The sequence below is a fragment of the Micromonospora sonchi genome (assembly GCF_014646235.1).
GTDB classification, from domain to species: domain Bacteria; phylum Actinomycetota; class Actinomycetes; order Mycobacteriales; family Micromonosporaceae; genus Micromonospora; species Micromonospora sonchi.
The window spans coordinates 115344-173014 of sequence record NZ_BMNB01000013.1; the positions used below are offsets into that span (position 1 = coordinate 115344).

Here is a 57671-nt window from a genome sequence, read left to right on the forward strand (position 1 = left end):
TGGCCGTCGACCATTTCGGCACCACCGCCGACGAGCAACTCGACGGCGAGTCGCTGGACTACAAGCTGAGCCGGGAACAGCTCGAGCCGGCGGTCGACGATCCGCTCGCCGGCCCGGTCGACCCGGGCATCGCGGCCGAGGCGGACAGCCGCGAGCAGGCGGCGCAGGCCCAGCTCGACGCCGACGTGATCGACCCGGGCCCGACCTCCGACCCGAAATCCCCGGTCTCGATCTACGACCACGGCCAGCTGGGCGGCACCGCGGAGGCCACGGTCGGCCGGCTGGTCCAACCGGACGAGGGTACGCACACCGACCAGGAGACCGATTCCATCGCGTACGACGCCGGGGCGGCCGGCGGCGGCGCCAGCGCCGAGGAACTGGCCATCCACGAGACCCGACCGCCGCACTCGGTGTGACGCGGTTCAGTCGTCGAGGCCGCGTTCGATCGCGTACCGGGTGAGTTCGACCCGGTTGTGCAGTTGGAGCTTGTTGAGCGTGTGCTGCACGTGGTTCTGCACCGTCCGATGGGACAGGCCGAGCCGTTCGGCGATCTGCTTGTAGGACATCCCCTTGGCCACCAGCCGCAGCACCTCGGTCTCCCGCTCGGTGAGCCGGGGCGGCGGGCTCCCGCGCCCGGTCCGCCCGGGTTGCCCGACGGCGGCCAGCCGGCGGTACTCACCGAGGACCAGTCCGGCCAGCCCGGGCGTGAAGACCGGCTCCCCCGCGGTGGTACGCCGAACCGCCTCCAGGAACTCCGCCAGCGCGGCGGATTTCAACAGGTAGCCGGTGGCCCCGGCCTTCACCGCGTCCAGCACGTCCTGCTGTTCGCCGCTGGCCGAGAGCATGAGCACCCGGACCTCGGGCCGGGCCGCGCGCAGCCCCCGGATCACCTCGACCCCGGAGATGTCGGGCAGTTGCAGATCGAGCACCACCACGTCGGGGACGGTCGCGGCGACCACGCGGACCGCCTGGCGCCCCTCCCCGCAGCTGGCCACCACGTGGTACCCGGCCTCGGTGAGATCGCGGGCCACGCCTTCCCGCCACATCGGATGGTCGTCGACCACCATCACGCGTACGCCGCTCATGTCATCTCCTCGGCACGGTGAGTTCGACCTCGGTGCCGCTGCCCAAGGTGGAGCTGATCCGGGCGGTGCCGCCGAGGTCGGCCAGGCGGCCCCGGATCGCCTGGGCCACGCCGAGGCGGCCCTGGGCCGCGGCCTCGGCCAGCCGGTCCGGCGCGAATCCGGGCCCGGAGTCCCGGATCGAGACGGTGACCGCCGAACCCTCGTCCTCCAGCAGCACCCAGGCGCGCCCGCCGCCGTGCCGGGCCGCGTTGTCCAGCGCCGCGCCGGCCGCGGCGGCCAGTTCGCGGGCGACCGCCGGGGGCAGCGGCACCGGGGTCGCCGGGGTGGAGAGCGAGACGGTGGCCGAGGCGTACCGGCCGAGCAGTCCGCGCAGATCCACCGGAGCGTCGGCGGCGGGGGCCGACCCGGTATCGGAGATCAGCGCGCGCAGCGCCGCCTCCTGCTCGCCGGCCAGCCGGACGAGTTCGCCGGCCGTACCGTCCAGGTGCTCGCCCCGCCGCTGCACCAGGGCGAGCACCTGGAGTACCGAGTCGTGGATGTCACGGGCCAGCCGTTCCCGTTCCCGGGTGGCGGCCTCCAACTCGACGGCCCGCTGCAACCGTTCCCCGGCGGCCACTGTCAGCCGGGCGACATGCCCGACCACCACGCCGGCCAGGAGCATGAGGATCGCGCCGTTGAGCGCGCTCGGGGTGAGCAAGCCCCGGGTGGCGAGGTCGGCCGCGCCGAGCACGAGCGCGGCCGCCGCGCCGCGCCGCCGACCGCCGGAGACGGCCCAGGCCAGTACCGGCCCGCCCAGCCAGGCCACCGACAGGGTCGGCAGGTCGGCGGCGAGCGCGGCCCGGCCCATCACCACGGGGGTGACCAGCAGGATCGCCAGGACGACCGCCAGATCGGCCAGCAGCAGCGGCCAGCCGCGCCGGGACCCGACGGCGTAACCGAACGCGGTGACGGCGGTCCAGACCGCCATCACCAGCACCAGCGCACCGGCGGCGAACGGGTGGGTGTAGCGGTCCGCGTCGCGGGCCACCACCACGCAGACGTACGCCAGGGAGGCCACCCGGTACACCGCGACGGCCCGCCAGAGCGGGACCTCGAAAGCACCGGGCGCGGGCACGTGCGTCACGATGCCACAGGCCGTTTCGGCACCCCTCGGCCGAGCGGCTGAGCGAACCCTGACGTACGGTGGAAAATGCCGCGTAAGCCTTCGCGATCTTCCTGTCGGGACGGGGCCATGACGAACGCACAATCCCGCAGACCGCGTACGGTGGTGCCCATCGAACACGCCCTCCTGATCGCCGACGCCTTCGACCAGGCCCAGGTGACCGAGCTTCGACACTCGGTCGCCTCCCACGCACGCTCCGCCGGGCTGCGCGAGGATCGCCTCGACGACTTCGTGCTCGCGGTCAACGAGCTGATCACCAACGCCGTGCGGCACGGCGGCGGTCAGGGTTGGTTGCGATTGTGGCAGGAGCCCGGGCTGGTGCTCTGCGAGGTCTCCGACCACGGAACGGGCATCAGCGTCCAGCGCCTCGACGACCGCGACCGGCCGGCGCCCGACATCGCCGGCGGCTGGGGCCTGTGGCTGGCCCGCGAGCTGACCGACGCGATGGAGGTGGAGACCGGTTCCGCCGGCACCACGGTGCGCATCATCTCCGCCACCGTCCCCACCGAACAGCACATCGGCCGGCACCGGCGGGAGTGAACGGATCATTCCCAGCGGTTGCCGGTGAGCTTCTCGTAGACCTCCACGTAGCGGGCCCGGGTGGCCTCCACCACCTCGGCGGGCACCTCGGGCGCGGGGTCCCGCCGGTCCCAGCCGCTGGCGGTCGCCCAGTCCCGCACGTACTGCTTGTCGTAGGAGAACTGCGCGCGCCCCGGCTGGTACGACTCGGCCGGCCAGAACCGGGACGAGTCCGGGGTGAGCACCTCGTCGCCGAGGACCAGCGTCCCGTCGGCCGCCCAGCCCAGTTCGATCTTCGTGTCGGCGACCAGGATGCCCCGGTCGGCGGCGAGTTCGGCGCCCCGGCAGTAGATGTCGATGGTCACCCGCCGCAGCCGCTCGGCAGTCTCCCCGCCGACCTTCTCCACCACCTCGGCGAAGGTCATCGGCTGGTCGTGCTCACCCAGCGGCGCCTTGGTCGACGGGGTGAAGATCGGCTCCGGCAGGATGGCCGCCTCGACCAGGCCGCGCGGCAGTTCGACGCCGGAGACGGCGCCCGTGTTCTCGTACTCCTTCAGGCCACCGCCGGTGAGGTAGCCCCGGGCGACGCACTCGACGGGAACCATCTCCAGCCGGCGGCAGCGGATCGCCCGCCCGGCGAACTCGGCCGGCACGTCGGTGGCGGAGATGACGTGGTTGGGCACCAGGTCGGCGAGCTGCTCGAACCACCACAGCGACAGCGCGGTGAGCAGCTTGCCCTTGTCCGGGATCGGGGTCGGCAGCACCACGTCGTAGACGGAGACGCGGTCCGAGGCGACCAGGATCAGATCGTCCCCGTCAACGTAGAGATCCCTGACCTTGCCGGAGTGCAGAAGTTCCACGGCCACAAGTACACCACCACCTCCGCCCAGTGAAAGGAAGGGCCCCTTGTTAACGCCTGCGGTAGAGGAGGGGCCCCCTTTTAACACCGGAGGCCGGGTCAGCGCCGGTCCAGGCCGGGTCAGCGCCGGCGGCCGCGGGTCAGCCGGATCAGCAGCAGGACGACCACGGCCACCACCAGCAGGCAGCAGAGCAGGCTCAGCACACCGAAGAACCCGAAGCCGCGTCCGCGCCGCCGGGCGGCCTCGACCACCAGTTCCCCGGTACCGGTCGAGGCCCACGCGGCGACCGGCACGAACACCGACAACACGACCGCACCCAGGAGCGCGCCGAGCCGCCCCCACCACTTGCCAAAGAAAGACATGGGCTCATCCTCGCCGACCACGGCAACCCGGAACGCAAACGGACACGTGCCGCGCCGGTTGAACCCGGAAACGACCAACGGCCCCGGACTGGGTCCGGGGCCGTTGATGCGGTGGTAGCGGGGACAGGATTTGAACCTGCGACCTCTGGGTTATGAGCCCAGCGAGCTACCGAGCTGCTCCACCCCGCGTCGTTAAAACCACTCTACCGCACGCCCCCGACACCCCCATCACCCACCCCCACCCCAGCGAATCTTGGTGCACGCTGGCCTCGCGACGGACGAGTCCGCAGCACGATCTCGCTGGGAATGACCAACGGCCCCGGACTGGGTCCGGGGCCGTTGATGCGGTGGTAGCGGGGACAGGATTTGAACCTGCGACCTCTGGGTTATGAGCCCAGCGAGCTACCGAGCTGCTCCACCCCGCGTTGGTAGATCCACCGTAGCGCACCAACCCCGGCTACCGCAAAACGACCCACGGGACGGCCGTCTCGCGCGGGCTCCACCGACGGAACGGGCCCGCGGCGGGCGACCAAAGGTCGCCGGACCGCGGGCCCTGTTCGGTCGAGCGTCAGCCGCTCGACGACGGGCTGCCGGTCGGTGCCGGGGTCGCCGTACCCCCGGCCGCCTGCTGTGCGCGCTGGAACGCGGTGAGCGCCTCGTCCAACGCCTTCAGCGCGCGACCGTACCGCTCGAAGTCGCCGGACGCCTGCGCGGCCCGCACCTCCGTGATCGCGGCCTGTACCTGGTTCGCGGCCACCGCCAGCTCACCGGTGAGTGGCGGCGCGTCATCCGCCGGCGGCGAGGCCGACGGGCTGGCCGATGGTTTCGGACCGTCGGCCGGCGGTTCCTCCGCCGCCGGCGGCGGGTTACCGGCGGCGGCCCGCTTGCCCTGATCGACGAGTTGCTTGATGCCGTCGGCCACGTTGTCGGCCAGTACGACATAGGAGCCGCCGTCGCCGTACGACATCAGCACCTTCTGGAGCAGCGGGTACGCGTCCTGCTGGTTGCTCTTCACGTAGACCGGCTCCACGTAGAGCATGCCGTTGCCGAACGGCAGGGAGAGGAGGTTGCCGTACTGCACCTGGGCCTGGTTGGAGGAGAGCAGGTTCAGCTGCTGCCGGATGGTCGCGTTGGTGTTGGTCATCCGCTGGTGCACCTGCACCGGCCCGGAGATCGCGGTCTGGTCCGGCAGCTCCAGCACCTGCAACATGGGCCGCCCGTCCTGGTACGACCCGGAGATCAGCGCGGCGAGGTTCTGCCGGCCCCTCGGGGTGACCGCACTGGTCAGCTGGAAGCGCGGCGCCGCCTGCTCGGGGAACTCGGTGTAGAGGTAGTACGGCGGCTGCATCACTCCGCTGTCCGGCGCGTCCGGCACGTTCGGCACCTGCCAGAAGTCCTGACCCGAGTAGAAGTCACCGGGGTCGGTGACGTGGAATCGGGTCAGCAGGTTGCGCTGCACCTTGAACAGGTCGGCCGGGTAACGGAAGTGGTCGGCCAGCGCAGCCGGAATCTCCGCCCGCGGCTTGATCAGGTCGCCGCCGAAGGCCTTGTTCCATGCCTTGAGCACCGGGTCGTTCTCGTCGAACTCGTAGAGGGTGACCGTGCCGTCGTACGCGTCGACGGTCGCCTTGACCGAGTTGCGGATGTAGTTGACGTTCTCCCGGGCGAGCTGGATGGTGCCCCGGCCGGTCAGCTCGTCAGTGGTCTCCTGCTGGAGGTTGACCCGCTCAGCGTAGGGATAGGTGGCCGCGGTGGTGTAGCCGTCCACGATCCACTGCACGCGGCCGTCCACCACCGCCGGGTACGGGTCGCCGTCCAGGGTCAGGAACGGAGCGACCTTCTCCACCCGGTCGCGCGGGTTTCGCACGTAGAGCAGCTTGGAGTTCTCGTTGACCGCCTCGGAGAGCAGGAAGTTCGCCTCCTGCTCCTTGATCGCGTAGAGCAGTCGCCGGGTGAACGACCCGATCTCGACGCCGCCGGAACCGGTGTAGGTGTAGTACGACTCGCGCCCCTCGCCGCTCTCACCAGCCGGCCGGTCGAACTCCGCCGGGTTGGCGTCCTGGTTGGGCTTGCCGACGATGGCGTAGTCGCCGTCCTGCATCCGCTCGCCGTAGTAGATCCGGGGCTGGCTCGCCGGGATCTGGTCGGTGGGCGAGGAGCAGGACTCCTGCGCCCGCTCCCCGAGGAAGCCGGAAACGAAGAACGGCTGACCACCGCAGACCGCCTGGTTGGCGGGGGCCGCCACCACCCCGTACCCGTGGGTGTAGACGGTGTGCCGGTTGATCCAGTTGCTCTGCTGAGGGGTCAGCCTGCCGTAGTTGATCTCGCGTACGCCGACGACGTAGTCCTGGGTCTTGCCGTCGACCGTGTACCGGTCGACGTCGAGCTTCGGGCCGAAGTCGTAGAAGCCACGGACCTGCTGGAGCTGGGTGTAGGTCTCGCTGACCAGCTGCGGGTCGAGCAGCCGGACGTTCGGCACCACCGAGGTGTCGGTGGCCAGGTTCTCCGACGGGGTCAGACTGCCGGCCGTGTACGCCGATCTCTGCGCGGTCTCCAGGCCGAACGACGCGCGGGTGGCGTCGATGCTGCGCTGGATGTACGTCGCCTCCTTGTCCCGGGCGCTGGGCTTGACCTCGAAGGTCTGCACCGCCCAGGGGTAGATCCCGCCGATCGCCACCGCGGAGACGCCGAGCAGCGCCAGGGAGATGCCCGGCCAGACCAGGTTCCGCATCCAGGCGTTGGAGAAGACGATGATCGCGATCGCCACCACCACGGAGATGTAGGCGAGGATCTCCTTGGCCGGCAGCAGCGCGTTGATGTCGGCGTACCCGGCGCCGTAGACGTTCACCCCGTCGTTGAAGTCCAGCAGCATCGAGCGCCGGTCCAGCACGTACGCGACCGCCTTGAGCAGGACGAAGACCGCGACCAGCGAGCTCAGGTGAGCTCGGGCGGCGTTGCTCATCCGGTCACCCACGCCCTGCAGGCGCACCCCGCCGAAGAGGTAGTGCATGGCCAGCGAGCCGATCAGGGCCAGGACGACGGCGGTGAAGCCGAGGCCGAGCAGGAACCGCCAGAACGGCAACTGGAATACGTAGAAACCGACGTCGACGCCGAACTCCGGGTCGTCGACGCCGAAGTCGCCGCCGTTCAGGAAGAGCAGCCACTGGTTCCAGCGGCTCTGCGCCGACAGCCCGGCGAAGAGACCGACGATCGCGGCGGCCGCCGTGATCCACAGCCCGAGCCGGGGGCCGAGCAGCATCCGGTAACGCTCCAGGGTCGCCTGTTCGGGCGAGTGCGGCCGGTGGCGGGGGCGGAGCCGTTGCGCGAGCCAGAGGTTGCCGCCCACGATCGCCGTCATCGCCAGCGCGGCGGCCAGGAAGAGCAGCAACCGGGTGACGAGCACCCCGCGGAAGACCTCGGTGTAGTCGACCTCGGAGAACCAGAGCCAGTCCGTCCAGGCCTGAACACCCCAACCGAGTAGGGTGAACAGGACGAACACCCCGATCAGGACACCGATCGTGACGCGTCCGCGTCGGCTCATCCTGGGCAGGGGGCTGCTGCTACGCATGACCACTGTTGGCTCCGCACGCTCGATATGATCGGCTCCGACCAGGCACCCAGAGTACGGGGTGTTTCTGAAAGCGTCTGCGCAAGGTGTCGCGGCACCTCCGGGCCCGGGCCGTGCCCCGACCCTACGGCCCGCCGGCCAACCCCGGGTTTCAGCAGCTGTTCGGCTCGCCGCCGGAGCGCAGCGTCGCCAACGCGGCCAGCGCCTCGTCCAGCGATCCCACCTTCACCAACGGTAGGTCGGGCTGCCGGTTGCGGACCGCCTCGGCGCAGTTGGCGGCCGGCACCAGGAAGACCGTGGCGCCGGCCTGCTTCGCCCCGACCAGCTTCTGCGGGATGCCGCCGATCGGGCCGACCCGACCGAGGTCGTCGATGGTCCCGGTGCCCGCGATGACCCGGCCACCGGTGAGGTCCTCCGGGGTCAGCTTGTCGATGATGCCCAGGGCGAACATCAGACCCGCGCTGGGGCCACCGATGTCCTTGAGGTCGAAGGAGAGGGTGAACGGGTGCGGCTGCTGCTGCTCGATCTCGATGCCGATGCGGGGCCGGCCGTCCTGTTCGCGGCTGGTGATCGTGCCGGTGCGGATGGCGCCGTCGCGGGTGTATCCGATCCGCAGCGCCGTGCCCGCCGGTTTCGCCCGGATCAGTTCGGTCAGTCGGGACGCGAGCGGCGCCGGCTCCCCGTCCACCGAGGTCACCACGTCGCCCGGTTGGAGCACGCCGGACGCCGGACCGTCGGCGGCCACCGTCTTGACCACGACCTGCACCTCGTACCCCAACTCCCGCAGCGCGGCGGTCTCCGCGCTGGTCTGCGAGACCTGGAAGTCCTCGGCGTTGCGCTGCTCGACCTCCTCCCGGGTCTCCCCCGGCGGGTAGACCAGCTCGCGCGGCACCACGGCCTGCTCGTCGGAGAGCCAGCCCTGGATCGCCGAGCGCAGCTTGACGCTGGGCTGCACCCCGACCGTGGTCAGCCGCAGTTGGCCGGCGGAGGTGGAGGTCTCCCGGCCGGTGACCTGGATCACCTCCTTGCCGTCCTCCTGCCCGAGGGTGTCGACGGTCGGACCGGGACCGAGCACGACGTACGGGACGGGCGCGCCGAGCACCCCGATGCTCAGCAGAGTGGTGAGCAGAGCACCGAGCAGGACGGTCACACCGCGACGTCTCATGCGGCAGAGCGTACCGATTCGGGCAGGAAGGCCCCGGGCGGCACGACGACTACCCCCTTCAGCGCAACGACGGCGTACGCCATCTGGGGAGCGGTCGACCTTCGCTCCGGCCGCAGCGCCGTCTCGCGGCGCGAAGGCCGAACTGTGGCCGTCCGCGTACCGTAGACATCGTGCCTGATATTCCGTTCGGTTTCGCGCTACCGGGTGGGCAGCCGCCCGACCCCAACGACCCCGCGCAGATGCAGCAGTTCATGTCGCAGTTGCAGCACCTGCTCTCCGCGCCGGGAAGCGGGCCGGTCAACTGGGACCTCGCCCGCCAGGTCGCGGCCAGCCAGCTCGCCGCGGTGGGCGACCCGGCGGTCTCGCCGTACGAGCGCAACTCGGTGGAGGAGGCGCTGCGGATCGCCGACCTCTGGTTGGAGCCGGCCTCCGCCCTGCCCTCGGGCATCCGGACCGCGCTGGCCTGGAACCGCAACGAGTGGATCTTCAAGACCCTCGACGTCTGGCGCAAGCTCTGCGACCCGGTGGCCAGCCGGATGGTCGGCGCGATGGCCGACCTGGTGCCGCCGGAGGCGCGGGCGCAGCTCGGTCCGATGCAGTCGATGGTGGCCACCCTCGGCGGCGCGCTCTTCGGCGGCCAGCTCGGCCAGGCGCTCGGTTCGCTGGCCGCGGAGGTGCTCTCCGCCGGCGACATCGGCCTGCCGCTCGGCCCGGCCGGCACGGCCGCGCTGATCCCGGCCAACATCCGCGGCTACGGCGAGGGCCTGGAGCTGCCGGAGGACGAGGTACGCCTCTACGTGGCCCTGCGGGAGGCAGCGCATCAACGACTGTTCGAGCACGTGCCGTGGCTGCGCGGGCACGTGCTCAACGCCGTGGAGACGTACGCCGCCGGCATCCGGGTGAACCGGGAGGCGATCGAGGAGGCGATGGGCCGGGTCGACCCCACCGACCCGGAGTCGATGCAGGCCATCGCCCTGGAGGGCATCTTCACCCCGGAGGACAGCCCGACGCAGAAGGCGTCGCTGGCCCGGTTGGAGACCGCCCTCGCCCTGGTGGAGGGCTGGGTCTGCCACGTGGTCGACGGCGCGGCGGCCGGCCGGCTGCCGAACGTGGTGGCGTTGGGTGAGGCGTTCCGTCGCCGCCGGGCGGCCGGTGGCCCGGCCGAACAGACCTTCGCCGCGCTGGTCGGCCTGGAACTGCGCCCCCGCCGGCTGCGGGAAGCCGCCGCGCTCTGGGCAGCGCTCACCGAGCACCGGGGCATCGCCGGACGGGACGCGCTGTGGGGGCATCCGGACCTGCTGCCCTCCGACGACGACTTCGCCGACCCGGTGGCCTTCGCGATGGCCGACGTCGACCTGATGACCGAGCTGGAGAACTTCGATTTCTCCGCCCCCGGCGGGCCGGAGGAGAAGACTCCGGGCGAGCCGGAGCGGCGGGACGACAGCGACGGCGACGAGCACCGCCCCTGACCCGGGCCGGCGGATCACTCGCCCTGGCGGGCCCCGGAGAGCAGGGCCCGGGTGTTCTCCCACCCGCCGAGTGCCGGGTCGAGCCGGGCCAGGTCCGCTGGGCCGCGCAGCCGGTGCCAGGACGGCGTCACCGCCAGGTCACCCGGGCGGGGCGCCGCCGCGCGCACGGCGGCGGGCAGCGCACCGTCCATCTCCAGCGCCGGCAGCCACGGTGGTACGGGCAGCCGGGCCGCCACCCCCAGCAGCCCCGGCACGCCGCCCTCGACCGGGGCGAGCGCGACCGGTCGGCTGGTCAGCGGGCGCAGCAGCTTTCCCACGGTGAGACCGGGCAGGTCCGGCGCGTCCCCGGCGATGACGGCGGCCTGCTCGTACCGGCCCTCGCGCGCTGGCGGGCGATCCGCCCCGTCGGCGTCGCCGGCCAGCGCGGCGAACACGGCGTTCGGGGTGGGTTCGGGCACCTCGTGGACGGTCATGCCGGGCCAGATGACCGCGTCGGCCAGCCAGCGGTCGGCCGGGGTGACCGCCACCGCGGTGTCCACCTGGTTGAGCATGGTGAGCATGTCCACCACGTCCTCGGCGAGCGCCGTTCGCCACTGAAGCGGGTCGACGCCGGGCGGCGCCCAGCGGACCGGCGCGAGCAGCGCCACCACCACACGTACGACCATCCGTCGACCCTACGCCCGCCGGGTACCCGGGCCGCCGGTGTGCGGGCCGCCGGTGTGCGGGCCGCCCGGTGTGCGGGCCCCGCTCAGGGCGTGCCGGAGACCGCGGCCACGCCCTCCAGGTAGCCCCGGGCGCGTTCGGTCTTCGGGTACCTGCCCACCAGGGCCCAGAACTGGTCGTTGTGGCTGGGCACGATGAGATGGGCGAGTTCGTGCAACAGCACGTAGTCGATCACCCAGTCCGGCATGTCCTGGATCCGATGCGACAGCCGGATCGACCGGTCCGCAGGGGTGCAGGAACCCCACCGACCGTTCTGGTTGCTCACCCACCGGACGCTGGCCGGCACCACCTGGTCGCCGTAATCGGTCAGATAGAGCTTGATCAGCCGGGCGGCCCGGTCCAGCAGTCCCGCGTCGGAGCGGGCCAGGCGCCCCTCCCGGGCGGCGAGCCGGGCGAGCATCCGATCAACCCACTCGCTCTCCTCGGCCCGGGAGAACTGGTCCGGGATGAGGACGACGACTCGCTCACCGTCGCGGTAGGCGGACACCGTTCGGCGTCGGCGCTGGCTGCGCCGTACCTCGACGACCGGCTTCCGCGGACCAGCCATCAGTGGACCGCGCAGCCTCGGTTTGCTGTCACGTTGGCAAGCTAATGCAGATTGGCCAGCGATCCGCAAGGGTCAACCCCCGACCTGCGCCCGAAAAATGGAGATTGGTCGCTAGGAATCCCGAAAAAATTCTTGCCGGAGCGCCACGCGGCGTCACGATCACCCTTCGTGTTGACTGGTGAAGTGTCACACCGCCGCCAGGGCGTACGGTAATTGATCATCATCGCCCGCCCATCATCGGGGTTCCCTCCGGGTTCAAGCCCACTACCAGCGTATTTACCGGCCCTCGGTCGGCGTGTCCCCGCCAAACTGGCTGATCTGGGCCGATTCGGCGTGCACACTCTCGACGTCGCCTTGCTCACAGTGGCAAAGCACAGCTGACATGGAACCGCCCGCACCTGGGTAGGGTCCGCCAACCAGTGGTCACGTGGGTGACCACGGCAAACCCAGCGCCGGACGCGGTAGCGACCGCCGCCGGGAACACGCCGGACCGGTACCGACCGGCGGACAAGACGAGGAGGCACACCGTGGCCGACCAGGGCCAGACCTACAACGGTTACTGCGTCAAGTGCAAGGAGAAGCGGGACTTCGAAGGCCGTGTCGAGGTTTCGAAGACCGGCATGAACATGGCCAAGGGAAAATGTCCGGTGTGCGGCACAACAGTGAACCGCATCCTGGGCAAGGCGAAGGTCTGACGTTCGCGTCCGACGAGGCGGGGGTGGCCGGGGCGCCGCCCCCGCCTCGTTTCCGCCCACTGCCGGACGCGCCCTCAGCTTCCCCGCGCCGCCGGACGTGCCCTCAGCTTCCCCGCGCCGCCGGACGCGGACCCGGCTTCTCGGCACTGTCGGACAGCCGACACAGTTACCGGCTGGTTGTGGATATCTCGTCAAATCCTGTGGACAGCCCTGAATCTGGGCCCGCCCACCTGTGGACAACGATCGACGGACAGCATGGGATCGGTCACGGTTCGTGCCATGCAGTCATCCACACAACGCCCGGCGTCCCCCCGCCCCACGCTGCTGCCCGGCTTGAGCCGACTCTGGCGCGACCGGCACACCCTCCAACTCGGCCTCGGTCAGGAGCGGGCCGTCCTGGTCGAGGTCGCCGATCCACGCGCCGCCCGGCTGCTGGACCTGCTCGACGGCACCCGCAGTGAACGGGAGGTACTGACCGGGGCGACCCGGACGGGAGTTTCCGCGGGGCACGCCCGTGCCCTGCTCGACGCCCTGCGCAGCGCCGGGCTGGTGGTGCCCGCGTACACCCTTCTGCCCCGGGACCTCGCCGGCCCACGGCGCGCTCGACTCACCGCCGAGGCCGGCGCGCTGGCGCTCGTCGCCGCCCGGCTTCCAGGCACTCCGGCCCAGGTGCTCCGGCGCCGGCTGACGGCCCGGGTGGCGGTCACCGGCGCCGGACCGTTCGGCGCCGCCATCGCGGTGGCGCTGGCCCAGGCCGGCGTCGGCCATGTCCGTCCCGACCTGCCCGGGCCGGTCCGCCCGGTCGACCTGATCGGCACCGGCATCGCCGCCGACGAGATCGGGCGTCCGCTCGGTGAGGTGGCCCGGGCCGCGGTGGCTCGAACGGCGCCCGGCACCGGCACCGGTTCGCTGCGCCGGCACCGGCCTGAGCTGGTGATCCTGCTCGGCACCGACCGGCCCGCCGCGCTGCTGGCCGTGGGATACGCCCAGCGGCGTCAACCACACCTGCTGGTTGACGTCCGGGAGGGCGTCCCGGTGATCGGACCGTTGGTCCGCCCACCGGCCGGTCCCTGCCTGCACTGCCTCGACCTGCACCGGGCCGACCGGGATCCCGGCTGGCCGGCGCTCGCCGCCCAACTCGCCAGCGCACCGAGCACCCCGAACTGCGCGGTGAGCACGCTACTGGCGGCCACCGCGTGCGCGGTGACCGAGGCGCTCAGCCACCTGGACGGTGGCACTCCGGAGGCCCTCGGCGGCGCGGTCGAGGTCGTCGCCGCGGGCACCTTTCGGCGTCGCCACTGGCCGCCGCATCCCCGCTGCAACTGCGGTGGTTCGGCGGTGCCGTACACCCGGCCCCGCCGCACGGCAGCAGCAGGCACGCCGAGTCGGTAACAATGACCACGTGACCGACATCCCGCGCCGGGCCATGTCCCGCACCGTCAAGCTCGCCGCTCTGCCGCTCGGCTTCGCCGGCCGGACCGTCCTCGGCATGGGTAAGCGCGTCACCGGGCTCGCTTCCGACGTGATCTCCGCGGAGATCCAGCAGCGCACCGCCGAGCAACTGTTCAGCGTCCTCGGCCAGCTCAAGGGTGGGGCGATGAAGTTCGGTCAGGCGCTGTCGGTCTTCGAGGCCGCCCTGCCGGAGGAGGTCGCCGCGCCCTACCGGCAGGCCCTGACCAAGCTTCAGGAGGCCGCGCCGCCGCTGCCCGTCGCCAGCGTGCACAAGGTGCTGGCCAGCCAGTTGGGCCCTGCCTGGCGGGACCGGTTCGTGAGCTTCGACGACTCTCCCGCAGCGGCGGCCAGCATCGGCCAGGTGCACCGCGCGGTGTGGCGGATGCCGGACGGCACCGACCGGGACGTGGCTGTCAAGATCCAATATCCCGGCGCCGGCGACGCCCTGCTCGCCGACCTCAAGCAGCTCTCCCGGCTCGGCGGCATGTTCCGGGCCATCCAGCCAGGGCTCGATGTCAAACCGCTCCTGTCCGAACTGCGGGAACGCATCACCGAGGAACTGGACTACGAGCTGGAGGCAGAGTCGCAGCGCGCCTTCGCCGCCGCCTACGCCGACGATCCGGAGATCTACGTGCCAGCGGTGTTCTCCGCCTCGCCCCGGGTCCTGGTCACCGAGTGGGTCGAGGGCATCCCGCTGGCCGACATCATTCGCGACGGCAGCGAGCAACAACGCAACGAGGCAGGCCGGTTGATGGCCACCCTGCACCTGTCGGCGCCGGCTCGGGCAGGGCTGCTGCACGCCGATCCGCACCCGGGCAACTTCCGACTGCTTCCCGACGGCCGGCTCGGCGTGATCGACTTCGGCGCGGTGGCCCGGATGCCGGAAGGCACGCCGGAACCGATCGGCCGGATCGCCGGGCTGGCCCTGCGCGGTGACGCCGCCGAGGTGATGGCCGGCCTGCGAGCCGAGGGGTTCGTCAGCACCGACGAGCCGGTCGACGCTCAGGCGCTGCTGGATTTCCTGCGCCCGATGCTCGAACCGGTCGCCGCCGAGGAGTTCCGGTTCACCCGGGCCTGGCTGCGCGCCGAGGCCGCCCGGCTGGCGAGTCCCCGCTCACCGGCGTACCAGTTCAGCCGGCAGCTCAACCTCCCGCCGTCGTACCTGCTCATCCACCGGGTGACGCTCGGCTCGATCGGCGTGCTGTGTCAGCTGGAGGCCAAGGCACCGTACCGCGGCATCCTGGAACGCTGGCTGCCCGGCTTCGCCCCGGTCAGCTGACCGTCGCCGAGCGCCGCCTCCCCGCCCGCCCCCCCCGCACGCGCCGCCGGATCGGGTGTTAAGAAGGGGCCCCTTCAATGCACGAGGCGTTGATAAGGGGCCCTTCCTTGCACATGGGGGCGGGCGGGGACCGGATGGTCCCCGCCCGCGGTGCGGTGTTGCTTACAGAACGCCCAACTCGCGGGCAGACCGGGCGCGGCCGGCCATGGCGACGGTTCGGGCGGATCGGGTTGCCTCAGTGCTCGTGGTGGTGCGACCGGCCTGAGGCCGGAGCATTCGAGCCCTCGACAACGCTTCTTGGAGTAGGTACATCTCGGCGACTCCGTTCGGAAGGTGCAGCATGGTGATCAGCTCTCTCGTTGCCGGTGTGGCACCGGCGGGGTTGGTCCGGATCGGGAACATGTCAGGCAGCCAGCCGGACGGCGCTACGCGACGCGGCGAGGCCGTTGGCCGCCAGCCGCGCCTCGGCCTCGACCCGCAGCGCGGCGTCACGGGCGAGGTCCTCCTTGCGCGGGCGGCCACGGGGCCGCTTGCGCGGAACGACCGCGCCACGCTCGAAGATCTCGCCGCCCCAGACGCCCCAGGGCTCGGCCCGCTCGACCGCGCCGGCGAGGCACTCGACGCGCAGCGGGCAGTCCCCGCAGAGCGACTTGGCCAGTTCCAGCTCGGTGGGCGAGTCGGAGAACCACAGGTCGGGGTCGAACTTCCGGCAGGGCAGGCTCATCTCCACCTCGACCCTTGGGTCGAGCGGGGCCAGGGCCAGACTCATCTCCCGGTCACCTCTCTCTCACTTCGATCTCGTGGATCGCTGGTCCGACGTACTTCGGTGCAAAAAAAACTGAGGCCGCGGATCCCGGTTTGCGGGTTCCGCGGCCTCGAGGTGAGCCGGTGGTCTATGGGTCAGACCGGTCTACCTCGAGGTGGAACACCGCGGACGTCCATCCGCTTCTTGGCGCCATCGGCGCCCTTGCCCGTGAAGCCACTGGTCCCCTGGATCTCCGTCGGCGTGGATGCAAGGATCAGCTCGGCCTGAACCTCGACCCGGTGCGCCTGCGGAGCCCACGGTCGCGCGGCGGCGACGTTAACCCGACGGACCGACAGCGGAGCGACGGCGACAGTCAGGGCAGCCGACAGCGGAGCGACGGCAACGGGCAGCGCCGTCGGACGCTGGTAGACGTAGCTCTCCATCGGTGCCACCTCCTTGACGTTCACTCGCGATCGACTCGGACACATCCCTCGTGAGCAGCCCGAACAGGGCCCCCTCCCGAGGTGTGTCCTGAGGCTATGCCCGTCCGCAGCGCGAGGGCAAACGAATTAACGGTGAGATTCAGAAACTTTTCTCTGGGCAGATCTCATCGACCGCCGCGCCCCTCACCAGAGCCAGTACCGCTTCCCCATACAGGCCCAGCTTGCGCGGCCCGATACCGGCGATCGCGACAAGTTCCTCCGTCCGATCCGGTCGACGCTCGGCCAGCGCCACCAGCGTGGCGTCGGTGAAGACGACGTACGCGGGCACCCTCTGCGCCTCCGCCACCCGGGACCGCCACTCGCGCAGCCGCTCGTGCAACTCGTCGTCCATGTCGGAGGGACAGGTGGCGCAGCGGCCGAGCTTGCGGTCCGGCCCGGCCAGCAGGGTGGTGCCACAGATCCGGCAGGAGATGATCCGGTTGGCCCGCCGCTGCGGGCGGACCACCGCAGACCCGCCGCGGGCCCGCTCGCCCCCTCCGGAGGGTGCGAGCTGGGGCAGGAAACGGCACGGCCGGCGGGCCCGCCCACCCGGCGAGCGCGCCGAGGCGTACGACAGCCAGAGCCACTGACGGGCCCGGGTGATGCCGACGTAGAGCAGCCGGCGCTCCTCCTCGACCTGCTCCGCGGTGCGCGCGTACGTGGTGGGCAGGGTCCCCTCGGCGAGGCCGACCAGGAACACCGCGTCCCACTCCAGCCCCTTCGCGGAGTGCAGGGATGCCAAGGTCACCCCCTCCACGGTCGGCACGTGCTGCTGGGCCGCCCGCCGGGCGAGCTCGTCGGTGAAGTCGGTCAGCGTGACCGGACGCTGCACCGTCGCCGCCGCGCCGAGCGGCAGAAGCGGCGGGTTGGCCGCGTACTCCTCGGCGAGCTGGACCAGCGCGGCCAACGCCTCCCACCGCTCGCGGGCGGCCCCGCCGGGCGGGGGCGCGTCCGGCGCCCAGCCGACGGCGGCGAGCGCCTCGACCACGGCCGCCCGCAGCGGGATCCCCCCGGGCGACGACTCCAGCTCGGCGGGGCCGGCGCCACGCCCGCCGTCGACCGCCCGGGTGGCAGCGCGTAGCGCCACCATCGCCTGACGTACCTCGGTGCGTTCGAAGAACCGCTCAGCGCCCTGCACCACGTACGGCACGCCGGCCTCGCCGAGCGCCTTCTCGTACGCCTCGGACTGGGCGTTGGTGCGGAACAGGACCGCGATCTCGCGGGCCGGCGTGCCCGCGTCGATCAGTGCGCGGCAGCGGGCAGCGACCGCGTTCGCCTCGGCCGGCTCGTCGGTGAAGATCCGCCGTTCCGGTTCGGGGCCGGCCGGGCGCTGGCCGACCAGTTCCAGCCGCAGCCGCGCCTCGGTCCCCCGCGCCTGCGAGATGACGGCGTTGGCCAGCCCGACCACCTGCGGGGTGGACCGGTAGTCGCGGACCAACCGGACCACGGTGGCGTTGCGGTACCGGCGGGGGAAGTCCACCAGGTACGACGAGGTCGCCCCGGTGAACGAGTAGATCGTCTGGCTGGCGTCGCCGACCACGGTCACGTCGTCCCGGCCGCCCAACCAGGCGTCCAGCAGCCGCTGCTGCAACGGGTTGACGTCCTGGTACTCGTCGACGACGAAGTGCCGGTACTGGTTGCGGACCTGCTCGGCGACGTCCGGGTGCTCCTCGATGCCCCAGACCGCGGCGCGCAGCACGTCCTCGAAGTCGATCACTCCGCCGGACCGTTTGAGTTTCTCGTAGGCGGCGAAGACCTCGGCGACCTTCGCCGGCTCGTACGGGGTCTCCCGCAGTGCCTTGGCCGCGGCCACCGCGTACTCCCCCGGCTCGACCAGGGACGACTTGGCCCACTCGATCTCGCCGGCGAGGTCCCTGGCCGCGGTCCGGTCGGCCCGCAGGCCGGCCCGGGCCGCGGCCAGGGTGACCAGCCGGACCTTGCTGTCCAGCAGCTCGGGCAGGGCCCGCCCGTCGAGCAACCTGGGCGCGAAGTAGCGCATCTGGCGCAGCGCCGCGGCGTGGAAGGTACGCGCCTGCACGCCGGCCACGCCGAGCGACGCGAGTCGGTGGCGCAGCTCCGCTGCGGCCCGGGCGGTGAACGTGACCGCGAGCACGTGCCGGGCGGAGATCTCGCCGGTCAGCGACCGGTGCGCGATCCGGGACGTCACCGCCCGGGTCTTGCCGGTGCCGGCGCCGGCAAGCACGCAGACCGGTCCGGCGGGGGCGGTCACCGCCGAGCGTTGCTCCGGATCGAGCCCGGCGAGCACGCGAACGGATGCGGAGTTGTCCACCACAGCGGGGAATTGTCTCAGCTGCCGTGGACGTTGCAGCAGTTAGCCTGGGCTTGATCGGCAAGCAGCCGGGCGTGGACCTTGGAGGATCCCATCATGCTGACCATGTATTCCACTCCCTGGTGCGGCTACTGCCATCGGCTGAAGTCGCAGCTCGACCGGGAGGGGATCGCCTACCAGGTGGTCGACATCGAGCAGGATCCGGCGGCCGCCGATTTCGTCATGAAGATCAACGGCGGCAACCAGACCGTCCCCACGCTGCGCTTCGCCGATGGCAGCGCGCTGACCAACCCGTCCATCACCCAGGTCAAGCAGCACCTGGCCGCCCTCGCCAGCTAGCCCTCTCCCCGCCCCCGTCACTTCTCCCGGTCGCTCATGAGGTTACTGCCCGCCGCGGCGACAACTTCATGGTCGGCCGAGCGGCGGGGAGCGGGCAGACGGGGGGCCGAGGGCGGGTGTGGGGGGTTCGCTGGGAGCGGCAGACCCGCGGAGGGTGGGGGGCTCAGCCTTCGGCCGCGCCAGAGGTAGCCGCCGGCGACCAGGGTGGCCAGCCCGACCAGCGCGAAGATCAGCCGGTAGTCGAGCACGCCGACGACCAGGGCACCCATCCCGACCGAGATCGCCTGCGGACACCGGATCACGGCCTCGGAGGCCGCCGCGACCCGGCCGAGCAGTTCGGGCGGGGTCCGGCGCTGGACCAGCGTGTGCAGCCCGACCAGGGTCAGCGGCAGCGACACGCCCGCCAGCAGCACCGCGGCGAAGCCGAGCCACAGATTCGGGTACGCCAGCACCAGCGCGGCGGGCCCGAAGAACGCGACACCGGCACCCAGTGTGCCCAACTCGCCGACCCGACGCAGCACCGCGGCGGAGCAGAGACCACCGACCAGACCGCCGACGCCCTGCACGGTGACCAGCACGCCGACGAACGCCGCGTCCCGGCCGAGCCCCCGATCGACGTACGCGAAGATCAGCGACTCGGTGAAGCCCATCACCAACGAGCCGAGTCCGTAGCCGACCAACGCCCGCCGCAGCGCCGGCTCACGGGTGAGGTGGCGGAGCCCGGCGATCAGCTCCCTCGGCCAGCGTCGCCCCGGCGCGGCACCGCCGGCCAGGGTGACGCCGCCAGCCGGGGAGACGCGATCGGCCGGGGAGAGGCCGCCGGCCGGGATGACGGGCGATTCGGCCGGCCGCAGCGTACCGACCACCGCGGCGGCGGTCAGGAAGCCGACCATTCCCACGGCGGCCAGCATCCAGCCGCCAAGGACCGCGTAGAGCCCGGCACCGGCCAGCGGACCGACCAGCCGTAGCCCCTGGCGGACCGTCTGCAGCAGCCCGTTCGCCTCACCGAGCAGGTCGGACGGCACCAGTTCCCGGACCAGCCGACTGAGCACCGCGCTGACCGTGAGATTCGACAGGCCGTAGAGGGCGGCGACCCCGTAGATGATCCACATGTCGCCGGCGTCCCGTACCGCGAAGAGCGGAGTGAGCAGCAGCGCCATCGCCAGGTTGGTGGCCACGAAGAACGGGCGTCGGGGGTACCGGTCGACGAACCAGCCGACCAGCGGCGCGAGCGTCCTCGGCGCGAGGATCACGAAGATGGTGGCACCGGCGAGCCCGTCCGATCCGGTCAGGTCCTTCACCCAGATGGCGAGCGCCAGCAGCAGGATCGACTCGGCGGCCATGCTGGCCAGCAGTCCGCCCAGGAGCAGGCGGAAGTCCGGGCGACTCAGGACGGTGCGCATTGATCCCTCCGGGGGGTGGCGCGACGCGGGGCGGCCAGCGCCCGTCGCGGATCCGGCGACGCAGGTCACAGCGGCTCCCGTCCGGGCGTCGGGTCTGGGTTTTTCTGATGACACGCCCTCCGCCGGTACTTCCGACGCCGGTCGCGACGTCCATACTGACCGTGGGGGGCGAATTCATACAGTTACCGTCGCGTCGCCGGCGGTCGACGAAAAGAGGAGACGGTGCCTCCTGCCGTACCCAGCCCGATCCGGCGGCGCCGCCGGCTCGGCAACGAACTGCGCCAGTTGCGCGAGGCCGCCGGCCTCACCGGAGACCAGGTCATCGAACAGGTCGGCTGGGCCTCCGCGTCCAAGTTGTCCCGGTTGGAGAACGGCCGCAGCCGGCCCTATCCGCAGGACGTCCAGAGCCTGCTCGACCTGTACCGGGCCGACGAAGCGGTGCAGACGAAGTTGCTCGACTTCACCCACCAGGCCGCCGACATGCGCGGCTGGCTCAAGAAGTTTCCGGCGATGACCCAGCAGCAACGCGGCTTCGCCGAACTGGAGGCGGGCTGCGCCGAGATCTCCGAGTACAGCCCGGTGCTGGTGCCGGGGCTGTTGCAGACCCCCGGGTACGCCCGGCTCCGGCTCGCCTCGGCGCAACGGGTCGACCAGGAGGCCGGCGAGCCGGAGACCGGTGAGGACGTCGAGGCCGAGATCGCGGCCCGGCTGGCCCGGCAGGAACTGCTCACCCAGGACACTGACCCGCCTCATTACACGGCGGTGCTGGAGGAGGCGGCGCTCGGCCACCGGGCCGGCCCGCCCGAGGTGCTCCGGGAGCAGTTGGCACAGTTGCGCGAGTTGGCCACGCTGCCGAACGTCACGCTGCGCGTGCTCCTCCGGGAGGCCCCGGTCGACCGGTGGTACCTTCCGCCGACCGCGTTCTCGCTCTACCGGTTCGCCGACCCGCTCGATCCGGAGACGCTGGCCATCGAAGGTGGATTCACCGACGTCATGTCGACCGAGATAATCGCCCTAAATCGCTATAAAGTGGTGTTCGAGTGGCTACGCACGGCGGCACTCTCCGACACGGACACCTACCAATGGCTGACGCAGTCGCTGGGACGGCTGTCCGGAGCGGCGACCCCGTCCACCCTGGCCAATGGCTCGGCAACGGCGCCGGTCCAGCGTCGCGGATCCTCCGGGCGTCTGACGGAGCGGTGACCCGCGGAAAACCGCCGTCAGGACGTGCGCTGCCACTCGTTCCATCGGTTCACCACAGGAGCGCAACGATGAACGAGATCCGCAACACGCCGTCCGTCCTGGCACAACTCGCGGACGCGCCATGGCGTACCAGCACGCGCAGCCAGACCTCCAACTGCGTCGAGGTCGCGCCGCTGCGTACCGGCTCGGCCGCGGTGGCCCTGCGCGACAGCAAGGACCGGGGCGGCCCGGTGCTGCTGTTCAACCGGGCCGGCTGGCTGGGCTTCATCTCCGGCACCAAGGCCGGGCAGTTCGACCTCACATAGTGCCGTATGACAGCGCGGGGCCGCCGGTACCCACCGGCGGCCCCGTCGTCGTTTCCGACCCGGCGGCGCCGCTGAGCAGGATCGGATGATCGGACGGGGCCGTGGGGCCGATAGGCGCGTTTCACTTGCTGGGACGCGGGTCGGGCGTACGATGGCGGGGTAATGACGTGGAACTTCCACGGATTTCACCCGCCGCGCACATCCGGAGACCCCGATGCGGTTCCTGATCGTTCGCACCGCCATTCGCGCCGCCGCCGACACCGACATCACGGCCGCCTGGGCCCGCGGTCGCCGGTTGCGGGACGAGACCGCCCGGCCCGAGCCACGCCGCCAGGTCGTCCACGCCGAGGACCGCGACGCCGCGCTCCTGCTCGCCAGGGCGCTCGCCACGGTCGGCGCCGTACGCTCCGGCAAGCAGCGGGTCAAGGTGCTGCCGCTGGACGACCACGGGCTTTCCCGGGCCCACCCGGACGCGCCCGGCACCTGACCCACCCCCACGTCCGTCGTGGTCGACCGGCTCCCCCGCCGCGGTTCTCACCCAGCCGACCACGACGGCCCGTGTCCCCGACCCGTGGCCGTCGCGGCAACGACGGCCACGGGTCGGGGCCGCACCCGCGCGCCGCACGCCGCTTTGCCGCAGGTTCTGTTAAAAGGGGTCCCCTGCTATGCACCAGGCGTTAAAAGGTGGCCCTTCCTTACACCTCAGCAGTGGCCGTCGAACCAGCGGTGGATCAGGAACAACGCGATCGACGACGACGGGGGCAGCCGCAGCCGGGCCCCGTCCACGTCGACCGTCCGCCCGGCCAGCGCCGCACCGATCTCCTGCCGGGAGAACCAGCGGGCCTGGGCGATCTCGGCGGGATCGATCCGTAGCGGGTGCGCCGGATCGGCCGTGGCCAGGAAGCCGAGCATCAGCGTGCCGGGGAACGGCCACGCCTGGCTGCCCGCGTACGTGATGTCGGCGACCGGCAGGCCCACCTCCTCGCGTACCTCCCGCAGCACCGTCGCCTCGGCCGACTCGCCCGGCTCCACGTAGCCCGCCAGGCACGAGAAGCGGCGCTGCCCCGCGTCGCTGGGCCAGGTGGCGTTGTTGCCCAGCAGGCACCGTCCGTCCACGCCGTCGACCCCGTCGTGCACGAGCACGATCATTGCCGGGTCGGTACGCGGCCACACCCGCTCGCCCCGGGTGTCCATCCGGGACCACCCGGCCTCGTGCGTCCGGGTCGGCTCACCGGTGACCGGGTGGTAGAGGTGCCGCAGATGCCAGTTGGTCAGCGCCAGCGCCGTGGTGAACAGTCCCGCGTCCCGGTCGCCGAGCCGGTGCCCGACCTGCCGCAGGTGCGCCGCCCGGGTGCCCGGCACCACCGCCAGCGCCGCGTGCACGCAGAACACCGGCACGCCGTCCGGCTCGACGCCGAGGAACATCGCCTCGGTGGCGAGCGTCGGCGACAGATCCTTCGCGTCCACGAGGACCAGCGTCGGCACCGGAGTGTCCGTACGCACCAGAGCCTGCCCACCGGACTCGACGTCCAGCATCAGCACCCGGGCGCCGGCCCACGCCTGCGCCAGCCACTGCGGATCGGTACGCCGGTGCGCCGCCCGGTCCAGCGTGGAGCGGGCCAGCGGCGGGATGGCCTCGCCACGCGCGTCGGCGAGCTGCCCGGTGCCGCCCGGCCCGGCATGCGGCCTCATGATGGCACCGGCGCGGTCTCGATCGGGGCCAGGGTGGCCAGCGACGACGCGATCCGCTCCGCGTCACCGAGCACCACGGTGACCGCCCGTGCCGGGGCGAGATAACGGGCCGCCGCCTCGGCGATGTCGTCGGCGCTCGCCCTGGCCAGTCGGGCCGCGTGCTCGGGCAGGAAGTCCAGCCGCAGCCCGTTGCCGGCGTACGTGCTGATCAGCGCTGCCAGCCCCGCCTGGGTGGAGACGCCGAGCTGGAGCGTGCCGAGGGCGTACTGCCGAGCCTGTTCCAACTCCTCCGGGGTGGGCGGCACGGTGGCCAGCCGGCCCAGCTCATAGTTGGTCTCCAGCAGCGCCGGCGCGGTCACCTCGGTGGCCACCTCGGCGGCGGCCACCAGCAGCGAGCCGCCCACCGAGTGCTCGACCAGCGAGTGTGGCCCGTACGTGTAGCCCTTGTCCTCGCGGATGTTCTCCACCCAGCGGGAGGAGAAATATCCGCCGAAGATCAGGTTGGCCAGTTGCAACGCGGCGTGGTCGGGGTGGGTGCGCGGCACCGCCGGCAACGCCAACCGCAGCGAGGACTGCACCGACCCGGGCCGGTCGACCAGCAGCAGCGGACCGGACGTCAGCGGCGGGGCGGGCGGCACGTCACCGCGTTGCCCCTCGCCCTGCCAGCCGCCGAGGGCCTTCTCGGCCACGTCCAGCGCCCGCTCCGGCCGGACGTCACCGACCAGCACGAGCACCGCGCCCGCCGGGTGGACCCGCTGGGCGTGCAGCGTACGCAACCCGGCCGGCCGGACCGCCCGGACCTGCTCGGGGTCCGGCGTCTGCACCGCGTACGGGTGCCGGCCGTAGATCCGCTTGAGCAGGGCGATACGGGCCAGGTGAGCGGGCTGGCTCAGGGCGACCTGGATCCCGTCGACCAGACGGTCCCGCTCGACCCCCACCCACTCGGCCGGGTAGCTGGCGTCGGTGAGCACCTCGGCGAGGATCTCCAGCATCCGGTCCAGCCCGGTGGCCAGCCCGGTGCCGAAAAGCGTCAGCCGGTCCGGGTCCAGCCCGACGGAAAGTCCCCCGCCGATCTTCTGCAACTCGGCGGCGATCTGCACGCTGCTCATCGTCTCCGTGCCGGAAAGGATGGTCTGCGCGAGCAGATGCGCACGGGCCAGGTGAGCCCGACCGAAGGGGATCCACAGGCGCACTTCGACCAGCGGCACCGCCGGGCGGCGTACCGCGATCACGGTGAGCCCGTTGTCAAGTGTGCGCTCGGCCTGCCGGGGCACCTTGAGCCGGCGGGTCGGGCCGAGCGGCGGCAGCGATCTCGCGCTCACCGGGCCCATCTCAGTTCGCGACTGCGGGGCTCGCAAAACCGGCTCACTCCTCGCGCTCACCGGGCACCTCCTGGGATGACCTCGACGGACGCGCGGCGCTCGGGCCGCAGGGTGGCCGCGGCGGCCCGGATCTGTTCCTCGGTGACCTCACCGACCAGCCGGGGCAGCTCGCCCAGCAGTCCCGGTTCGCCGCGTTGCTGCTCCAGCACCGCCATCCGCAACGCGCGGCCGAGCACCGCGTCGGTCTCGCGCAGCAGGTGGGTGGCCATCCGGACCTGGGTACGGGCCAGTTCGCCATCGCCGAGCCCGTCGGTGGCGAGCCGGTCCAGTTCCTCGTCGACGGTGCGCAGCACCTTGTCCACGTCGCCGCCGGGCGGCAGGTGGGACTGGAGCAGCAGGGCCGTCGGGTCGCGTACGTCGAACGGATCCCCCATGAACCCGAGGTAGCCACTCACGCTGGTCACCGCGCGGTCCCGGTGCACCAGCCGCTCGACCAGCCGGGACGCGTCGCCGTCGGTGAGCACCTCGGCCAGCACCACGTACGGCAGGTAGGCGGCGAAGTCGCCGACCGGGTCGGGCACCCGCCACGCCGACGCCACCGCCGGCAGCGGAGCAAGCTGGTCGGTGTACGCGGTGCGCCGCTCGGCGGTCAACGGCGGCTCGGCGAAGTCCGGCCGGTCCGGCGCCGGCCGGGCCGGTACATCACCGAAGTGCCGCTCGATCAGCTCGGTCGCCTCGGCGGTGTCGATGTCGCCGCTGACCGAGAGCACGGCGTTGCCGCTGGCGTAGTAGCGCCGGAAGAAGTCGGCCGCGTCGGCGACGGTGGCCGACTCCAGGTCGTCGAAGGAGCCGTAGCCGTCGTGCGCGTTGGGGAAGGTGTCGAACATGACCGGCGGCAGGGTCAGCCAGGGGAACCCGCCGTACGGCCGGTTGAGCACGTTGACCCGGATCTCCTCCTTGACCACGTCGACCTGGTTACGCAGGTTCTCCTCGGTCAAGCGGGGGGCGCGCATCCGGTCGGCCTCCAGGAACAGCGCCCGCTCCAGCGCGTTGCTCGGCAGCGTCTCGAAGTAGTCCGTGTAGTCCAGGTGGGTGGAGCCGTTGAAGGTGCCGCCCGCGCCCTGGACGTGCCGGAAGTGGGCGAGCTTCTCCAGGTTCTCCGAGCCCTGAAACATGAGGTGCTCGAAGAGGTGGGCGAAGCCGGTGCGGCCCTCGGGCTCGGAGCGGATGCCGACGTCGTAGACCACCGCCACCCCGATGACCGGGGCGCTGCGGTCAGGGGCGAGGACCACCCGCAGTCCGTTGTCGAGGGTGAACCGCTCGACCGGATACCTCGTCGCTGGGATCTTCACTCTGGGCGTCGGCACGGATTCGACCCTAACCTGTCGACGCGTCCCCGATGCCATCCTGCCGCCACCGCACCCGCCCCTGTGCGTGAGTCATCGACCGGGCGGTTAAAAAGGGGCCCCTCCTATACGCCAGGCGTTAAGAAGGGGCCCCTCCTTTCAAGCGTCAGACCGGGCGGATGTTCTCCGCCTGCGGGCCCTTCTGGCCCTGGACGACCTCGAACTCCACCCGCTGGTTCTCGTCGAGGCTGCGGTAGCCGGAGCTCTGGATCGCCGAGAAGTGGGCGAAGACGTCGGCGCCGCCGCCGTCCGGGGTGATGAAGCCGAAGCCCTTGTCAGCGTTGAACCACTTGACGGTGCCAATAGCCATGCTTGTTTCGTCTCCTTGACGGAACGTCGAGCCCGCACCTGCTGCGGGCTCGGGGAGAGGAATGCCCCGGGCGGACCTGCCCGGAACACCTGTCGCTTCTGGTCGCCCCGCCCGGAGAACGCCGGACACAACAAAGTGCGCCTGGGTCAGGTATCCACCAGGCGCATACAGAGCTGGTAACCAAAACTGCAACGCGGGCACGATACCACGGATCCGGCGCTGTCGGTTCTACAACAGCTCCGGCACCGAGGTGATCAACGCGGCGAGCCCGTCGGCGTCGAGCAGGTCCGCCGGACGGACGGTCCCCCCGTCCCGCACGTAGTGGAAGGCCGCGCCGACCCGGTCGACCGGTACGCCGGCCAGCTCCGCCCAGGCCAGCCGGTAGACCGCCAACTGCACGGCGGCCACCTCGGCGGCCGACCCGGACGGGCGGGCGCCGGTCTTCCAGTCGACCACGTCGAAACGGTCGCCGGGCCGGCGGAACACCGCGTCCATCCGGCCGCGTACCACCACGCCGCCGATCACTGTGGCGAACGGCACCTCCACCTCGACCGGGGTGCGGTCGGCCCACTCACTGGCCAGGAAGCGCTGCTGAAGCTCGGCCAACGCCTCGTCCGGCGCGGCATCGGCGTCCGCCGCACCGGGCAGCTCGTCGGTGTCGAGCAGCCGGTCGGCGCCGAACCGCTGCTCCAGCCAGGCGTGGAAGGCGGTGCCCCGGCGGGCGTACGGGTTCGGCTCGATCGGCAGTGGTCGGCGCAGCGTACGGGCCAGCGCCGCCGGGTCCCGGCGCAACGCGACCAGCTGCGTCACCGACAGGTGCTCGGGCAGCGCCACGTCGATCGGGCCGGTGAGCCGGCTCAGCTCCGCCCGCTCGGCCAGCAGCAGGTCGGCCTCGCGCCGCCACCGGGCGATCTCCGGATCCGCCACCGCCTCGTCCGACCGGGCGGCCCCGTCGTCCTCGGTCAGGCTACGCCGCACCAGCGCCGCCGCCTCGGTCAACACCGGACGGCGTACGCCGAGCGGGTCCGCCGGCCACTCGGCACGCAGCACCACCTCGGTGGTCGGGTTCACCGCGTCCGGCGTCGGCTCCGGCGCCCACTCGTCGATCAGGTGGCCGGCCTCGCCGGCCAGGCACGCGTCGTGCACCTCACGCAGCAACGCCGACGGCCCGCGCGGTCGCTTGGTGCCCTCCCCCCACCAGTGGCCGGAGCAGAGCAGCAGGCGACGCGGGCGGGTGACCGCCACGTACGCCAGCCGACGCTCCTCCCGCTCGTCGTGGGCCCGCCAGGCGTCGGTGAAGTCCGCCACGGCCCGGGCCACCGCGCGCTGGTCGTCGGCCTCGGCGAGGGCCAGCTCGGGCAGGCCGTCGGCGTCACCGCGCAACGGAAAGGGCAGCACGCCCAGCCCGCCGAGCCAGTGATCCGAGTTGCGCACCGGCCCCGGCCACACCCCCCGGTTCAGCCCGGCCACCGAGACCACGTCCCACTCCAGCCCCTTGGCGGCGTGCGCGGTGAGGATCTGCACCGCGCCGTCGACCACCTCCACCTCGCCCGGAGCCAGGCCACGCTCCTCGTCCTCGGCGGCGGCGAGGTAGGCCAGGAAACCGGCGAGCGTGGCACCCGGGCTCTCCCCGCTGAACCGGGCCGCCACGTCGCCCAGCGCGTCCAGGTGCCCCCGGGCCAGGCCGGCGTCGCCGGCACCGTCGGCGCCGGCCCGCACCGCCACCTCCACGTCCAGGCCGGTGGTCCGCTCGATGTCCGCGATCAGCTCCGGCAACGGCTGATCCAGCCGGTAGCGGAGCAGGCCCAGTTCCCGGGCGTACGCGCGCAGCCGCGCGTACCCCTCGGCCGAGTACGCCTGCGCCGGGCCGAGGTCGGCCAGCGCCTCGACCAGGGCCGCCTCGTCGAGGCGGTCCGGGACGATCTCCGAGGTGTCGTCGTCGGCGAGTTGCCGGCGGGCGGTGGCGATGGCCCTGGCCCGGCGGTGCAGGGCGACCAGGTCGCGCGGCCCGATCCGCCACCGGGCACCGGTCAGCAGGCGCAGCAGCGCGGCCCCGTCGGTCGGGTCGGCCAGCACCCGCAGCGTGCACACCACGTCGCGTACCTCGGGGGTGTCCAGCAGGCCCCCCAGCCCGACCACCTCGACCGGCAGGCCACGCTCGCGCAGCGCGGCGGCGATCGCCGGGATCTGGCTGCGCAGCCGGACCAGCACCGCCGTGGACGGACGCAGCGCGACCGGGATCTGCTCGGGCAGCGCGCCGGGCATCCGGGCCGCACCACGCCAGGCGGCCAGCAGGCTGTCGGCGATCCAGTCGGCCTCGTCGGCGTACGTGGACAGCAGCGCGCAGTGCACGGTGCCCGCAGCGGCGCCGCGCGGGCTGCGGTGCACGATGGGCTCGTCGACGCTGAGCGCGGCGTGCAGTTCCGGCACCCGGGCACCGGCGGCGCGCAACGGGGTGGCCAGGGCGTTCGCCACCGCGAGGATCTCCGGGCGGTTGCGCCAACTGGTGGTCAGCCCGAGCACCCGGGCCGGACTGCCGTCGGGCCGGGCGAACTCGGTCGGGAAGCGGTCCAGGGTGCCGGCGCTGGCGCCCCGCCAGCCGTAGATGGACTGACAGGGGTCACCCACGGCGGTCACCGGGTGCCCGCCGCCGAACAGCGCGCCGAGCAGCACCACCTGGGCATGGCTGGTGTCCTGGTACTCGTCGAGCAGCACCACCCGGTAGCGGCTTCGCTCGATCTCGCCGACCCCCGGGTGGTCCCGGGCCACCCGGGCGGCCCGGGCGAGCTGGTCGGCGAAGTCCATCGCCTCGAAGTCGTCCTTGCGCCGGGCGTACGCGCGCACCAGCGGCAGCAGCTTCAGCCGGGTCTGTTGCAGTGCGAGGGCCTTGCGCACGTCGGCGTAGACGCGCCCGGGGCGGGACTGCACGTCGGCGAAGAAGCGGCCGGTCCACGCGGCGAGGGCGTCCGGGGCGACCAGGTGCTCGTCCAGCTCGCCGGCGAGCGCCAACACGGCGTCGGTGACGCTGCTCGGCATCCGGTCCACCCCGGACATGTCCCCGTCGTAGTTGCGCACGATCAGGTCGACCAGCTGCCAGCGGGAGGCCTCGGTGAGCAGGCGGGTGGTGGGTTCGTAGCCGGCGCGCAGGCCGTGCTCGGTGACGATCCGCCCGGCGTACGAGTGGTAGGTGGCCACCGTCGGTTCCCCGGCCAGCGGGTCGTCGAGCGGGTCGCGCCCGCGCCGACCCAGTCGACGGATCAGCTGGTCGAGCCGGGTACGCACCCGGTGCGCCAGCTCGCCGGCGGCCTTGCGGGTGAAGGTGAGGCCGAGCACCTGTTCCGGCCGGACGTACGAGTTGGCGACCAGCCAGACCACCCGGGCGGCCATCGTCTCGGTCTTGCCCGAGCCGGCGCCCGCGACCACCAGCAGCGGCTCCACCGGCGCGGCGATGATCGCCGCCTGTTCGCGGGTCGGCGCCGGCCGACCCAGCAGCTTCGCCAGCTCCACCGGGGTGTACCGGGGGCCGGCGTCGGCCGCCCGGGGCGCCGGGGTGGCGGGGTTGAACAGGGCGGGCTGGGAGGGCACCCTCACTCCTCGTGCTCCGGCCGCCGGACGGTCGGCGGCTCGACCACCTGCCGCCCCTGCCCGGACACCGGGCAGCTGGTGCGCACCGGGCACACCCGGCACTTCGAGTTGGCGACCGCGGCGAAGGTGGCGGCGGCCATCGTATCGGCGGTGCGGCGGACCAGCGCGGTGGCCCAGCCGGCCTCCGGCCCGTCGGTGGCCGGTGGCTGGGCCTGCTCCCGGGCGTCGCGGGCGCCGGTGCCGAGTTGCACCAGGGCCGCCCCGCCGGGCTCGTCGCCGAACTCGGCGAAGGCGCCCGCCTCCACCGCAGCCTGGTACCCGCCGAGCTGTGGATGCTCGGCCACCTCGGGTGCGGTGACGGCGGTGGACTTGCCGGTCTTGAGGTCCACCACCACCAGCCGGCCGTCCGCGTCCACCTCCAGCCGGTCCACCCGGCCGACCAGCTCGACCGGCCGGTTCGGGTCGTCGAGGCGTACCGCGAACTCGTGCTCGATGGCGAGCAGCCGGCGCGGGTTGGCGGCCAGCCAGCGCAGCAGCTTGTCGACCATCTCCTCGGCGCGGGCCCGCTCCGGGCCGACCATCCACCGCGCGGCCAGTTCGATCGCGTCGAACCGGGCGGCGACGTAGTCCAGCAGCTCGCTCCGGTCGGCGCTGGCGTCCTCGGCCAGCATCGCCGCCGCGTGCACCAGGTTGCCGACGCCCTGGGCGGTGCTGGCCGGAGCGCTCCCGCCGTGCCGTTCCAGCAGCCAGCGCAGGCTGCACCGCAGCACGCTCTCCATCGCCGACGGGGTGACCCGGACCAGCTCCCCCTCGTCCGCCAGCGGCCGGTCGTCCGAGAGCGGTCGCAGCCCCCACCAGTCGTCGGGATGCGCGCCGGGCACCCCGGCGGCGGCCAGCCGGGCCAGTTCGGCCGCCGCCGCCCGCCGCCGGGCGAACGGGACCGCCGGGTCGGTCACGGCGGTACGCAGCTCCGCCACCAGCGCGGGCAGGGTGAGCGCCCGGGGTGGACGGCTGACCGGCAGCGCCCGCGGAGCATCGGGATCGGACTCGCCCTGCGGTCCGGTGGGGCCCAGCTCGTATTCGGTGCGGCCCGGCTCGTATTCGGTGCGGCCCAGCTCGTAGAGGAAGCGGCTGGGCTGCTCCTCGTGGTCGTCGCCGCCCACCGCCGCGGAGGCGACCGCGCTGATCAGCAGCCGGCGCCGGGCCCGGGTCACCGCGACGTGGAACAGCCGCCGCTCCTCGTCGAGCAGGGCGGAGGTCTGCCCGACCATGGTGACCGCCCCACCGCTGCCGTCCGACCGGCCGGCCAGCACGTCCACCAGGCGTTCGGAGCCGAGCAGGCTGCCGCGCAGCCGCAGGTCGGGCCAGACTCCCTCCTGCACTCCGGCGACGGCGACCAGGTCCCACTCGAGGCCCTTGGCGGCGTGCCCGGTGAGCAGTCGGACGGCGTCGCCCCGGTCGGCGGTCGGAGCGAGGGTGTCGGCCGGCAACTCCTGGCCGAGCACGTGGTCGAGGAAGACTTCGGTACGCGCGCCCGGCAGCCGGTCGGTGAACCGGGCGGCCGCGTCGAAGAGGACCAGCACCGCGTCCAGGTCACGATCGGCCGCCTCGGCCCGGCGGCGCCGGGCGAGGTCACCCTCACCGGCCACCGCGGGGCCCCGGGTCAGCGCGGCGGACCACAGCTCGGCCAGCCCGCTGGCCCGCCACACGGCCCAGAGCACCTCCTCGGCGGTGGCGCCGGGTCGGCCGGCCGTCTCGCGGGCCACGGCCAACAGCCCGGCCACCGTCTGTGCCGGCTCGGCCCAGCGTCGTTGCACGCCGGCCAGCTCCGTCGGGTCGCGCAGCGCCTCGACGATCAGCTCCCCGGAGGGCCGGCGATCGCCGGTGGCCAGGGCGATGGCGCGCAGGCCCTGCCGCAGCCGCCGCTCGGCCAGCGGGTCGGCACCGCCGAGGGGCGAGTGCAGCAGGGCGACCGCGGCCTCCTCGTCGAGCCGTTCCGGCTCCAGCGCGCAGCGCAGCAGGAGCAGCAGCGGCGCCACCGCCGGTTGCAGGTGCAGCGGCAGATCCTCGCCGTGCACCACGGTCGGCACGCCGGCCGCGTGCAGGGCCCGGCGCAGCGTGGGAAGTTGCCGGCCGGCGGAGCGGACCAGCACCGCCATCCGCCCCCAGGGCATCCCGCCGAGCAGGTGCGCCTCGCGCAGGGCGTGCGCCAGCCAGGCGGCCTCGCTCGTGGCCGAACGGAAGGTGCGTACCTCCACCTCGCCGGGGGGCGCGTCCGGCAACGGGCGCAACCGGCGGTGCGCCGCCGGGCCGCGCAGCCGTCGAGCCAGTCGGGCGGCGGCGGCCAGCAGCCGCTCACCGGCGCGGTAGCTGGTGGTCAGCAGCAGCTGGGCGGCCGGCGCACCGGAGGCGGTGCGGAACCGGTGCGGGAAGCTCGTCACGCCCCCGGGATCCGCGCCACGGAACGCGTACGTGGACGAGTCGGGATCGGCGAACGCGATCAGCGGCAGGCCGCCGCCGGCGACCGTGTCGAGCAGGTCGAGCTGGGCGGGGTCGGTGTCGGCCAGTTCGTCGACGTAGACGTACGCCAACCGGTGCCGCTCGGCGGCCAGCAGCTCCGGGTCGTCGCGCAACATCCCGGTGGCCGCCCGGACCAGCTCCGCCGGGTCGTACGCGACCGAGCCCCGGTTGGCCACGTCGCGCAACGCCAACACGGCGACGTACTCCCGGAGGAACCGGGCGGCGGCGGGCCAGTCGGCGCGGCCGAGCTTCTCGCCGAGCCGCGCCAGCTCGACCGGACCGATCCCGCGCTCGGCCGCACGCATCAGCAGGTCGCGCAGTTGGGCGGCGAACGCCCGGGTACGCAACGCCGGACGTAGATCCTCCGGCCAGCCGACCGGATCGTCATCGGGCTCCTGGCCGACGACGTCCAGCAGCTCACGGATGATCAGATCCTGTTCCGGGCCGGTGAGCAGGCGCGGCGACGGTTCCCCCCGCTCGGCGGCGGCCCGCCGCAGCAGCCCGAAGGCGTACGCGGGAAAGGTGCGGACCAGGGGTTCGCGCAGCACCTGCTGCCCGTCGGCGGCGATTCGGGCCTCGATCCGGTGCCGCAGCTCGGCAGCTCCCCGGCGGCCGAAGGTGAGCACCAGGATCCGCTCCGGATCCACCCCCTCCGCGATCCGGGTGGCGACCGCCTCGACGAGCGTCCGGGTCTTCCCGGTGCCCGGTCCACCGAGGACCAACAACGGCCCGTCGGTGTGCGCGATCACCTCCGCCTGCCCCGGATCGACCCGTCCGGCGCCACCCTGCTCGCGGACCTCGACAGCCTGCCCGCGGACCTCGACAGCCTGCCCGCGGACCTCGTCCGGGGGGCCAACGGCCGATGGGCCGTTGCCCTCGGTCGGCCCGGCGGGCCGACGCACCAACCGGTACGCCTGCATCCCGCCATCCCATCACGGGCCTGCGACACTCCCCGACCCGCCACACCATCCGCCACCCCAGCTCACACCCGAACTCCACCAGGTGCGTCCCAGAGCAGTGGCGACCTCCCGCTGCCCCACCGATCCCCTTCGTCCGCGCTGACCCCTGAATGCAGCCATTCGCCCAGCCCCACGGCAGCCCCGGGTAGGGGCGCGGGAGGCGCAGGGCTGTCAGGTGAGGTGGAACTCGAGGGCGTCGAGGGCGGCGGGGACGGTGTCGGCGAGTCGGAGCAGGTCGAAGCCGGCGGGCTTGAGGAAGGTCTGGTCGGCCAGGACCCGCAGCCAGTCCAGCAGCGGGCGGTAGAAGCCGTCGGTGTCCACCAACACCATTGGCTTGTCGTGCAGGGCCAGCGTGGCGGTGGTCCAGACCTCGAAGAGCTCGTCGAGCGTGCCGAGCCCGCCGGGCAGGGTGAGGAAGGCATCCGACTTCTCGATCATGAGGATCTTCCGGCTGGCCATCGACTCGGTGACCAGCAGCTCGTCGGAGGCAAGGTCGGCCACCTCCAGGTCCACCAGCGCCTGCGGGATCACGCCGATGGTCCGCCCACCCGCCGAACGCGCGCCGTCGGCCATCGCGCCCATCATTCCGACGCTGCCGCCACCGCTGACCAGCGTGTGCCCGCGACGGGCGATCTCCGCACCGGTGGCCGCCGCGAGGTCGAGCCAGCGCTGATCCAGCGTGCGGGAGGAGGCGCAGAAGACGCAGATGGCGGCCATCGCGCTAGCGCTCCGACCCGTCGGCCGCGGCCCGCTGGTCGGCGGCGGCACGGGCGACGGCCTCCTCGCGTACCGCCTCCTGCTCGGTGCTGAGCGCGGCCTCGGCCTCGACGATGTGCCGCACGGCCGTGGCCACGTCGTCGGTGACGCAGATCAGCTCCAGGTCGACCGGCCCGATCTTGCCTTCCGCGGCCATGGTGTCACGCAGCCAGTCGAGCAGCCCCTGCCAGTACCCGGCGCCCATCAGCACCACGGGGAACCGGGTGACCTTGCCGGTCTGCACCAGGGTGAGCGCCTCGAACAGTTCGTCCAAGGTGCCGAAGCCGCCGGGGAGCACGACGAAGGCCTGGGCGTACTTGACGAACATCGTCTTGCGGGCGAAGAAGTAGCGGAAGTCGATCGCCAGATCGACCCACTCGTTGATGCCCTGTTCGAAGGGGAGCTCGATGCCGAGCCCGACGGAGAGCCCGCCGGCCTCGCTGGCCCCCCGGTTGGCCGCCTCCATCACACCGGGACCGCCACCGGTGATCACCGCGTAGCCGGCGCGGGCCAGGGCAGCGCCCACCGCCTCGGCGAGCTGGCACTCGGAGCTGCCCGGCTTGCTCCGGGCGGAACCGAAGACGCTGACCGCCGGTGGCAGGTCGGCGAGGGTGTCGAAACCCTCCACGAACTCGGAGAGGATGCGCAACGCCCGCCAGGAGTCCTTGGTCTTCCAGTCGGCCCGCGTCCGCGAGTCGAGCAGCCCTTGGTCGGCGGTCTTCGTCGTGGCCGCCTGACGACGCAGCGTCACCGGGCCACGCTGCCGCCCCCGTCCTGGTTCGCGATGGTTGCTCTGGCTCATACCAGCAACCGTAGTGGAGTCCCGCCGGGAACTCGGCAAACACTTCGTGATCTTGTGCAACCAAATCGCTTGCCCGGACGTCTACTATTCACATACCGGGTATGCCCCGGCACGCGGGCTTCGGGGGAGGAGACAGCGTGATCACCAACAACGAACGACTTCGGATCCGGCGCCAGATGCAGCGGCGCATCCGCGACGTGGTGGCCGAGCGCCGCCACACCCGCCTGCTCAACACCCCGCCCGAACCGCCCGCCGACCCCACCACCACCGACACCCGTCTCACCACCGTCTGACCCACCGCCCGCCGCACGCACCCGGGGGTGAGTCAGGCCGGGGAGAGCCAGCGGTGGAGGGTGGCGGCGCCGTCGCGGATCTTGCCGATCTCGACGTGCTCGTCGGGGTGGTGGGCCAGGTTGGGGTCGCCGGGACCGAAGTTCAGCGCGGGGATCCCCATCTCCGCGAACCGGGCCACGTCGGTCCAGCCCAGCTTCCCGATCGGGGCGGCACCCACCGCCGTCAGGAACTCCCGCGCGGGCGGCGCCTCGAGACCGGGCAGGGCGCCGGGTGCGCAGTCAGTCACCGTCAACTCGTAGCCCGCCAGGACCTCGCGCAGGTGCGCCTCGGCCTCGACCGGCGTACGGTCCGGCGCGAAGCGGTAGTTGACCTCGATCTCGCACCGGTCCGGCACCACGTTCCCGGCCACTCCGCCGTGGATCCGCACCGCGTTCATCCCCTCGCGGTACTCGCACCCGTCGATGATCACCCGCCGCGCCTGGTAGTCGGAGAGCCGCCGGAGCAGCTCACCCGCCCCGTGCACCGCGTTGACCCCGTGCCACGACCGGGCCGAGTGGGCCCGGACCCCGGTGGTGACCACCGTGGCCCGCATGGTGCCCTGGCAGCCCGCCTCCACGACCCCGTACGTCGGCTCGAGCAGCAGCGCGAAGTCGGCCGTCAGCCACTCGGGGTGCGCCTGGGCCACCAGGTGCAGCCCGTTGTACCTGGACTCGATCTCCTCCGCCTCGTAGAAGAAGTACGTGACGTCGTAACGGGGGTCGGGCAGGGTCGCCGCGAGGTGCAGCGCGAAGGCGACCCCGGACTTCATGTCCGAGGTGCCGCAGCCGTACATCAGGTCGCCACGCATGGTCGACGGAAAGTTGTTGTTCAGCGGCACCGTGTCCAGATGCCCCGCCAACACCACCCGGGTCGGCCGGCCGAGGTCGGTACGCGCCATCACCGTATTGCCGTGCCGGTGGGTGCTCAGGTGCGGCACCGCCCGCAGGACCTCCTCGACGCAGTCGGCGATGGCCTTCTCGTTGAGAGACACGGACTCGATGTCGACCAGCGCACGGGTCAACGCCACCGGATCGGCGAGGACCTCGGGGGTAAGCGGGTTCTCCATGGTCCGCACGGTACCGTCACAACCGGCGACCGTCAGACGCCAGCCCGCCAGAGCTTCGGCGAAGCGCGAGGAGTGAGCTTGCGAGCCCCGCAGTCGCGAGCAACAGTCAGCACAGCAGGAAGCGAGAGGTGAGTAAGTGACGTCCACACAATCCGCGTGGGGCATCGGCCTGGCCACCGTCACCGCCGACGACCAGGTGCTCGACACCTGGTACCCGACCGGCAAGCTGGGTCTGGGCGAGCTGCCGCTGGTCCCCGGCGAGGACGAGGGCGACGTGCTGGACCTGCCGCCGGGAGCGATCGGCGAGCGGGGCCTGCCAGGTCTGCGTACCGTCCAGGTGGTCACCGTGATCGGTTCGCTGGACGACCCGATCAAGGACGCCGCCGACGCGTATCTGCGGCTGCACCTGCTCTCCCACTGCCTGGTGCGGCCCAACGAGCTCAACCTCGACGGCGTCTTCGGCAAGCTGGCGAACGTGGCCTGGACCTCCGCCGGGCCGTGCCCGCCGGAGCGGGTGGACGAGCTGCGCGTGATCGAGCGGGCCGCCGGCCGCCACCTGGCCGTGTACGGGGTGGACAAGTTCCCCCGGATGACCGACTACGTGGTGCCCGCCGGGGTGCGGATCGCCGACGCCGACCGGGTCCGCCTCGGCGCGCACCTGGCCGCCGGCACCACCGTCATGCACGAGGGCTTCGTCAACTTCAACGGCGGCACGCTCGGCAGTTCGATGGTCGAGGGCCGGATCGCCCAGGGCGTGGTGGTCGGTGACGGCTCGGACATCGGCGGCGGCGCTTCGATCATGGGCACCCTCTCCGGCGGCGGCACCGAGAAGGTACGCATCGGCGAGCGCAGCCTGATCGGGGCGAACGCCGGCGTGGGCATCTCGCTCGGCGACGACTGCGTGGTCGAGGCGGGCTGCTACGTCACCGCCGCCTCGAAGATCACCCTGCCGGACGGCCGGGTGGTCAAGGCCCGCGAGCTGTCCGGCGTCGACGGGCTGCTGTTCTGGCGCAACTCGGTCAGCGGCGCGCTGGAGGCCCGGCCCCGCACCGGCCGCGGCATCGAACTCAACGCCGCCCTGCACGCCAACGACTGAGAGGTGAGGAGGGGCCCCTTCCTAACGCCTCGTGTATAGGAAGGGGCCCTTTTCAACAACCGGCTCAGCGCAGGCGGTACGCCTGGATGATCCGGTGGGTCACCGTGTTGCCGGCGGTGTCCGTGGCGCTCGCCCGCAGCGACACATGGCCGGCGGCCCGTGGGTGCTGCACCGTCGCCTGCCAGCCGCTACCGCTCTTCTTCAGCTTGGCGCGCTGCCAGGTCCTCCCGCCGTTGTAGGAGACCTCGACGGTCAGCGACGCGGTCTTCGCCGCCGGAGCGTCGGGCTGGCGCTCCACCGCCACCGGGATCACGAAGGACCGCCCGGCCGGCGCCGAATGTTCTGCGTCCAGCTTCGGCGTGAACCTGATCGCCGAGGCGGGCAGCGCGACGAAGTCGTCACCCCGCACGTGCCGGGAGCGGAACGTCCACGTGGCGGCGACCTCCGTGCCGAGATCGGTGAAGCTGCGCTTCGCCGACGTCTCCAGCCGATAGCTGGCCGTCCCGGCCGGCACCTCGAACGCCCCTCCGCCCTGGTACGGAGTCTCCTCGACCAGCTTGCCGTTGCGGTACAGGGCCGTACGCGCGGCGTCCGTGATCGACACGCCGGCGTGCCCCTCGACGTCACTGTGCAGCGGCAGGTCGAGCACGATCACGTCACCCTGTCGGGTGAGCCCCTGACCGGGCCACTGCCGGGCGGGGAAGGACGGCCCGTAGGGCGCGCCGTTCCAGGTGTCCCGGTAATGGCGGCCGGCCCGGTACGCCGTCGGATCCGACATCAGCAGGGCCACCGGGTCGAGCCACAGTTCCTCGGTCTGCGTACCGATCCACAGTTCGGTGGCGTAGCGCATCTCCCCGGTGTTGTAGTACTCGACCCGCTTTCCGGGCACCGAGACGGGCACCACCACTGCCCAGCCGCCCAGGTCGGGTTCGAAGATGGGGAAGGCCGTCCGCTCACCGAGCGTGCCCGGGGGACCGGCACGGAACGTCTGCGTGACGGTGGCCAGGTCGCGGCTGCGGTAGTGCTTCGTCAGCCCGTTGGGCATCCGGCCCCCGAAGCGCTCGGCCAGGGCGTAGAAGTACGGGCTGCTGGCCACGTCCAGATCGGCGAACTGGGCGGTCAGCGTGGTGACGAAGCGGTCCGCCGCCACCGGCCGGCCGACCTGCCCGACGAAGATGCTGTCGAAGTCGGAGCCGAGCATGCCGAAACCGGCGGAACCGGCGTCGTCGTCGATCATGAAAATTGCCTCGACGACGCCCATCGCCGGCTTCGCCGACCGGTCCGGCACCGTCATCCGCACCGGTCCCGCCTTGCGGGCGTCGATCGTGATCTCGGCGTCCTGCGTCACCACCAACTCCGGTTGGACGACCAGCGACCGGGCCTCCTCGTCGTCCGCCTCGGTCACGTAGCTGGCCAGCCCGTACCGCCCCTTGGGCACGCGCACCTCGGCGGTGCCGTCCGGGTCGTACGCGGTGAAGTCGCTGAAGTCGGCCAGCCCGATCAGGAAGCTGACGTAGTCGACCGGCACCGCGCCGGAACGGTCCAGGTGGCGGAGGGTCAGCGTGTAGCTCTCCACCTCCTTGTGCACGGCCAGCGGGGTGCTCGCCACGGCGTTGCCCGCGCGGGCCACGATCCGGCCGGTGTAGTGACCGTCCGGGGCGTCGACGTTGGTGTCGGCGGTGACCGTGGCGGATGCCGTGCCACCGGCCGGCACCACGACCCGCTCGGTGCTCAGCGCGAACATGTCCGCCGGCGCCGGCGCCCCGCCGGGGCCGGTGGCCTCGACCGTGAGGTCCACGGTGAGCGGTTCCGATCCCGTGTTGCGCCAGCTCAGCTCCCGGATGACCGGTTCGTCGTCGTCGTGCGGCCAGAACGTCCGGCCGAAGGAGATGCTCGCCGGCTCGCTGATCAGCGACTGGGTGATCGCCCGGGCCACGTCGACCCGACCGGCCCCCTGCTGGTGGGCGGTCAGTTCGGGGTGCGGCCGGGCCGAGGCCATCAGGGTGGCCTTCAGTTGGGCCGCCGTCGCGTCGCCGCGTTGCTGGGCGAGCAACGCCGCCGCTCCCGCGACGTGCGGCGCGGACATCGAGGTGCCGGAGAGCGAGACGTACTGCTCCCCGACCGGGTCACCGAGCAGCGTGCCCTGCCCCCGGGCGGCGACGATGTCCATGCCGGGGGCGGTGATGTCGGGCTTCAGCGCGTCGTCGCCGACCCGGGGGCCCTGACTGGAGAAGTAGGCGAGTTCGTCGTCCCGGTCGACCGCGCCGACGGCCAGCGCCGCGTCCGCGCTGGCCGGCGAGCCGATCGAGCCGGCCGTGCCCCGGTTGCCGGCCGAGATCACGAAGAGCGCCCCGGTCTGCTCGGTCAGCGTGTTGACCGCTTCCTCCAGCGGGTCGACCTGCGGCGTGTCGGTCCCCCCGAGACTGATGTTGATCACGTCGGCCTGCTGGTCGACGGCGGCCCACTGCATCCCGGCCAGGATGGCGGACTCGGTGCAGCCGTACTCCTCGCAGACCTTCCCGTCGAGCAGGGTCGCCTCCGGCGCCACGCCGCGGTAGCGGCCGCCGGAGGCGGCGCCGCTGCCGGCGATGATCGACGCGACGTGGGTGCCGTGCCCGACGAGGTCGCCCGGGTCGGCCTCCTCGGTGAAGTTCCGCGCCGCGCCGACGCGCCCGGCCAGGTCCGGATGCGCGGCGTCGACGCCGGAGTCCAGCACCGCCACCCGTACGCCCCGGCCGGTGAAGCCGGCCTGGTGGGCGGCGGGGGCACCGATCTGTGGAACGCTGTGCTCCAGGGTCAGCTGTCGCCGGCCGTCGAGCCAGATTCGCTCGACCTCCCCCGCCGCGGCGACTCGGGCACCGGTTGCGGCGACGGCGGACCAGACCTGGCCCACCTGCTGCTTGTCAGCGGTGGCGGCGACACCGGCGATGGCCGGCAGGTCGCGGGTGACCCGCACCCCGGCGGGCGCGGCGGCACGCCGTGCCGTGCTGGGCCGGTGCATCAGGATCAGGGGCAGGTCGTCGCGGCGGGCGTCGTCGTAGCCGGCGGCGATCAGCCCGGTCACGTCGAACAGTCGACGGTCGACCCGTCCGTCCCGGATCAGCGGGAGGGCGTCCTGCGGCACCACCCAGAGGTGGTCGCGTTCCCGCTGGGTGAGGAACTGGACGTCGGAGCGTCCTTCGGCCGGGCGTACGCTCGCCGCGCCGGAGGCGCTGACGGTGACCCGGTCACCGGTGAGCAGGGTGACGGTGGCCGGCTGGTGGCTGCCCGCCGGCCGAGCCTCGGTCCGAGCGTCGCTCGGTTGGGCGAACGCGGGTGCGGCCGGTCGGTGCGGCGCGGCTGTGGCGGCGCCCGGTGTCCCGAGCAGCAGTCCCAGCGCGAGCCCGCCGGCGATCAGTTTCCTGTTCCGTGGCAACTGATCCTCCTTCCTGGAGCGTCTCGGTCGATGAGGAAGTCATCGACATCCATCAGATGTGCATACCGAGTATGCAAGCGAGAGTCAAGAAACGAGGCCACGCCACCCCGGCCGGCGGCATGATCGGACGGATGACGTCCATGAAGGAACGCATGCTCGCCGGAGAGCCGTATCTCGCCGACGATCCGGAACTCGTCGCCGACCATCTCCGCGCGCAGCGGCTGATGGCCCGCTTCAACACCAGTTCCGTCGACGACCAGGACGAGCGCCGGGCCGCGCTGCGCGAACTGCTCGGCGAAATCGGCGAGGAGACCGCGATCCGCCCGCCCTTCTACTGCGACTACGGCTACAACGTCCGGATCGGACCGCGCAGCTTCGTCAATTACCAGGCGGTCTTCCTCGACGTCGCCCCGATCACGCTCGGCGCCGACGTCCAGGTCGCACCCAACGTGCAGTTGCTCACCCCGACGCACCCGGTGGAGCCGGAACCGCGTCGGGCGAAGTGGGAGGCGGCCAAGCCGATCACCATCGGCGACAACGTCTGGCTGGGCGGCGGCGCGATCGTCCTCGCCGGGGTCACCGTCGGTGAGAACACCGTCGTCGGCGCGGGCGCCGTGGTGACCCGGGACCTGCCGGCCAACGTGGTGGCTGTGGGCAACCCCGCACGACCGGTACGCGAGATCAGCTGAGCCCTCACCTGCACAAATACCGCTTCAGGGGGTGGCGCTCCACGCCAAAGGCGAGCACTCTGGGTAATGGAGTCGTTACCGGGAGGCATCATCATGGGCGGCCGGATCCTCGAACTGCGCGTACACGGAGTGTCAAACACGCCGCCCGCCGAGGCCCTCGGACTGACGCCCGGACCAGGCGGCGAGGCGCCCCAGCCACGGCTGGTCGCCGGCAGCCCGGTCACCGGTTTCTACCGCTCCCCCACGGCCTCGCCGCTCGACCCGATCGTCCTGGAGGCGTACAGCTGGGGGCAGTTGACCTCCGGAGCGCGGACCGCGCGGGACGTGGAGCGCGCCCTGTGGACGCTGCTGTTGCCGTTCACCCTGGCCAACGTGGCGTTGCACGCCCGCCCCGGAATACCGGCCGACCCGGCCGGCGAGCGACTGACCAGCCGGACCGGGATCACGGCCTGGCTGATCCGGCTGTTCTGCCTGAGCCTCACCGGCACGCTGGTGCTGGCGCTGACCGGGGTCGGAGTCGACCTGATCGGCTGGCAGTGCGTGGACGAGACCTGCCTGAGTCGCATCCCGGGGCCGTGGGAGTTCCTCGCCGGCGCCTGGTGGCAGCAGGGTGGGCGCCCGCTCGCCGTCGGCCTGGCCGTGCCGCTCGCCCTGATCGCGGTGCTCGGCCTGGTCGCCTGGCGGACCTACCAGTACGAGGCGGTGATGCCCGCCGACCCGGCGAACGCCCCGGAACGCCACCCGCCGGCGCCGGTCGACGCCGACCGGCCCGCCGACGCCCCGGCCCGGGAGCAGCCACCGGCACCGAAGCCGCCCGCCGGACCCCTCGCCAATCCCCTCGAAGACCCCACGTTCTGGTGGGGTGAGGGGCAACTGCGACGCGCCGCCGTGCTGCACCTGTGTACCGGCACGGCGGTGGCGGCGGCGGTGCCGCTGGGCACCGTACTGGTGCTGGATCCGCCGCACGAGGCGCGGGCGACGATCGCCTGGACCACTGCCGCGACGCTCGTCGCGGTCCTGGTGATCACGCTGGTCGCGCTCGGCCGCCCCTTCCTCACCCGGCGCCACGGGGCCACCCCGCTCGGGCCGTGGAGCATCTCGGTCATCGTGCTCACCGGGGTCGGGCTGGCCGGCACCCTGCTGCTGCTGATGCTGCCCGACGGTCCCGCCGGCACCCCGCTGGCGGCGCTGCGGCCACCCCCGGGATGCGGCGGGCAGCCGTCCCTGCCCGGCTGCCTGGAGGATCGCTCGCTGCCGGGCTTCGACCAGATCCTCGCCTGGCTGGTCACCGGTCAGTTGCTGCTGCTCATCGCCATCGGCGCGACCGCCCGCTCCGGGCGCCGGGGCAGCGCGGCACCCGCGATCGCCACGGTGCTGATCGTCCTCGGTGCCGCCTGGTGCCACGGCTGGCTGCCCGCCACACCGCCGGCACCGCTTGAGGTGTGGCAGCTCGCCGTACCGTTGCTGGCCCTCGCCGCGACCGGCCTGCTGCTGCCACGGACCCGGGCCACCGCCGGGAGGCAACCGCTCGAGCCCCACACCGACCTGGCCTGGCGCGGGCAGGCCCCGGCCGTGATCGCCGGATCCGGCTGGCTGCTCTGTCTCGCCTACTGCGCGGGGGCGCTCTACTGGATCACGGATCGGCTGAACGGCGACGGTTCCGTCGTGGTCGTACCGCCCACGCCGGTGTCCTGGGCGGCGCTCTGCTTCGGCGGCGCGCTGCTGCTGCTCACCCTGGTCGCGCTCCGCGGTTTCGTGCTCTTCCACCAGTTGCGGCACGAGGAGTACGCCGAACTGAAGGCCGGCGGACCGCTCACCGCGCACGACCTGCGCCGGGGACGGGACGTCAGCAACCACCGGGCCCTGCACCGGTTGGTGGGCGAACACGCGATCCGCCTGATCGGCTGGTACGCCGCCGCGGTGGCCGTGCTGGCCGCCCTCGCCTGTGTCGCCGTCCTCTCCCCCGCCCGCCCCTACCCGACGTCGGAGACCGGCGCCGCCACCCTGATCAGGCTGGTGACCGACGTGGGTGACGCGCTGCTCGGCTGGCTGCCGGTGGCGATCGCCGCCCTCGGCCTGCTCGTCTTCCGCAACAACACGGTGCGGCGGTCGGTCGGAGTGGTCTGGGACGTGGGAACCTTCTGGCCGCGCGCCGCGCACCCGCTCGCCCCGCCGAGCTACGCCGAGCGGGCCGTGCCCGAACTGCTCACCCGCACCGCCGGCCTGCTCGCGCTGACCGAGCACGATCCACGCCGGATGGACGGCATCATCCTGTCCGGGCACAGCCAGGGCACGGTGATCTGCGCCGCGGTCATCCTGCAACTGCCGAACCGCTGGCGACGGCGAATCTGGTTCTTCTCCTACGGCTGCCAGCTGACCCGGCTCTACGGCCGGATCTTCCCCGCGTACTTCGGGCCGGACCGGCTGCCGGCGCTGACCCGCGCGTTGAGCCGACCCTCGGGCGAAACCGGGTGGACGAACTTCTGGCGCGACACCGACCCGCTCGGCTGGCCGGTCACCGCCGGCGAACGCGATGTGGCCGTGACCGACCCGGAGGCGCTGCACCCCAGCGACGGCGAGGTCGCCGATCCGCCGATCCGCAGCCACAGCGGCTATCCGGAGGCCACCGAGTTCCAGCGGGAACGGTCCCGGGTCGCCGTTCTGCTCGGGCGTACGGTGCCGTCACCCCGGCGGGGGCTCGGCTAGGCGTACCACCAGGTCGGCCCGGTCGGCGGTGTCGGACACCAGTGCCGCGTTGACCTCGTCGCTGCCCAGCACCCAGGCCCGCGCCTCGGCCGGCGGCCGCCCATGAGCCACGTGCCGGGCGACCAGCCGGCGACGCCGCAGGTCCGCGTCGATGTCCAGGAACCACGCCTCGTGCAGCAGCGAGCGCACCTCGTCCCAGGGCCGGTCCCGGATCAGCAGGTAGTTGCCCTCGGTCACCACCAGCCGGACGTCCGGCGGCACCTCGATCGCCCCGGCGATCGGCTCCTCCAGGTCCCGGCGGAACTCCGGCGCCCAGACCGAGGTCGGCTCCGTGCGCCGCAGGCGCCGCAGCAGCGCGACGTAGCCGTTGGCGTCGAAGGTGTCGCTGGCGCCCTTACGCGCGGACCTGCCCAGCCGGCGCAGCTCGGCCTGGGCGAGGTGGAAGCCGTCCATCGGCACCAGCCGGGCGGCCGGGCCGACCGCCGCCACCACCTGCTCGGCCAGGGTGGACTTGCCCGCGCCGGGAGCGCCGGCGATGCCGAGCAGCTGCCGGGGGCCGGCGTCGGCGAGCGCCCGGGCCCGCTGCACCAGTTCCTCGACCGGCAGCACCCGGGCGGCGGACATCAGGACAGGACCGGACGGCTGATCGCGAACCGGGCGCGTACGGCCGCGTGCACGCCCTGGGGCTGCGGGTCGAGTTCCAGCTGGAGTGCTCCACCGGCCGCGGCGCCCCCGGCGTCGAACGCCATCCGGGCCATCATCGGCTGCGCCGTACCGCCCTCGTCGGCCAACTCGATCAGGTCGGTGACCTGCGCGTCGAGCGCCGCAGCGTACTCCCGGGCCCGTCGCAACGCGTCGGCGAGCGCGGCCTGCCGGGCCTGGCGGTAGGTCGGGCTGTCCGGCCGCAGCGACCACCACGGCCCGGCCACCTCGACCTGGTCCTGATCGGCCAGGCGCAGCATCAGCTCGCCGAGCGCGGTGAAGTCGCTGACCGTCACCGTGGTGACCACCGAGCCGTGCCAGGCCACCACCCGCTCGCCGGAGCGCCGCGTCTCGGGTCGCACCCGCAGATCGCCGGTCTCCCGGCGGTCGATCGCCGGCTCGGCGGCATCGAGCAGCACCCGGACCGCCGCGGCCCGCTCGGCCAGCCGGGTCAGCACGGCCTCCCGGTCCCGGTCGCGGGCCAGCGCGGTCACCGTGAATCGGGCGATCTCCGGATCGATCTCGCGGTACGCCTCACCGCGCACCGACACCACCGGTCCGTCCACCATGCCCTCACCCTAACGGTGCCGCCGGGTCAGTGGGGTGGGGGAGGTGGACGGTGTAGGAGACGGTGCTGGGGGTGGTTCGGCAGGCGGTCAGGTGGCCGCCGGTCAAGCCGAGCCCGCAGAGCCAGGTCATCTCGTCGTCCGGCGCGACGTCCGTGCGGAACGACCGGGTCTGCTCGTCGTACCGGCGGGCGGCGAGCGCCCGGCGAGTGGTGCCGGCCTCGGCGTACCGGGCGTGCAGGGTGGCCGCGTCACCGGCCCGCAGCGCGGCGGCCAGTTCGTCGAGGTACTCGGTGACCCCGGCCAGCGCGGCCAGCACCTGCTCGCGGTTGCCGGTCAGCATGTTCGCCGTCCGCTGCGGCGGAGTGCCGGCGACCCGGGTTCCGTCGCGGAAGCTGCCGGCGGCCAGGGCGCGAACCGCGTCGCGCAGCGGCGACCGCTCGGCCGCACCGGCCAGCGCCCCGGCGAGCAGGTGCGGCACGTGCGAGGCGAGGGCGACCACGGCGTCGTGCCGATCCGCCGCCATCGGCACCACTCCGGCGGCGAAGACCTCGGTGATCAGTGCGGCGAGCCGGCGGAACGCGGCCAACCCCTCCGGCGCGGGGCAGAGCACCCACGCGGCACCGTCGAACAGCTCGGGCAGCGCCGCGCCCAGGCCGGCCCGGTCGGTGCCGGCCATCGGGTGACCGGGGACGAACCGGTGCGTGAGGCCCTGCGCCGCCGCGTACGCCGTCAGCTCCGCCTTGGTGCTGCCGACGTCGGTGAGCAGGCACTCCGCACCGGTCGCCGCGGCCACCTCGACCAGCGTCGCCGGCAGGGTGGGCAGCGGCCCGCCGAGGAAGACCACGTCCCGCCCGGCCACCGCGTCGCTCAGCTGCTCCGCCATCGGTACGCCGGCCGACCGGGCCTGCCGGCGGGTCGCCTCGTCCGGGTCCCAGCCGATCACGTCCGCCCCGACGGCGCGCAACCGAAGCAGGATCGACCCGCCGATCAGGCCGGTGCCGACCACCGCCGCCCGCAACGGCGCATCGGGTCCGTCCACCATCCGCACCCCTCGACGTCGCCGCTCGTTGCCGGGCCGGACGGCCCGACCGGGCGAGGATATCGCCCGGCCACCCCGCCCCCGGTCGTGCCGGGCCGGAACGCCTCGGGTCGCCGGTCAGCTCACCGCGGCCCGCGCGTCCTCGCGCCAGGCGGTGAACTGCTGCACCGGGTCGTCGCTGTTGATGTACTGCCAGGTGAGCAGGTCCCGGATGGTGTGCCAGTCGCGCCGCTGCGCGGCCTCGCGCAACGCCCGCGCGGTCGGGTCACCCTCGGCCGGGTCCACCCGCAGGGTGGGTGGCTCCAGATGCTTCGCTCGGCGCTTGAACGGCCACATGCCCGGCTCCTCTCCCCGTGGCGATCACCGGCAGCGATCGGCAAGATCGTAGAGTCGGCCGACCCGGACCGGAAGGGGGTTGTCCGAGAAATATCCACGTCGTACGGTCCCGTGCGCTGCCCGCCATTCAGGACGGGCCTTCGACGGGGAAGGACACAATCATGGCCGCGACATACCGGGCACTCGCCTCGGTGGTCATGTTGATCGGTTTCTACGTGGTCGCGCTGCTCCAACTCGTGATCGTCGCCGCGCTCTTCTGGTGGATCGCCAGCAAGACCAACGGCCTGGCGGCGAGCAAACTGATGCTGCCGTTGGTGGCCGCGCTCGGCGCGGTGGCCGTCGGGCTCTGGAAGGCGATCCGTACCAGGAACGAGCCGGCGCCGGGCCTGGTGCTCGACGAGCGGGACGCGCCACAGCTGTGGGCCACCGTCCGCGAGCTGGCCGCCGCGGTGGGCACCCGGGCTCCGGACGAGATCCGGCTGGTGCCCGAGGTGAACGCGGCGGTCGGCGAGCAGAGCCGACTGCTCGGCCTGGTCGGCGGACGACGCACCCTGTACGTCGGTCTGCCGCTGCTGCTGGGCCTGCGGGTCGACCAGTTCCGCTCGGTGCTGGCGCACGAACTGGGCCACTACTCGGGCCAGCACACCCGGCTCGGCGCGGTCGCCTACCGGGGGCGCCTGGCGATCGGGACCACCATCGAGCGGATCAAGCCGCGCAACCCGGTCGGGCTGGTCTTCCGGGGCTACGCCAAGCTGTACCTGCTGGTCGACAACGCCGCCTCGCGGCGGCAGGAGCTGGAGGCCGACCGCGCCTCGGTGCAGCTCGCCGGCCACGAGGCGGCCACCTCCGCGCTACTCGGCCTGCCCGCGCTCGACGCCGCCTGGAACTTCTACATGGGCGCGTACGTGCAGTCCGGCTGGCAGGCCGGGCTCGCCCCGGACGACCTCTTCGGCGGCTTCGGGCAGCTGCTCCAGGGCCGCCGGGAGCAGATCGACCAACTCCGGCAGGAGGCACCCGACCGGGAACCGTCGCGCTGGGACACCCACCCGCCGATCGGCATCCGGATCGACGCGATGGCACAGCTGCCCGCCGTCTCCGGCACGGCGGACGACCGCCCGGCCGCGATCATGCTCACCGACGTCCTCGATGCCGGCCGACGGCTGCAGAGCGCCGTGGTCGAGCAGGGCGACCGTCAGGTCCTGCCCTGGCCGGAGTTCACCCACGCGTCGATCGCCGCCGGGATGCAGCGGCAGGTCGACGGGATCTACCGGGCGGCCGCCCGATTCACCGGTACGGAACAGCCGGGCCTGACCACCATCCTCGACCTGGTACGCGAGGGCCGACTCGGCGAGTTCGCCGAGCAGTTCTTCGACAACGCCACCCGCAAGGAGGCGGCGGTCCGTTTCGCCGGCCCGATGGAGATGCTGCTGGACAACGCTGCCGTCCGCGCCGGCCGCGCCCGCTGGCAGCTGTCCTGGACCGGCCCCGCCGCGTTCGTCGGCACCGACGGCGAGCCGTTGGAGCTCGCCGAGATCGCCAAGCTCGCGGTCGACCCGCAGACCCTGGACGAGGCGCTGGCCCGGCTGACCGAACTCGGCGTCGACCCGGCCGTGGCGACCGTGGTGCAGAGCCGCGCCACCGCCGACAACGCCGGCGTGATCGGCGCCATCGGCAACGTGAAGATCGACGACGTGGAGCACGACCTGCTGATCCTCGACCGCGGTCTGATCCTGGTCGGCAGCCCCGGCAAGGCCGGCGACGGCGAGAAGCGCCTCACCGCCCTGCTCGAGTCGACACCGGTGGCGGAGCTGGCCGCCGGCCACCGCTTCCTGCCCTACGAGGAGACGGTGTCGGTGAACGTGACGAGGGAGATCCCGCTGCGGGCCGAGCTGACGCTGCACGACGGCCAGGTGATCGCCATGAAGGAGCTGTACGGCAGCGCGCTGCTGGAGAAGCACAGCCGGGACAACCTGCTGAAGGTCTTCGAACGCATCAACGAGAACTGAGGCGGGCGGCGACGGCCGAGATCCGCTCGTCGGACTCGGTCAGCGCCGCCCGGACGTACTGCCGGGCACCGGGACCGTAGAACACGCCCGCAGCGACCAGGATGCCGCGCCGGGCCAGCCAGTCGACCGTGTCCCAGCAGTCCTCACCCCGGGTCAGCCAGAGGTAGAGCCCCGCCTCGGAGTGCTCCACGGTGAAGCCGGCACCGGTGAACGCCGCGCGCAGCGTCTCCCGCCGCGCCCGGTAGCGCTCCCGCTGCTCCTCGGCGTGCCGCTCGTCGGTCAGCGCGGCCACCATGGCCGCCTGCACCGGCGCGGGCACGATCATCCCCGCGTGCTTGCGGATCTTGAGCAGTTCGGCGACCAACGCCGGGTCGCCGGCGACGAAGCCGGCCCGGTAGCCCGCGAGGTTGGAGCGCTTGGAGAGCGAGTGCACCGCCAGCACCGAGTCGTACGAGCCGCCGCAGACCTCCGACGAGAGCACGGACACCGGCTCGGCGTCCCAGCCCAGCGGCAGGTAGCACTCGTCGCTGGCGACCACCGCGCCGCGCTCCCGGGCCCAGTCCACCACCTTGCGCAGGTGGGTCGCGGGCAGCACCCGGCCGGTCGGGTTGCCCGGCGAGTTGACCCAGACGAGGCGCACCCGGGTAGTCGGGCCGACGGCGGTCAGCGAGTCGGCGCGTACGGTGGTGGCACCGGCCAGCCGGGCCCCGTCCTCGTACGTCGGATAGGCGATCGACGGCACCACCACGATGTCGCCCGGCCCGATCCCGAGCAGCGTGGGCAGCCAGGCCACCAGTTCCTTGGAGCCGATCGTCGGCAGCACCCCGAGCCCGTCGACACCGGCGCCGCAGGCCCGGGCCACCCAGGCGGCGATCGCGGCACGCAACGCCGGGGTGCCGGCGGTCAGCGGGTAACCCGGTGCGTCGGACGCGTCGGCCAGGGCCCGCCGGATCACCTCCGGGACCGGGTCGACCGGCGTACCCATGGAGAGGTTGATCAGTCCGTCCGGATGCGCCGCGGCCAGCGCGGCCGCGGCGCCCAGGGCGTCCCAGGTGAACTCGGGCAGGCGCGACGAGACCGGCGCGGGCCGGTTCAGTGGCCCTCGCCGCGCGGCGGCTGCGCGGCGACGAAGGACGTGTCCTTCCCCACCTTGCCGATCTTGGCGGCACCACCGGGCGAGCCCAGGTCCTCGAAGAACTCGTAGTTCGCGGCGGTGTAGTCCTTCCACTGCTCGGGAACGTCGTCCTCGTAGAAAATCGCCTCTACTGGGCAGACGGGCTCACAGGCACCACAGTCGACGCACTCGTCGGGGTGGATGTAGAGCATCCGGTTGCCCTCGTAGATGCAGTCGACCGGGCACTCCTCGATGCATGCCTTGTCGAGCACATCCACGCACGGCTCGGCGATGATGTAGGTCACCGGTCTTCTCCTCCGCAAGACTCGCCGCGATCACACGCGACGCTAAGAGCCTAGTATCTCGCCGGGGGGAGGTCGATCGTGCTCCGAGAGCGGGACGTGGGACACCGGGTCGTGGTCCGCCGCGTGGTGGGTCTACGCGCCGGTCGCCCGGTGTACTCCGACGCCCTCGGCGAGTTGGTCGAGCTGACCGAGACTTATCTCACGCTGACCACCCGGCAGGGACGGCTGCGCGTACCGCTGGCCGAGGTGCACCGGGCGAAGCGGGTGCCCGCCGACCGGCGGCCGAGCGTCACCGCCGTCACCGAGCTGGAACTCGCCGCCGACGAGGCGTGGCCGGCGCCCACCCGGGCCCGGCTCGGCGACTGGCTGCTGCGCGCCGCCGACGGCTGGACGGGTCGCGCCAACTCGGCCCTGCCCGTCGGCGACCCGGACCGGCCGCTGCCGTCCGCGCTCGACGCGGTCGAGCGCTGGTACGCCGACCGAGGCCAGCCGGCCCTGGTCAACACGCCGCTGCCGCTGGCCGCGCCGGTCGGCGCCGAACTCGACCGGAGAGGCTGGGACAGCCGCCCCCCGGTGCTGGTGCAGACCATGCCGCTGGCCGCCCTCATCGCCGCGACAGGCGGGCCGGCCGACCTCGCGGCGGCGCCGGGTGGGTGGGTGGTCGAGCTGGCCGCCGCGCCGTCGGACGACTGGCTCGCGGTGGCGGCCGGGCGCAAGGGCGACCTGCCGGAGGCCGCCCGGCACGTGCTCACCGCCGTGGACCAGGTCCGTTTCGCCCACGTGTACGACGGGAGCACGCTCGCCGCCATCGGCCGCGGCACGGTGACCGGCTCCGGGCGTTGGCTCGGGTTGTGCCTGATCGAGGTGCTGCCCGCCGCACGCCGGCAGGGACTCGCCACCCGGGTGATCCGGGCGCTCGCCGACTGGGCCGCCGAGGTCGGGGCGACCGACGCGTTCCTCCAGGTGGAACAGCGCAACACGCCCGCCTGCGCCCTCTACCGCAAATTAGGCTTCACCACCCACCACACCTACCTCACCCGCATCTCCCCACTCACCCCCGCCCCCTCACCCTGTTGATCATGAGGTTAGCGGCAGTTGAGGAGATCAACTTCGCCGCCAACATCATGATCAACGCGGGTCGGACGCGAGTGGTGGGACGCGTGGGGGGTGCGGGGTGCGGGGTGGGGGGTGGGGGGTGGGGTGGGGGGTGGGGGGTGGGGGGTTAGCGGCGGATGATTCGGCGGGGTTTGGTGCCGGCGCCTTCGGCGTAGCGCTTGAGGGCCTGCGAGCGGTGGTCGCGACCGAGCATGGTGAGCAGGAGGTAGCCCAGGATGGTGCCGGCGCTGGCCGCCAGCAGGTAGAGCACGACCTGCCAGAAGAAGGTCGCGCTGCCGGCGGCGAACGGGCTCTGGCCGACCAGCAACGGCCCGACCAGCATGGTCAGCAGGAGCGCCCCGCCGATCGCGCCGGCCACCTCGGCGCCCCACTGGCTCACCGGACGCCGCTGACCCCAGCTGAAGGCGACCCCGCCCAGGATCAGCCCGATCACCACGAACATCCCGAGCGTCACCCGATCGGCAGCCATCTCGTCACCGTCGAAGGCGAACCGGATGATCAGCCGGGCGACCACGTTGACCGCGAACAGCGCGATCGCCAGCGCCACGAGCACGCGCCACCGCTGCCCCATCGCACACCTCCCGCCACATTCCCGCCCGGATGGCGGGTCTCCTGGCAGGAATATCTACCATCTGGGACGCGACTGCGTCAGTACCGGCCGGGACCCGGTGGCGGAGCCACGATGGACCGGAACGCCACCACCGCGAAGGTCATCGCGCCGGCCACCACCAGCGTGAGCCCGACCCAGTTGCCGACCAGCAGGACGTCACCCTCGGCGGTCCGGTCGGCGGCGGCCACCATGATCACCACCCACGGCAACGCCGGCAGCGCCACCGCCCAGCGGCGACCGACCGTCTCGATGGCGAACCAGCTCAGCGCGATGTTCGCGACCACGGCCACCAGCACCGCCACCCCGATCGGGTAGCCGCCGATCCGCAGCGGGGCGAGCAGGAGCTCCAGGACCGCGGTGACCGCCCCGCCGACGACGGCGACCAGCCCGCCGGCCGACCGCAGCCCGCGGTCGACCAACCGCCGCAGCCGGACCGGCCGGGGCGGCTGCGGGGCCGGCTCCTGCGGGGCGACCGACATCGCGGCGGAGAGGGTCACCGCTGGCCGGCCGAGCTGACCGGGCTGCGATCCGGCGCGCCGGCGGAATCCAGCCCGGCGAAAAGGTCCGACTCCCAGCCGTACGGTCCGCTGCCCGGCCCCTTCGTCCCCTTCGCGAGGGTGAAGTACTCCACCCCCATGAACTCGGCGCCGAAGTTGCCGGCGATCGTGTACAGCCAGGAGTTGGCGGGGATCTGGGTGGCGTGCGCGCGCATCGCCGCCTCCTTCGCGGCGTGCTGCTCGGTGGCATCGACGCGCGCCGCGATCTGCTCGTCCGGGGTGCAGAAGGGCAGCTCGGTCGCGTCGGAGATGCCGGCGAAGGGGTTGTCCGAGGACTCCTCGAAGTGCGACATGCCCGCCTCCAGGACGCTGCGCGGCATCGCCGTCCAGTAGACCTTCGTCGGGGCGATCCCCTCGGCGTCGGCCAGCTCGACGGCCCGCATCGCCACCCGGTGCGCCTGGATGTGGTCGGGGTGGCCGTAGAAGCCGTTCTCGTCGTAGGTGATCACCACCTGCGGGCGTACCTCCCGAATGACCTCCAGCAGGTGGCCGGCGGCCTCGTCGAGGTCGGCCCGCCAGAACGCGCGGGGGTGCTCGTTGGTGGGCAGCCCCATCATGCCGGAGTCGCGGTAACGGCCGGCGCCGCCGAGGAAACGGTGGTCGGTGACGCCCAGCTCCGCGCAGGCCGCGGCCAGTTCGGCGACCCGGTACCCGCCGAGCTGGTCGGCCTCGGTGGCGGCGAGCCCGGCCAACTCCGGCACGTGGATCTCGCCCTCCTCACCCAGCGTGCAGGTGACCAGGGTGACGTGGGCGCCGGCGGCGGCATAGTGGGCCATGGTCGAGCCGGTGCCGATGGACTCGTCGTCGGGATGCGCGTGGACCAGCAGCAGGCGGCGGTCAGGCAGCGTCGTCACGCAGGTCACTCTAACCGGCGGTTTGCGCCTGTCGGCTCCAACGCGTCCGCGCAGGTCGCTCACATTGCGCTCGACGCCCGCCTACGATCTGGCCTGTGGACTTTCCCGAGCTGGCCGCCCGCACCCGCCGGTTCAGCCACGGGGCGCCGCGCGCCGTCTCCGTGGCCGGCGACGGCGCTCGGGTGGTCTTTCTGCGTTCCGCCGGACCGGAGGATCCGGCCGACGCCCTCTGGCTGTTGGACGTCGCCACCGGCGAGGAGCAGTTGCTCGCCTGCCCGGCCACCCTGCTCGGCGCGGACGCCGACCCCGGCGCGCTGAGCCCCGGGGAACGGGCCCGCCGCGAGCGGCTGCGGCTGAACGCCGCCGGCATCGGCTCGTACGCCCTCGACGGTGCCGGTCGGGTGGCCGTGTTCGCGCTGGCCGGCCGGCTGTTCCGGGTCGACCTGGTGCACGGCGACGTGATCGAGGTGCCCGCCGCCGGGCCGGTGCTCGACCCCCGGCCCGACCCCACCGGTCAGCGACTGGCGTACGTCACGGACGCCGCCGAGGGGGTGCGCCGGGGCGAGCTGCGGGTGGTGGACGCCGACGGTACCGACACGGTCCTGGCCGGCGAGGACTCCGGGGTCCTCTGGGGGCTGGCCGAGCACATCGCGGCGGAGGAGTTCGGGCGGCACCGCGGATACTGGTGGGCGCCGGACGGGCGGTCGGTGCTGGCCGCCCGGGTCGACGAGTCCCGGCTGCCCCGCTGGCACCTGCACGACCCGGCACAGCCGGCCAGCCCGCCGGTCAGCGTCGCGTACCCGGTGGCGGGTGGTCCGAACGCGCAGGTCAGTCTGCACCTGCTCGACCTCGACGGCGGCTGGGTCGACGTGCACTGGGACCGGGAGACCTACCCCTACCTGACCGCCGTGCAGTGGGCCGAGGGTGCCCCGCTGATCACCGTGCTGCGCCGCTCGCAGCAGCACGGCCTGGTGCTGGCGGTCGATCCCCGCACCGGCGAGACCCAGGTGCACGCCGAACTGGCCGACCCGCGCTGGGTCGATCCGATCCCGGGTACGCCCGCCCACCTGCCCGACGGGCGGGTACTGGTCGGCGGCGAACTGGCCCACGACGGGTACGACGCGCGGTGCCTCTTCGCCGACGGCACCCTGCTCACCCCGCCCTCACTGTACGTGCGCCGGGTGGTCGGCCGGCTGTCCGCCGGCACCGGCCCGGCAGACCTGCTGGTCGAGGCCAGCGACGGCGAGCCGAGCGAGCAGCACCTGTACCGGGTACGGACCAGCATCGGCGGTGGCGTGGACGCCCGGCGGCTCAGCACCGACGCCGGCTGGCACGTCGCGGCGGTCGGTGGGGACACCCTGGTGGTCGGCAGCGCCTCGCTCGACCACGCGGGCACCCGGTGGACGGTGTCCCAGGGCGACCGGGAAGTGGGCACCCTGCGGTCGCTGGCCGCCACTCCCGCGTACTCTCCGCTGCCGCTGCTGGAACGGGTGACCGACCGGCGGCTGCCCTCGGCGGTGCTCTACCCGGACAACCACGTGACCGGCCGGCGGCTGCCGGTGCTGCTGGACGTCTATGGCGGGCCGGGCCACCAGGAGGTGGTCGCCGCGCGGGCGGCCTGGCTGGAACGGCAGTGGTGGGCCGACGCCGGCTTCGCCGTGGTGGTGATCGACAACCGGGGCACGCCGGGCATCGCGCCCTCCTACGAGAAGGCCATCCATCGGCGGGTCGCCGACGTGATCCTGCTCGACCAGGTCGACGCGCTGCACGCGCTCGCCGACAAGCACCCGGACCTGGACCTCGGCCGGGTCGCCGTACGCGGCTGGTCGTTCGGCGGCTGGCTGGCCGGGCTCGCGGTGCTGCGCCACCCGGAGCTGTTCCGCTGCGGGATCGCCGGGGCGCCGGTCACCGACTGGGCGCTGTACGACACCGCGTACACCGAGCGTTACCTGGGCCTGCCGGCCGACGGCGAGGACATCTACGCGCACCACTCGCTGCTGGAACTGGCCGCCGAGCCGGTCACCGACCCGGCGCAGGCCCGGCCGCTGCTGCTGGTGCACGGCATGGTCGACGACAACGTGGTGGCGGCGCACACGCTGCGCCTGTCGGCGGCGCTGCTGGCCACCGGCCGGCCACACTCGGTGCTGCCGCTGACCGGTGCCACCCACATGGCCGCCGGCGGCCTCACCGAACGTCTCCTCCGCCTGGAACTCGCCTTCCTCCGCACCCACCTGGGGTGAAAGGAAGGGCCCCCTATTAACGCCTCGTGCATAGGAGGGGCCCCTTATTAACAGATGCCTGTTAATAAGGGGCCCCTCCTTACCTCCCAACGCCGTCGCACCATGGGTGCGAGCATGGGTACGGCGACGTAGGCAGAATCCCGGCGGTACGAGCGGAGGTGACCATGACCGTGGCGGTGTTCGACCACGAAGGCCCGTGGACCGAGGAGGAGTACCTCGCCCTCGGCGAGACCTCCCAGCGAGTTGAACTCTTCGACGGGAGCCTGCACGTGACACCCGCCCCCACCCCACGCCACCAGCGGATCTCCCGCAAACTGGGCAACATCCTGGAGGCTGCCGCCGAGCCCGTCGGGCTGGAATTGCTGGAGGCGGTCAACGTCCGGCTCCGGCCGGGACGCGTGCCGATCCCGGATCTGGTCGTCACCGTTCCCGTCGACCTGGACAACCCGTACATCGAGGCGGCCGACGTCCGGCTGGTGTGCGAGATCATCTCGTCGAGCAACGCCGCCACGGACAGGGTGCTCAAGATGCACTACTACGCGGCCGCAGGCATCGAGTGGTACCTGCTGGTCGAGCAGGGTGCCGGCGAACTTCGCCTGTACCGCCGACAATTCGGCCACTACAAGGAAGCGCAGGCAGTCAAGCGGGGCGAGGTGTTGGAACTACGGTCGCCGGTCCGGGCGACGATCCGGCCGGAGGATCTCGTCCCCTGACGAATGTCGGTCCGTTCGCTTAGGGTCGGGCCATGGTGGAGCGGCAGCGAGCGGAACCCGGGCACTGTGGAGCGCCGGCGTGAGCGAGTTCGATGTGGCGGGCGCCGCGGTGCAGGCGGCGCTGGACGCGGGCGCCCGGTACGCCGACGCCCGGGTGATGCACCGACGCTACGAGTCGATGTCGGCCCGCAACGGCGACGTCGAGGAACTCACCCAGGACGAGAGCCTCGGGCTGGGCGTACGCGCACTGGTCGGCTCCAGCTGGGGTTTCCAGGCCGTATCGGAGCTTTCCGCGCGGGCCGCGCGCGACGCCGGCCACCGGGCCGCTCGCACCGCCGCGGCCAGCGGCCTGGTCCCCGGCCCGGCGGTCGACCTGATCGACTCCACGCCGACCACGGCGAGTTGGTCCTCGGCCTGCGAGGTCGACCCGCTCGGTGTCTCGCTGTCCACCAAGGGCGATCTGCTGGTGGCCGCCACCGGCACGATGACCGAGCACGGCGCCGACCTCACCGAGGGCCTCTACCAGATCTGGGACACCGCGAAGTGGTTCGTCTCCAGCGAGGGGCACCGCATCGACCAGCGCATCCGCGAGTGCGGGGCCGGCATCTCGGCCACCTCGATCGGCGACGGCGAGACCCAGCGGCGATCCTGGCCCAGCTACCGCGGCCAGTACGGCACCACCGGCTGGGAGCTGGTCGACTCGCTCGACCTGACCGCCCACGCCGCACGCATCGCCGAGGAGTCGCGGGCGCTGCTCACCGCGCCGCTCTGCCCCACCGGCGAGACCGATCTGATCCTCGGCGGCGAGCAGTTGGCGTTGCAGATCCACGAGTCGGTCGGGCACGCCATCGAGTTGGATCGCATCCTCGGCTGGGAGGCCGCCTTCGCCGGCACCTCCTGGCTGGATCTCACCCAGTTGGGCTCGCTGCGCTACGGCTCCGAGCTGATGAACATCACCATCGACCCGACCATCCCGGGTGCGTTGGGCAGCTTCGGCTACGACGACGAGGGCTCGCCGGCGGTCAAACGCGACGCGGTGCGCGCCGGGCGGTGGGTGGGCGTGCTGGCCGGGCGGGATTCGGCCGCCGTCGCGGGCCTGGACTACGGCGGCAGCGTACGCTCCGACGGCTGGGCACGGCTGCCGATGGTGCGGATGACCAACGTCGGCCTGGAGCCCGGCCCGCACACGTTGGAGGAGAT

Annotated in this window: 50 protein-coding genes and 2 tRNA genes (2 of these 52 cut by a window edge); 19 read left to right on the forward strand and 33 right to left on the reverse strand. The window is 72.7% G+C overall.

Features of this window, described 5'->3' with window-relative positions:
• Positions 1-416, forward strand: the 3' portion of a protein-coding gene (locus IEY61_RS15980) for a DUF5709 domain-containing protein (RefSeq protein ID WP_189044994.1). 160 nt of this gene lie to the left of the window's left edge; 416 of the gene's 576 nt are visible here — the last part of the coding sequence; its start codon lies off the left edge, out of view; its stop codon occupies positions 414-416.
• A 6-nt stretch (positions 417-422) separates the two neighbouring features.
• Here the strand turns inward: IEY61_RS15980 and IEY61_RS15985 are convergent, their stop codons facing one another.
• On the reverse strand, positions 423-1085 hold the full coding sequence (locus tag IEY61_RS15985) for a response regulator (protein ID WP_189044996.1): 663 nt from the start codon (positions 1083-1085) through the stop codon (positions 423-425).
• A 1-nt stretch (position 1086) separates the two neighbouring features.
• A complete protein-coding gene (macS, locus tag IEY61_RS15990) occupies positions 1087-2199 on the reverse strand; it encodes a MacS family sensor histidine kinase (protein WP_229705947.1) in 1113 nt (370 codons plus the stop codon).
• A gap of 117 nt (positions 2200-2316) precedes the next feature.
• On the opposite strand from macS, the gene IEY61_RS15995 reads away from it, so the two are divergent.
• Positions 2317-2787 carry an ATP-binding protein gene (locus IEY61_RS15995; protein WP_189044998.1) on the forward strand — a complete coding sequence of 157 codons (471 nt, stop codon included), beginning with the start codon at positions 2317-2319 and terminating at the stop codon, positions 2785-2787.
• Between the two features lie 5 nt (positions 2788-2792).
• On the opposite strand, the gene IEY61_RS16000 is transcribed toward IEY61_RS15995, so the two are convergent.
• The 6 genes from IEY61_RS16000 to IEY61_RS16025 all read right to left on the reverse strand — a co-directional run bounded on the left by IEY61_RS16000 (position 2793) and on the right by IEY61_RS16025 (position 8721).
• Positions 2793-3626 (reverse strand): phosphoribosylaminoimidazolesuccinocarboxamide synthase, encoded by an 834-nt coding sequence (locus IEY61_RS16000; protein WP_189045000.1) that lies wholly within the window; start codon positions 3624-3626, stop codon positions 2793-2795.
• A 119-nt stretch (positions 3627-3745) separates the two neighbouring features.
• Positions 3746-3988, reverse strand: a complete 243-nt coding sequence (locus IEY61_RS16005; protein WP_189045002.1) for a hypothetical protein — start codon at positions 3986-3988, stop codon at positions 3746-3748.
• A gap of 112 nt (positions 3989-4100) precedes the next feature.
• Positions 4101-4177 (reverse strand) — tRNA-Met (locus IEY61_RS16010).
• A 159-nt stretch (positions 4178-4336) separates the two neighbouring features.
• A tRNA-Met gene (locus tag IEY61_RS16015) sits at positions 4337-4413 on the reverse strand.
• A gap of 143 nt (positions 4414-4556) precedes the next feature.
• Positions 4557-7556 carry a UPF0182 family membrane protein gene (locus tag IEY61_RS16020; RefSeq protein ID WP_189045004.1) on the reverse strand — a complete coding sequence of 1000 codons (3000 nt, stop codon included), beginning with the start codon at positions 7554-7556 and terminating at the stop codon, positions 4557-4559.
• Between the two features lie 151 nt (positions 7557-7707).
• Entirely contained in the window at positions 7708-8721 is a 1014-nt protein-coding gene (locus tag IEY61_RS16025; RefSeq protein ID WP_189045006.1) for a YlbL family protein, read from the reverse strand.
• A gap of 239 nt (positions 8722-8960) precedes the next feature.
• Between IEY61_RS16025 and IEY61_RS16030 the strand changes: the two genes are divergently transcribed.
• Positions 8961-10190: a zinc-dependent metalloprotease gene (locus tag IEY61_RS16030; protein ID WP_373293163.1), complete on the forward strand. Its 1230-nt coding sequence runs from the start codon at positions 8961-8963 to the stop codon at positions 10188-10190.
• Positions 10191-10204: 14 nt separating this feature from the next.
• Here the strand turns inward: IEY61_RS16030 and IEY61_RS16035 are convergent, their stop codons facing one another.
• Positions 10205-10855, reverse strand: a complete 651-nt coding sequence (locus IEY61_RS16035; protein WP_189045011.1) for a hypothetical protein — start codon at positions 10853-10855, stop codon at positions 10205-10207.
• Positions 10856-10938: 83 nt separating this feature from the next.
• Positions 10939-11460, reverse strand: a complete 522-nt coding sequence (locus IEY61_RS16040) for a M48 metallopeptidase family protein (RefSeq protein WP_189045013.1) — start codon at positions 11458-11460, stop codon at positions 10939-10941.
• Positions 11461-11987: 527 nt separating this feature from the next.
• On the opposite strand from IEY61_RS16040, the gene IEY61_RS16045 reads away from it, so the two are divergent.
• The 3 genes from IEY61_RS16045 (at position 11988) to IEY61_RS16055 (ending at position 14886) form a co-directional block, all read left to right on the forward strand.
• A complete protein-coding gene (locus tag IEY61_RS16045; RefSeq protein ID WP_189045015.1) occupies positions 11988-12155 on the forward strand; it encodes a DUF5679 domain-containing protein in 168 nt (55 codons plus the stop codon).
• Positions 12156-12434: 279 nt separating this feature from the next.
• Positions 12435-13547 carry a TOMM precursor leader peptide-binding protein gene (locus IEY61_RS16050; RefSeq protein WP_189045017.1) on the forward strand — a complete coding sequence of 371 codons (1113 nt, stop codon included), beginning with the start codon at positions 12435-12437 and terminating at the stop codon, positions 13545-13547.
• Positions 13548-13557: 10 nt separating this feature from the next.
• A complete protein-coding gene (locus IEY61_RS16055; protein ID WP_189045019.1) occupies positions 13558-14886 on the forward strand; it encodes an ABC1 kinase family protein in 1329 nt (442 codons plus the stop codon).
• A gap of 403 nt (positions 14887-15289) precedes the next feature.
• Here the strand turns inward: IEY61_RS16055 and IEY61_RS16060 are convergent, their stop codons facing one another.
• The 3 genes from IEY61_RS16060 to IEY61_RS16070 form a co-directional block, all read right to left on the reverse strand.
• The gene (locus IEY61_RS16060; RefSeq protein WP_189045021.1) at positions 15290-15655 is read right to left on the reverse strand and encodes a WhiB family transcriptional regulator; all 366 of its coding nucleotides are present in this window, start codon (positions 15653-15655) and stop codon (positions 15290-15292) included.
• Between the two features lie 131 nt (positions 15656-15786).
• Positions 15787-16074 carry a hypothetical protein gene (locus IEY61_RS16065; protein WP_189045023.1) on the reverse strand — a complete coding sequence of 96 codons (288 nt, stop codon included), beginning with the start codon at positions 16072-16074 and terminating at the stop codon, positions 15787-15789.
• 139 nt (positions 16075-16213) lie between these two features.
• Entirely contained in the window at positions 16214-18406 is a 2193-nt protein-coding gene (locus IEY61_RS16070) for an ATP-dependent DNA helicase UvrD2 (RefSeq protein ID WP_189045025.1), read from the reverse strand.
• Positions 18407-18499: 93 nt separating this feature from the next.
• On the opposite strand from IEY61_RS16070, the gene IEY61_RS16075 reads away from it, so the two are divergent.
• The gene (locus tag IEY61_RS16075; protein ID WP_189045027.1) at positions 18500-18742 is read left to right on the forward strand and encodes a mycoredoxin; all 243 of its coding nucleotides are present in this window, start codon (positions 18500-18502) and stop codon (positions 18740-18742) included.
• A 17-nt stretch (positions 18743-18759) separates the two neighbouring features.
• Here the strand turns inward: IEY61_RS16075 and IEY61_RS16080 are convergent, their stop codons facing one another.
• Entirely contained in the window at positions 18760-20145 is a 1386-nt protein-coding gene (locus IEY61_RS16080; RefSeq protein ID WP_189045029.1) for an MFS transporter, read from the reverse strand.
• 222 nt (positions 20146-20367) lie between these two features.
• Here IEY61_RS16080 and IEY61_RS16085 point away from each other — a divergent pair, with 222 nt between their 5' ends.
• The 3 genes from IEY61_RS16085 to IEY61_RS16095 all read left to right on the forward strand — a co-directional run bounded on the left by IEY61_RS16085 (position 20368) and on the right by IEY61_RS16095 (position 22140).
• A complete protein-coding gene (locus IEY61_RS16085) occupies positions 20368-21348 on the forward strand; it encodes a helix-turn-helix domain-containing protein (RefSeq protein WP_189045031.1) in 981 nt (326 codons plus the stop codon).
• A 68-nt stretch (positions 21349-21416) separates the two neighbouring features.
• The gene (locus tag IEY61_RS16090) at positions 21417-21653 is read left to right on the forward strand and encodes a DUF397 domain-containing protein (protein ID WP_189045033.1); all 237 of its coding nucleotides are present in this window, start codon (positions 21417-21419) and stop codon (positions 21651-21653) included.
• Positions 21654-21867: 214 nt separating this feature from the next.
• Positions 21868-22140 carry a hypothetical protein gene (locus IEY61_RS16095; RefSeq protein WP_189045035.1) on the forward strand — a complete coding sequence of 91 codons (273 nt, stop codon included), beginning with the start codon at positions 21868-21870 and terminating at the stop codon, positions 22138-22140.
• 215 nt (positions 22141-22355) lie between these two features.
• On the opposite strand, the gene nudC is transcribed toward IEY61_RS16095, so the two are convergent.
• The 8 genes from nudC to IEY61_RS16135 form a co-directional block, all read right to left on the reverse strand.
• Complete coding sequence (gene nudC, locus IEY61_RS16100) at positions 22356-23345, reverse strand: NAD(+) diphosphatase (protein ID WP_189045037.1); 990 nt, start codon at positions 23343-23345, stop codon at positions 22356-22358.
• Entirely contained in the window at positions 23342-24676 is a 1335-nt protein-coding gene (locus IEY61_RS16105; protein WP_189045039.1) for a M16 family metallopeptidase, read from the reverse strand. The genes nudC and IEY61_RS16105 overlap by 4 nt, the downstream gene beginning before the upstream one ends.
• Positions 24677-24723: 47 nt before the next feature.
• Positions 24724-26034: a M16 family metallopeptidase gene (locus IEY61_RS16110; protein ID WP_189045041.1), complete on the reverse strand. Its 1311-nt coding sequence runs from the start codon at positions 26032-26034 to the stop codon at positions 24724-24726.
• A gap of 145 nt (positions 26035-26179) precedes the next feature.
• Positions 26180-26383 (reverse strand): cold-shock protein, encoded by a 204-nt coding sequence (locus tag IEY61_RS16115; RefSeq protein WP_092378207.1) that lies wholly within the window; start codon positions 26381-26383, stop codon positions 26180-26182.
• A gap of 228 nt (positions 26384-26611) precedes the next feature.
• Complete coding sequence (locus IEY61_RS16120) at positions 26612-29968, reverse strand: ATP-dependent helicase (RefSeq protein WP_189045043.1); 3357 nt, start codon at positions 29966-29968, stop codon at positions 26612-26614.
• A 2-nt stretch (positions 29969-29970) separates the two neighbouring features.
• Positions 29971-33237, reverse strand: coding sequence for an ATP-dependent helicase (locus IEY61_RS16125; RefSeq protein ID WP_373293164.1), 3267 nt, complete (start codon positions 33235-33237; stop codon positions 29971-29973).
• A gap of 381 nt (positions 33238-33618) precedes the next feature.
• The gene (locus IEY61_RS16130; protein ID WP_189045047.1) at positions 33619-34164 is read right to left on the reverse strand and encodes an LOG family protein; all 546 of its coding nucleotides are present in this window, start codon (positions 34162-34164) and stop codon (positions 33619-33621) included.
• Between the two features lie 4 nt (positions 34165-34168).
• Complete coding sequence (locus tag IEY61_RS16135; protein ID WP_189045049.1) at positions 34169-35005, reverse strand: LOG family protein; 837 nt, start codon at positions 35003-35005, stop codon at positions 34169-34171.
• Between the two features lie 137 nt (positions 35006-35142).
• Between IEY61_RS16135 and IEY61_RS16140 the strand changes: the two genes are divergently transcribed.
• Complete coding sequence (locus tag IEY61_RS16140; RefSeq protein WP_189045052.1) at positions 35143-35298, forward strand: hypothetical protein; 156 nt, start codon at positions 35143-35145, stop codon at positions 35296-35298.
• A 32-nt stretch (positions 35299-35330) separates the two neighbouring features.
• Here IEY61_RS16140 and dapE read toward each other — a convergent pair whose 3' ends face one another.
• Entirely contained in the window at positions 35331-36404 is a 1074-nt protein-coding gene (gene dapE, locus IEY61_RS16145) for a succinyl-diaminopimelate desuccinylase (protein ID WP_189045054.1), read from the reverse strand.
• A 136-nt stretch (positions 36405-36540) separates the two neighbouring features.
• Between dapE and dapD the strand changes: the two genes are divergently transcribed.
• Positions 36541-37500 carry a 2,3,4,5-tetrahydropyridine-2,6-dicarboxylate N-succinyltransferase gene (gene dapD, locus IEY61_RS16150; RefSeq protein WP_189045056.1) on the forward strand — a complete coding sequence of 320 codons (960 nt, stop codon included), beginning with the start codon at positions 36541-36543 and terminating at the stop codon, positions 37498-37500.
• Between the two features lie 64 nt (positions 37501-37564).
• On the opposite strand, the gene IEY61_RS16155 is transcribed toward dapD, so the two are convergent.
• On the reverse strand, positions 37565-40915 hold the full coding sequence (locus IEY61_RS16155; protein ID WP_189045058.1) for a S8 family serine peptidase: 3351 nt from the start codon (positions 40913-40915) through the stop codon (positions 37565-37567).
• 131 nt (positions 40916-41046) lie between these two features.
• On the opposite strand from IEY61_RS16155, the gene IEY61_RS16160 reads away from it, so the two are divergent.
• Both IEY61_RS16160 and IEY61_RS16165 read left to right on the forward strand, forming a co-directional pair.
• Positions 41047-41604, forward strand: coding sequence for a sugar O-acetyltransferase (locus tag IEY61_RS16160; RefSeq protein ID WP_189045060.1), 558 nt, complete (start codon positions 41047-41049; stop codon positions 41602-41604).
• Between the two features lie 93 nt (positions 41605-41697).
• Positions 41698-44310: a hypothetical protein gene (locus tag IEY61_RS16165; RefSeq protein ID WP_189045062.1), complete on the forward strand. Its 2613-nt coding sequence runs from the start codon at positions 41698-41700 to the stop codon at positions 44308-44310.
• Here IEY61_RS16165 and IEY61_RS16170 read toward each other — a convergent pair.
• The 4 genes from IEY61_RS16170 to IEY61_RS16185 form a co-directional block, all read right to left on the reverse strand.
• Positions 44287-44934, reverse strand: a complete 648-nt coding sequence (locus tag IEY61_RS16170; RefSeq protein WP_189045064.1) for a nucleoside/nucleotide kinase family protein — start codon at positions 44932-44934, stop codon at positions 44287-44289. The genes IEY61_RS16165 and IEY61_RS16170 overlap by 24 nt on opposite strands.
• Complete coding sequence (locus IEY61_RS16175) at positions 44934-45581, reverse strand: SIMPL domain-containing protein (protein WP_189045066.1); 648 nt, start codon at positions 45579-45581, stop codon at positions 44934-44936. Before IEY61_RS16175 ends, IEY61_RS16170 begins: the two co-directional genes overlap by 1 nt.
• 4 nt (positions 45582-45585) lie before the next feature.
• Positions 45586-46623: a prephenate dehydrogenase gene (locus tag IEY61_RS16180; RefSeq protein WP_189045068.1), complete on the reverse strand. Its 1038-nt coding sequence runs from the start codon at positions 46621-46623 to the stop codon at positions 45586-45588.
• 114 nt (positions 46624-46737) lie between these two features.
• Positions 46738-46956 carry a hypothetical protein gene (locus tag IEY61_RS16185; RefSeq protein WP_189045070.1) on the reverse strand — a complete coding sequence of 73 codons (219 nt, stop codon included), beginning with the start codon at positions 46954-46956 and terminating at the stop codon, positions 46738-46740.
• A 161-nt stretch (positions 46957-47117) separates the two neighbouring features.
• Here IEY61_RS16185 and IEY61_RS16190 point away from each other — a divergent pair, with 161 nt between their 5' ends.
• Positions 47118-48962, forward strand: a complete 1845-nt coding sequence (locus IEY61_RS16190) for a M48 family metallopeptidase (protein ID WP_189045072.1) — start codon at positions 47118-47120, stop codon at positions 48960-48962.
• Here IEY61_RS16190 and dapC read toward each other — a convergent pair.
• Both dapC and fdxA read right to left on the reverse strand, forming a co-directional pair.
• Positions 48949-50058 (reverse strand): succinyldiaminopimelate transaminase, encoded by a 1110-nt coding sequence (gene dapC / locus IEY61_RS16195; protein ID WP_308424575.1) that lies wholly within the window; start codon positions 50056-50058, stop codon positions 48949-48951. The two genes, IEY61_RS16190 and dapC, sit on opposite strands and share 14 nt — an antisense overlap.
• Positions 50055-50381, reverse strand: a complete 327-nt coding sequence (gene fdxA / locus IEY61_RS16200) for a ferredoxin (RefSeq protein ID WP_189045074.1) — start codon at positions 50379-50381, stop codon at positions 50055-50057. Before fdxA ends, dapC begins: the two co-directional genes overlap by 4 nt.
• A 78-nt stretch (positions 50382-50459) precedes the next feature.
• On the opposite strand from fdxA, the gene IEY61_RS16205 reads away from it, so the two are divergent.
• The gene (locus tag IEY61_RS16205; protein WP_189045076.1) at positions 50460-51458 is read left to right on the forward strand and encodes a GNAT family N-acetyltransferase; all 999 of its coding nucleotides are present in this window, start codon (positions 50460-50462) and stop codon (positions 51456-51458) included.
• Between the two features lie 145 nt (positions 51459-51603).
• Here the strand turns inward: IEY61_RS16205 and IEY61_RS16210 are convergent, their stop codons facing one another.
• The 3 genes from IEY61_RS16210 to mshB form a co-directional block, all read right to left on the reverse strand.
• Entirely contained in the window at positions 51604-52068 is a 465-nt protein-coding gene (locus tag IEY61_RS16210; protein WP_189045078.1) for a hypothetical protein, read from the reverse strand.
• A gap of 77 nt (positions 52069-52145) precedes the next feature.
• Entirely contained in the window at positions 52146-52586 is a 441-nt protein-coding gene (locus IEY61_RS16215) for a hypothetical protein (protein ID WP_189045127.1), read from the reverse strand.
• A 14-nt stretch (positions 52587-52600) separates the two neighbouring features.
• Positions 52601-53527 carry an N-acetyl-1-D-myo-inositol-2-amino-2-deoxy-alpha-D-glucopyranoside deacetylase gene (gene mshB, locus IEY61_RS16220; RefSeq protein WP_189045080.1) on the reverse strand — a complete coding sequence of 309 codons (927 nt, stop codon included), beginning with the start codon at positions 53525-53527 and terminating at the stop codon, positions 52601-52603.
• Between the two features lie 86 nt (positions 53528-53613).
• On the opposite strand from mshB, the gene IEY61_RS16225 reads away from it, so the two are divergent.
• The 3 genes from IEY61_RS16225 to IEY61_RS16235 form a co-directional block, all read left to right on the forward strand.
• Entirely contained in the window at positions 53614-55758 is a 2145-nt protein-coding gene (locus IEY61_RS16225; protein ID WP_189045082.1) for a S9 family peptidase, read from the forward strand.
• A gap of 164 nt (positions 55759-55922) precedes the next feature.
• Positions 55923-56471, forward strand: a complete 549-nt coding sequence (locus tag IEY61_RS16230; protein ID WP_189045130.1) for a Uma2 family endonuclease — start codon at positions 55923-55925, stop codon at positions 56469-56471.
• 79 nt (positions 56472-56550) lie between these two features.
• Positions 56551-57671 carry the 5' portion of a TldD/PmbA family protein gene (locus IEY61_RS16235; RefSeq protein ID WP_189045084.1) on the forward strand. The gene runs 316 nt beyond the window's last position, so the window shows 1121 of its 1437 coding nt (coding positions 1-1121); the start codon lies at positions 56551-56553; the stop codon falls past the right edge of the window.

Coding starts and splice junctions, on each gene's coding strand:
- IEY61_RS16185 (WP_189045070.1), bottom strand. CDS start 46,956: ATGTGGCCGTTCAAGCGCCGAGCGAAGCATCTGGAGCCACCCACCCTG.
- IEY61_RS16175 (WP_189045066.1), bottom strand. CDS start 45,581: ATGGTGGACGGACCGGTGGTGTCGGTGCGCGGTGAGGCGTACCGCGAG.
- dapE (WP_189045054.1), bottom strand. CDS start 36,404: ATGGAGAACCCGCTTACCCCCGAGGTCCTCGCCGATCCGGTGGCGTTG.
- IEY61_RS16165 (WP_189045062.1), top strand. CDS start 41,698: ATGGGCGGCCGGATCCTCGAACTGCGCGTACACGGAGTGTCAAACACG.
- IEY61_RS15995 (WP_189044998.1), top strand. CDS start 2,317: ATGACGAACGCACAATCCCGCAGACCGCGTACGGTGGTGCCCATCGAA.
- IEY61_RS16190 (WP_189045072.1), top strand. CDS start 47,118: ATGGCCGCGACATACCGGGCACTCGCCTCGGTGGTCATGTTGATCGGT.
- IEY61_RS16135 (WP_189045049.1), bottom strand. CDS start 35,005: ATGAGCCAGAGCAACCATCGCGAACCAGGACGGGGGCGGCAGCGTGGC.
- IEY61_RS16160 (WP_189045060.1), top strand. CDS start 41,047: ATGACGTCCATGAAGGAACGCATGCTCGCCGGAGAGCCGTATCTCGCC.
- IEY61_RS16170 (WP_189045064.1), bottom strand. CDS start 44,934: ATGTCCGCCGCCCGGGTGCTGCCGGTCGAGGAACTGGTGCAGCGGGCC.
- IEY61_RS16230 (WP_189045130.1), top strand. CDS start 55,923: ATGACCGTGGCGGTGTTCGACCACGAAGGCCCGTGGACCGAGGAGGAG.
- IEY61_RS16060 (WP_189045021.1), bottom strand. CDS start 15,655: ATGAGTCTGGCCCTGGCCCCGCTCGACCCAAGGGTCGAGGTGGAGATG.
- nudC (WP_189045037.1), bottom strand. CDS start 23,345: ATGAGGCCGCATGCCGGGCCGGGCGGCACCGGGCAGCTCGCCGACGCG.
- IEY61_RS16030 (WP_373293163.1), top strand. CDS start 8,961: ATGCAGCAGTTCATGTCGCAGTTGCAGCACCTGCTCTCCGCGCCGGGA.
- IEY61_RS16020 (WP_189045004.1), bottom strand. CDS start 7,556: ATGCGTAGCAGCAGCCCCCTGCCCAGGATGAGCCGACGCGGACGCGTC.
- IEY61_RS16025 (WP_189045006.1), bottom strand. CDS start 8,721: ATGAGACGTCGCGGTGTGACCGTCCTGCTCGGTGCTCTGCTCACCACT.
- IEY61_RS16075 (WP_189045027.1), top strand. CDS start 18,500: ATGCTGACCATGTATTCCACTCCCTGGTGCGGCTACTGCCATCGGCTG.
- IEY61_RS16050 (WP_189045017.1), top strand. CDS start 12,435: ATGCAGTCATCCACACAACGCCCGGCGTCCCCCCGCCCCACGCTGCTG.
- IEY61_RS16095 (WP_189045035.1), top strand. CDS start 21,868: ATGCGGTTCCTGATCGTTCGCACCGCCATTCGCGCCGCCGCCGACACC.
- IEY61_RS16180 (WP_189045068.1), bottom strand. CDS start 46,623: ATGGTGGACGGACCCGATGCGCCGTTGCGGGCGGCGGTGGTCGGCACC.
- IEY61_RS16040 (WP_189045013.1), bottom strand. CDS start 11,460: ATGGCTGGTCCGCGGAAGCCGGTCGTCGAGGTACGGCGCAGCCAGCGC.
- IEY61_RS16105 (WP_189045039.1), bottom strand. CDS start 24,676: ATGGGCCCGGTGAGCGCGAGATCGCTGCCGCCGCTCGGCCCGACCCGC.
- IEY61_RS16090 (WP_189045033.1), top strand. CDS start 21,417: ATGAACGAGATCCGCAACACGCCGTCCGTCCTGGCACAACTCGCGGAC.
- IEY61_RS16065 (WP_189045023.1), bottom strand. CDS start 16,074: ATGGAGAGCTACGTCTACCAGCGTCCGACGGCGCTGCCCGTTGCCGTC.
- IEY61_RS16130 (WP_189045047.1), bottom strand. CDS start 34,164: ATGGCCGCCATCTGCGTCTTCTGCGCCTCCTCCCGCACGCTGGATCAG.
- IEY61_RS16215 (WP_189045127.1), bottom strand. CDS start 52,586: ATGTCGGTCGCCCCGCAGGAGCCGGCCCCGCAGCCGCCCCGGCCGGTC.
- IEY61_RS16080 (WP_189045029.1), bottom strand. CDS start 20,145: ATGCGCACCGTCCTGAGTCGCCCGGACTTCCGCCTGCTCCTGGGCGGA.
- IEY61_RS16210 (WP_189045078.1), bottom strand. CDS start 52,068: ATGGGGCAGCGGTGGCGCGTGCTCGTGGCGCTGGCGATCGCGCTGTTC.
- IEY61_RS16035 (WP_189045011.1), bottom strand. CDS start 10,855: ATGGTCGTACGTGTGGTGGTGGCGCTGCTCGCGCCGGTCCGCTGGGCG.
- IEY61_RS16005 (WP_189045002.1), bottom strand. CDS start 3,988: ATGTCTTTCTTTGGCAAGTGGTGGGGGCGGCTCGGCGCGCTCCTGGGT.
- IEY61_RS15985 (WP_189044996.1), bottom strand. CDS start 1,085: ATGAGCGGCGTACGCGTGATGGTGGTCGACGACCATCCGATGTGGCGG.
- IEY61_RS16115 (WP_092378207.1), bottom strand. CDS start 26,383: ATGGCTATTGGCACCGTCAAGTGGTTCAACGCTGACAAGGGCTTCGGC.